The organism is Campylobacter sp. 107 (genome assembly GCF_002383835.1).
GTDB lineage: Bacteria > Campylobacterota > Campylobacteria > Campylobacterales > Campylobacteraceae > Campylobacter_D > Campylobacter_D jejuni.
The window spans coordinates 57,284-110,069 of sequence record NZ_NXBA01000042.1 but is presented as its reverse complement, the minus strand read 5'-3'; the positions used below and the strand labels follow the sequence as shown (position 1 = coordinate 110,069).

General features: G+C 31.4%; 32 protein-coding genes, 2 tRNA genes, 3 rRNA genes, 1 other RNA gene and 14 pseudogenes. 24 read left to right on the top strand and 28 right to left on the bottom strand.

Features of this window, described 5'->3' with window-relative positions:
* Nucleotides 1-410: 410 nt before the first annotated feature.
* From BGS40_RS06310 to BGS40_RS06270, 9 genes and pseudogenes are all read left to right on the top strand, one after another.
* A 16S ribosomal RNA gene (locus BGS40_RS06310) occupies nt 411-1,923 on the top strand.
* 102 nt (nt 1,924-2,025) lie between these two features.
* A tRNA-Ala gene (locus BGS40_RS06305) sits at nt 2,026-2,101 on the top strand.
* An 8-nt stretch (nt 2,102-2,109) separates the two neighbouring features.
* Nucleotides 2,110-2,186 (top strand) — tRNA-Ile (locus BGS40_RS06300).
* Between the two features lie 532 nt (nt 2,187-2,718).
* Nucleotides 2,719-5,625, top strand: a 23S ribosomal RNA gene (locus tag BGS40_RS06295).
* Nucleotides 5,626-5,880: 255 nt separating this feature from the next.
* Nucleotides 5,881-5,997, top strand: a 5S ribosomal RNA gene (gene rrf, locus BGS40_RS06290).
* The 16S, 23S and 5S rRNA genes sit together here with 2 tRNA genes alongside, the layout of an rRNA operon.
* 105 nt (nt 5,998-6,102) lie before the next feature.
* A pseudogene (locus BGS40_RS06285) lies at nt 6,103-7,499 on the top strand (PD-(D/E)XK nuclease family protein).
* Between the two features lie 60 nt (nt 7,500-7,559).
* The gene (locus BGS40_RS06280; RefSeq protein WP_096738516.1) at nt 7,560-11,306 is read left to right on the top strand and encodes a class I SAM-dependent DNA methyltransferase; all 3,747 of its coding nucleotides are present in this window, start codon (nt 7,560-7,562) and stop codon (nt 11,304-11,306) included.
* A gap of 2 nt (nt 11,307-11,308) precedes the next feature.
* Nucleotides 11,309-13,453, top strand: coding sequence for an AAA family ATPase (locus BGS40_RS06275; RefSeq protein WP_002793270.1), 2,145 nt, complete (start codon nt 11,309-11,311; stop codon nt 13,451-13,453).
* Nucleotides 13,438-14,070 carry a hypothetical protein gene (locus BGS40_RS06270; protein WP_257841715.1) on the top strand — a complete coding sequence of 211 codons (633 nt, stop codon included), beginning with the start codon at nt 13,438-13,440 and terminating at the stop codon, nt 14,068-14,070. The genes BGS40_RS06275 and BGS40_RS06270 overlap by 16 nt, the downstream gene beginning before the upstream one ends.
* A gap of 110 nt (nt 14,071-14,180) precedes the next feature.
* Here BGS40_RS06270 and BGS40_RS06265 read toward each other — a convergent pair whose 3' ends face one another.
* Both BGS40_RS06265 and BGS40_RS06260 read right to left on the bottom strand, forming a co-directional pair.
* On the bottom strand, nt 14,181-14,882 hold the full coding sequence (locus BGS40_RS06265; protein WP_002842934.1) for an SIMPL domain-containing protein: 702 nt from the start codon (nt 14,880-14,882) through the stop codon (nt 14,181-14,183).
* Nucleotides 14,879-16,081 carry a multidrug effflux MFS transporter gene (locus tag BGS40_RS06260; protein WP_096738515.1) on the bottom strand — a complete coding sequence of 401 codons (1,203 nt, stop codon included), beginning with the start codon at nt 16,079-16,081 and terminating at the stop codon, nt 14,879-14,881. Before BGS40_RS06260 ends, BGS40_RS06265 begins: the two co-directional genes overlap by 4 nt.
* A 104-nt stretch (nt 16,082-16,185) precedes the next feature.
* Here BGS40_RS06260 and BGS40_RS06255 point away from each other — a divergent pair, with 104 nt between their 5' ends.
* Nucleotides 16,186-17,535 (top strand): DUF2130 domain-containing protein, encoded by a 1,350-nt coding sequence (locus tag BGS40_RS06255; protein ID WP_057031775.1) that lies wholly within the window; start codon nt 16,186-16,188, stop codon nt 17,533-17,535.
* A 23-nt stretch (nt 17,536-17,558) separates the two neighbouring features.
* On the opposite strand, the gene BGS40_RS06250 is transcribed toward BGS40_RS06255, so the two are convergent.
* The 3 genes from BGS40_RS06250 to typA all read right to left on the bottom strand — a co-directional run bounded on the left by BGS40_RS06250 (nt 17,559) and on the right by typA (nt 21,235).
* Nucleotides 17,559-18,602, bottom strand: coding sequence for a c-type cytochrome (locus BGS40_RS06250; protein WP_096738514.1), 1,044 nt, complete (start codon nt 18,600-18,602; stop codon nt 17,559-17,561).
* Between the two features lie 177 nt (nt 18,603-18,779).
* Nucleotides 18,780-19,427, bottom strand: coding sequence for a hypothetical protein (locus BGS40_RS06245; protein WP_002895184.1), 648 nt, complete (start codon nt 19,425-19,427; stop codon nt 18,780-18,782).
* Complete coding sequence (gene typA / locus BGS40_RS06240) at nt 19,427-21,235, bottom strand: translational GTPase TypA (protein ID WP_002799607.1); 1,809 nt, start codon at nt 21,233-21,235, stop codon at nt 19,427-19,429. Before typA ends, BGS40_RS06245 begins: the two co-directional genes overlap by 1 nt.
* Nucleotides 21,236-21,369: 134 nt before the next feature.
* Between typA and BGS40_RS06235 the strand changes: the two genes are divergently transcribed.
* Genes BGS40_RS06235 through BGS40_RS06220 form a run of 4 tightly spaced genes read left to right on the top strand, consistent with a single transcriptional unit; the run spans nt 21,370 to nt 26,148 of the window.
* The gene (locus tag BGS40_RS06235; protein WP_002824650.1) at nt 21,370-21,693 is read left to right on the top strand and encodes a hypothetical protein; all 324 of its coding nucleotides are present in this window, start codon (nt 21,370-21,372) and stop codon (nt 21,691-21,693) included.
* A 16-nt stretch (nt 21,694-21,709) separates the two neighbouring features.
* Entirely contained in the window at nt 21,710-23,569 is a 1,860-nt protein-coding gene (fliK, locus tag BGS40_RS06230) for a flagellar hook-length control protein FliK (RefSeq protein ID WP_096738513.1), read from the top strand.
* A gap of 53 nt (nt 23,570-23,622) precedes the next feature.
* On the top strand, nt 23,623-24,507 hold the full coding sequence (locus BGS40_RS06225) for a flagellar basal body rod modification protein (RefSeq protein ID WP_002805290.1): 885 nt from the start codon (nt 23,623-23,625) through the stop codon (nt 24,505-24,507).
* 3 nt (nt 24,508-24,510) lie between these two features.
* A complete protein-coding gene (locus BGS40_RS06220) occupies nt 24,511-26,148 on the top strand; it encodes a flagellar hook protein FlgE (protein WP_052776160.1) in 1,638 nt (545 codons plus the stop codon).
* Nucleotides 26,149-26,151: 3 nt separating this feature from the next.
* Here the strand turns inward: BGS40_RS06220 and BGS40_RS06215 are convergent.
* Nucleotides 26,152-27,497 (bottom strand): annotated as a pseudogene (locus tag BGS40_RS06215) (flagellar assembly protein A).
* A 2-nt stretch (nt 27,498-27,499) separates the two neighbouring features.
* Nucleotides 27,500-28,173: pseudogene (locus BGS40_RS06210) on the bottom strand (hemerythrin family protein).
* A gap of 190 nt (nt 28,174-28,363) precedes the next feature.
* On the opposite strand from BGS40_RS06210, the gene ffs reads away from it, so the two are divergent.
* The 5 genes and pseudogenes from ffs (at nt 28,364) to BGS40_RS09760 (ending at nt 30,025) form a co-directional block, all read left to right on the top strand.
* Nucleotides 28,364-28,461: signal recognition particle sRNA small type (ffs, locus tag BGS40_RS06205), an RNA gene on the top strand.
* A gap of 283 nt (nt 28,462-28,744) precedes the next feature.
* Nucleotides 28,745-28,845 (top strand): annotated as a pseudogene (locus BGS40_RS09935) (sodium:sulfate symporter).
* 223 nt (nt 28,846-29,068) lie between these two features.
* A pseudogene (locus BGS40_RS09770) lies at nt 29,069-29,379 on the top strand (anion permease).
* A pseudogene (locus tag BGS40_RS09765) lies at nt 29,355-29,663 on the top strand (anion permease); the annotation flags it as partial. The pseudogenes BGS40_RS09770 and BGS40_RS09765, both read left to right, overlap by 25 nt.
* A gap of 114 nt (nt 29,664-29,777) precedes the next feature.
* A pseudogene (locus tag BGS40_RS09760) lies at nt 29,778-30,025 on the top strand (anion permease).
* Nucleotides 30,026-30,052: 27 nt separating this feature from the next.
* On the opposite strand, the gene mnmA reads toward BGS40_RS09760, so the two are convergent.
* The 4 genes and pseudogenes from mnmA to BGS40_RS06165 all read right to left on the bottom strand — a co-directional run bounded on the left by mnmA (nt 30,053) and on the right by BGS40_RS06165 (nt 33,653).
* Nucleotides 30,053-31,069: a tRNA 2-thiouridine(34) synthase MnmA gene (gene mnmA, locus BGS40_RS06180; protein WP_002851977.1), complete on the bottom strand. Its 1,017-nt coding sequence runs from the start codon at nt 31,067-31,069 to the stop codon at nt 30,053-30,055.
* Complete coding sequence (locus tag BGS40_RS06175) at nt 31,069-31,674, bottom strand: TIGR00730 family Rossman fold protein (RefSeq protein WP_052782323.1); 606 nt, start codon at nt 31,672-31,674, stop codon at nt 31,069-31,071. Before BGS40_RS06175 ends, mnmA begins: the two co-directional genes overlap by 1 nt.
* Before the next feature lie 121 nt (nt 31,675-31,795).
* Nucleotides 31,796-32,987 (bottom strand): annotated as a pseudogene (locus BGS40_RS10005) (Cj0814 family flagellar-dependent secreted protein).
* A 69-nt stretch (nt 32,988-33,056) separates the two neighbouring features.
* On the bottom strand, nt 33,057-33,653 hold the full coding sequence (locus BGS40_RS06165; RefSeq protein ID WP_096738510.1) for a bacteriocin: 597 nt from the start codon (nt 33,651-33,653) through the stop codon (nt 33,057-33,059).
* Nucleotides 33,654-33,782: 129 nt separating this feature from the next.
* On the opposite strand from BGS40_RS06165, the pseudogene BGS40_RS09755 reads away from it, so the two are divergent.
* Both BGS40_RS09755 and BGS40_RS06155 read left to right on the top strand, forming a co-directional pair.
* Nucleotides 33,783-34,635: pseudogene (locus BGS40_RS09755) on the top strand (hypothetical protein); the annotation flags it as partial.
* Nucleotides 34,623-35,223 (top strand): annotated as a pseudogene (locus BGS40_RS06155) (C39 family peptidase). The pseudogenes BGS40_RS09755 and BGS40_RS06155, both read left to right, overlap by 13 nt.
* A gap of 48 nt (nt 35,224-35,271) precedes the next feature.
* On the opposite strand, the gene fliY reads toward BGS40_RS06155, so the two are convergent.
* Genes fliY through aroQ form a run of 8 tightly spaced genes read right to left on the bottom strand, consistent with a single transcriptional unit; the run spans nt 35,272 to nt 41,516 of the window.
* The gene (fliY, locus tag BGS40_RS06150) at nt 35,272-36,114 is read right to left on the bottom strand and encodes a flagellar motor switch protein FliY (protein ID WP_002826140.1); all 843 of its coding nucleotides are present in this window, start codon (nt 36,112-36,114) and stop codon (nt 35,272-35,274) included.
* A complete protein-coding gene (gene fliM, locus BGS40_RS06145) occupies nt 36,111-37,190 on the bottom strand; it encodes a flagellar motor switch protein FliM (RefSeq protein ID WP_002851710.1) in 1,080 nt (359 codons plus the stop codon). The genes fliY and fliM overlap by 4 nt, the downstream gene beginning before the upstream one ends.
* The gene (locus BGS40_RS06140; RefSeq protein WP_052782289.1) at nt 37,190-37,882 is read right to left on the bottom strand and encodes an RNA polymerase sigma factor FliA; all 693 of its coding nucleotides are present in this window, start codon (nt 37,880-37,882) and stop codon (nt 37,190-37,192) included. The genes fliM and BGS40_RS06140 overlap by 1 nt, the downstream gene beginning before the upstream one ends.
* Nucleotides 37,863-38,219 carry a hypothetical protein gene (locus BGS40_RS06135; RefSeq protein ID WP_044260130.1) on the bottom strand — a complete coding sequence of 119 codons (357 nt, stop codon included), beginning with the start codon at nt 38,217-38,219 and terminating at the stop codon, nt 37,863-37,865. The genes BGS40_RS06140 and BGS40_RS06135 overlap by 20 nt, the downstream gene beginning before the upstream one ends.
* Before the next feature lie 18 nt (nt 38,220-38,237).
* Entirely contained in the window at nt 38,238-39,104 is an 867-nt protein-coding gene (gene flhG / locus BGS40_RS06130) for a flagella biosynthesis ATPase FlhG (RefSeq protein ID WP_052782290.1), read from the bottom strand.
* Nucleotides 39,097-40,551 (bottom strand): flagellar biosynthesis protein FlhF, encoded by a 1,455-nt coding sequence (gene flhF / locus BGS40_RS06125; RefSeq protein WP_087695579.1) that lies wholly within the window; start codon nt 40,549-40,551, stop codon nt 39,097-39,099. Before flhF ends, flhG begins: the two co-directional genes overlap by 8 nt.
* A 9-nt stretch (nt 40,552-40,560) precedes the next feature.
* Complete coding sequence (gene folK, locus BGS40_RS06120) at nt 40,561-41,034, bottom strand: 2-amino-4-hydroxy-6-hydroxymethyldihydropteridine diphosphokinase (protein WP_052782291.1); 474 nt, start codon at nt 41,032-41,034, stop codon at nt 40,561-40,563.
* A gap of 2 nt (nt 41,035-41,036) precedes the next feature.
* Nucleotides 41,037-41,516 carry a type II 3-dehydroquinate dehydratase gene (aroQ, locus tag BGS40_RS06115; RefSeq protein WP_002852001.1) on the bottom strand — a complete coding sequence of 160 codons (480 nt, stop codon included), beginning with the start codon at nt 41,514-41,516 and terminating at the stop codon, nt 41,037-41,039.
* Between the two features lie 90 nt (nt 41,517-41,606).
* Between aroQ and mqnF the strand changes: the two genes are divergently transcribed.
* The 3 genes from mqnF (at nt 41,607) to BGS40_RS06100 (ending at nt 44,831) form a co-directional block, all read left to right on the top strand.
* The gene (mqnF, locus tag BGS40_RS06110) at nt 41,607-42,836 is read left to right on the top strand and encodes an aminofutalosine deaminase family hydrolase (RefSeq protein WP_052794135.1); all 1,230 of its coding nucleotides are present in this window, start codon (nt 41,607-41,609) and stop codon (nt 42,834-42,836) included.
* On the top strand, nt 42,824-43,720 hold the full coding sequence (sppA, locus tag BGS40_RS06105) for a signal peptide peptidase SppA (RefSeq protein WP_002892120.1): 897 nt from the start codon (nt 42,824-42,826) through the stop codon (nt 43,718-43,720). The genes mqnF and sppA overlap by 13 nt, the downstream gene beginning before the upstream one ends.
* Before the next feature lie 79 nt (nt 43,721-43,799).
* Nucleotides 43,800-44,831 carry a Cj0069 family protein gene (locus tag BGS40_RS06100; protein ID WP_096738508.1) on the top strand — a complete coding sequence of 344 codons (1,032 nt, stop codon included), beginning with the start codon at nt 43,800-43,802 and terminating at the stop codon, nt 44,829-44,831.
* Here BGS40_RS06100 and BGS40_RS06095 read toward each other — a convergent pair.
* The 9 genes and pseudogenes from BGS40_RS06095 to BGS40_RS06050 form a co-directional block, all read right to left on the bottom strand.
* Nucleotides 44,821-45,012 carry a hypothetical protein gene (locus BGS40_RS06095; protein ID WP_032603995.1) on the bottom strand — a complete coding sequence of 64 codons (192 nt, stop codon included), beginning with the start codon at nt 45,010-45,012 and terminating at the stop codon, nt 44,821-44,823. The two genes, BGS40_RS06100 and BGS40_RS06095, sit on opposite strands and share 11 nt — an antisense overlap.
* A gap of 61 nt (nt 45,013-45,073) precedes the next feature.
* Nucleotides 45,074-45,639: pseudogene (locus tag BGS40_RS09750) on the bottom strand (hemerythrin family protein).
* Between the two features lie 230 nt (nt 45,640-45,869).
* Nucleotides 45,870-46,526: a LutC/YkgG family protein gene (locus BGS40_RS06080; protein ID WP_002857772.1), complete on the bottom strand. Its 657-nt coding sequence runs from the start codon at nt 46,524-46,526 to the stop codon at nt 45,870-45,872.
* Nucleotides 46,519-47,958: a LutB/LldF family L-lactate oxidation iron-sulfur protein gene (locus tag BGS40_RS06075; RefSeq protein ID WP_002922400.1), complete on the bottom strand. Its 1,440-nt coding sequence runs from the start codon at nt 47,956-47,958 to the stop codon at nt 46,519-46,521. Before BGS40_RS06075 ends, BGS40_RS06080 begins: the two co-directional genes overlap by 8 nt.
* Entirely contained in the window at nt 47,955-48,695 is a 741-nt protein-coding gene (locus BGS40_RS06070) for a (Fe-S)-binding protein (RefSeq protein ID WP_002860572.1), read from the bottom strand. Before BGS40_RS06070 ends, BGS40_RS06075 begins: the two co-directional genes overlap by 4 nt.
* Nucleotides 48,696-48,818: 123 nt before the next feature.
* Nucleotides 48,819-50,501: an L-lactate permease gene (locus BGS40_RS06065; protein WP_052794142.1), complete on the bottom strand. Its 1,683-nt coding sequence runs from the start codon at nt 50,499-50,501 to the stop codon at nt 48,819-48,821.
* Nucleotides 50,502-50,661: 160 nt separating this feature from the next.
* Nucleotides 50,662-51,229, bottom strand: a pseudogene (locus tag BGS40_RS06060) (cytolethal distending toxin subunit A/C).
* A 3-nt stretch (nt 51,230-51,232) separates the two neighbouring features.
* Nucleotides 51,233-52,011, bottom strand: a pseudogene (locus tag BGS40_RS06055) (cytolethal distending toxin subunit B family protein); the annotation flags it as partial.
* Nucleotides 52,008-52,755, bottom strand: a pseudogene (locus BGS40_RS06050) (RICIN domain-containing protein). The pseudogenes BGS40_RS06050 and BGS40_RS06055, both read right to left, overlap by 4 nt.
* Nucleotides 52,756-52,786 lie beyond the last annotated feature (31 nt).

Genomic DNA, 52,786 nt, shown 5'->3' with positions numbered 1-52,786 from the left:
TTGTTTAATCCCCTTTTAAGTTTAATTGGTTATACTTTCATTTCCTTTTTTTGAAAAAAGGACTTAAAATCTTTTAAATTATAAAGTTTCACTAGCTTAGTAGATTTTATAAATTAACTCTTTTGGTTTTTGTCTTATAAACTAAAAGCTTTTTTATAAATCTTGTTTTTTAATTTAAAAACTTTTCTTTTAAAAATGATTTTTTGTTTTGTTCTTTTAACTTAGTATTGTTATTCAAATCTTATTAGTCAATCTTTGAAATCTAAATAAGTGATCGATTGAGCCAGAAAGATTTAGGCATAAGTAATTATGTAAAATCTATTCAATCTAATAATTAAAAAGATTAAAAGTTTTTCTTTTAATCTTTCATAACTTTTTCTTTGAAGAAAAAGATTAAACTATCTATAATTTTTATGGAGAGTTTGATCCTGGCTCAGAGTGAACGCTGGCGGCGTGCCTAATACATGCAAGTCGAACGATGAAGCTTCTAGCTTGCTAGAAGTGGATTAGTGGCGCACGGGTGAGTAAGGTATAGTTAATCTGCCCTACACAAGAGGACAACAGTTGGAAACGACTGCTAATACTCTATACTCCTGCTTAACACAAGTTGAGTAGGGAAAGTTTTTCGGTGTAGGATGAGACTATATAGTATCAGCTAGTTGGTAAGGTAATGGCTTACCAAGGCTATGACGCTTAACTGGTCTGAGAGGATGATCAGTCACACTGGAACTGAGACACGGTCCAGACTCCTACGGGAGGCAGCAGTAGGGAATATTGCGCAATGGGGGAAACCCTGACGCAGCAACGCCGCGTGGAGGATGACACTTTTCGGAGCGTAAACTCCTTTTCTTAGGGAAGAATTCTGACGGTACCTAAGGAATAAGCACCGGCTAACTCCGTGCCAGCAGCCGCGGTAATACGGAGGGTGCAAGCGTTACTCGGAATCACTGGGCGTAAAGGGCGCGTAGGCGGATTATCAAGTCTCTTGTGAAATCTAATGGCTTAACCATTAAACTGCTTGGGAAACTGATAGTCTAGAGTGAGGGAGAGGCAGATGGAATTGGTGGTGTAGGGGTAAAATCCGTAGATATCACCAAGAATACCCATTGCGAAGGCGATCTGCTGGAACTCAACTGACGCTAAGGCGCGAAAGCGTGGGGAGCAAACAGGATTAGATACCCTGGTAGTCCACGCCCTAAACGATGTACACTAGTTGTTGGGGTGCTAGTCATCTCAGTAATGCAGCTAACGCATTAAGTGTACCGCCTGGGGAGTACGGTCGCAAGATTAAAACTCAAAGGAATAGACGGGGACCCGCACAAGCGGTGGAGCATGTGGTTTAATTCGAAGATACGCGAAGAACCTTACCTGGGCTTGATATCCTAAGAACCTTTTAGAGATAAGAGGGTGCTAGCTTGCTAGAACTTAGAGACAGGTGCTGCACGGCTGTCGTCAGCTCGTGTCGTGAGATGTTGGGTTAAGTCCCGCAACGAGCGCAACCCACGTATTTAGTTGCTAACGGTTCGGCCGAGCACTCTAAATAGACTGCCTTCGTAAGGAGGAGGAAGGTGTGGACGACGTCAAGTCATCATGGCCCTTATGCCCAGGGCGACACACGTGCTACAATGGCATATACAATGAGACGCAATACCGCGAGGTGGAGCAAATCTATAAAATATGTCCCAGTTCGGATTGTTCTCTGCAACTCGAGAGCATGAAGCCGGAATCGCTAGTAATCGTAGATCAGCCATGCTACGGTGAATACGTTCCCGGGTCTTGTACTCACCGCCCGTCACACCATGGGAGTTGATTTCACTCGAAGCCGGAATACTAAACTAGTTACCGTCCACAGTGGAATCAGCGACTGGGGTGAAGTCGTAACAAGGTAACCGTAGGAGAACCTGCGGTTGGATCACCTCCTTTCTAGAGTACAAAGTAATAAGTCTCACAACTATTACTTCAATATATAAACTCAATTGATTCTTGTTTAGATTTTAAAGATTGATGATAAAGCTAATTGTTTATGGGGAATTAGCTCAGCTGGGAGAGCGCCTGCTTTGCACGCAGGAGGTCAGCGGTTCGATCCCGCTATTCTCCACCATTTATTAAGGGCCTATAGCTCAGCTGGTTAGAGTGCACCCCTGATAAGGGTGAGGTCACAAGTTCAAGTCTTGTTAGGCCCACCATAAAAAAGATTTGAATAAAGAAGCTTTAAAATCTAAAGCAAGTATATAAAATAGATTAAATATAAAATATAAACTCTATACTTAGATTTATTTTTATCTTTAACTATAAAAGAATATACTTTAATAGATATAAGTAGCATACATTATGCATTTATATTTATAATGATTATGTTAATATATATACTTCCTTTAGGTTTTAAACCTAAATGTTCTTTTTAATTATCATTGTTAAGAGTCACAAGCAAGTTTTAATAAAAACAATTTTACAGGACTTGTTAAAGGATAAAACCTATTTATTTTTTCTTTAGTTTAACTTAACTTTTAGCTGTCTTCTCTTCTATGAATAAAGAGAATATTAGATTTAAGGATTATAAATTAAAGACAAGTTTCAAACTCACAGCTTAGTTGAGACTAAATCATTTAGTTTTATATTAAGTGTTTGAATGCTTTCCGTCTTAAGATAAAGAAGTCTTATCATAAAAACTTTAACAAGGAAGTGATGCGTTTTAGAATCAATAATAAAAGGTAAAAAAGGTAAGCTACTAAGAGCGAATGGTGGATGCCTTGACTGGTAAAGGCGATGAAGGACGTACTAGACTGCGATAAGCTACGGGGAGCTGTCAAGAAGCTTTGATCCGTAGATTTCCGAATGGGGCAACCCAATGTATAGAGATATACATTACCTATATAGGAGCGAACGAGGGGAATTGAAACATCTTAGTACCCTCAGGAAAAGAAATCAATAGAGATTGCGTCAGTAGCGGCGAGCGAAAGCGCAAGAGGGCAAACCCAGTGCTTGCACTGGGGGTTGTAGGACTGCAATGTGCAAGAGGTAAGTTTAGCAGAACATTCTGGAAAGTATAACCATAGAGGGTGATAGTCCCGTATGCGAAAAACAAACCTTAGCTAGCAGTATCCTGAGTAGGGCGGGACACGAGGAATCCTGTCTGAATCCGGGTCGACCACGATCCAACCCTAAATACTAATACCAGATCGATAGTGCACAAGTACCGTGAGGGAAAGGTGAAAAGAACTGAGGTGATCAGAGTGAAATAGAACCTGAAACCATTTGCTTACAATCATTCAGAGCCCTATGTAGCAATACAGGGTGATGGACTGCCTTTTGCATAATGAGCCTGCGAGTTGTGGTGTCTGGCAAGGTTAAGCAAACGCGAAGCCGTAGCGAAAGCGAGTCTGAATAGGGCGCTTAGTCAGATGCTGCAGACCCGAAACGAAGTGATCTATCCATGAGCAAGTTGAAGCTAGTGTAAGAACTAGTGGAGGACTGAACCCATAGGCGTTGAAAAGCCCCGGGATGACTTGTGGATAGGGGTGAAAGGCCAATCAAACTTCGTGATAGCTGGTTCTCTCCGAAATATATTTAGGTATAGCGTTGTGTCGTAATATAAGGGGGTAGAGCACTGAATGGGCTAGGGCATACACCAATGTACCAAACCCTATCAAACTCCGAATACCTTATATGTAATCACAGCAGTCAGGCGGCGAGTGATAAAATCCGTCGTCAAGAGGGAAACAACCCAGACTACCAGCTAAGGTCCCTAAATCTTACTTAAGTGGAAAACGATGTGAAGTTACTTAAACAACCAGGAGGTTGGCTTAGAAGCAGCCATCCTTTAAAGAAAGCGTAATAGCTCACTGGTCTAGTGATTTTGCGCGGAAAATATAACGGGGCTAAAGTAAGTACCGAAGCTGTAGACTTAGTTTACTAAGTGGTAGGAGAGCGTTCTATTTGCGTCGAAGGTATACCGGTAAGGAGTGCTGGAGCGAATAGAAGTGAGCATGCAGGCATGAGTAGCGATAATTAATGTGAGAATCATTAACGCCGTAAACCCAAGGTTTCCTACGCGATGCTCGTCATCGTAGGGTTAGTCGGGTCCTAAGTCGAGTCCGAAAGGGGTAGACGATGGCAAATTGGTTAATATTCCAATACCAACATTAGTGTGCGATGGAAGGACGCTTAGGGCTAAGGGGGCTAGCGGATGGAAGTGCTAGTCTAAGGTCGTAGGAGGTTATATAGGCAAATCCGTATAACAATACTCCGAGAACTGAAAGGCTTTTTGAAGTCTTCGGATGGATAGAAGAACCCCTGATGCCGTCGAGCCAAGAAAAGTTTCTAAGTTTAGCTAATGTTGCCCGTACCGTAAACCGACACAGGTGGGTGGGATGAGTATTCTAAGGCGCGTGGAAGAACTCTCTTTAAGGAACTCTGCAAAATAGCACCGTATCTTCGGTATAAGGTGTGGTTAGCTTTGTATTAGGATTTACTCCGAAAGCAAGGAAACTTACAACAAAGAGTCCCTCCCGACTGTTTACCAAAAACACAGCACTCTGCTAACTCGTAAGAGGATGTATAGGGTGTGACGCCTGCCCGGTGCTCGAAGGTTAATTGATGGGGTTAGCATTAGCGAAGCTCTTGATCGAAGCCCGAGTAAACGGCGGCCGTAACTATAACGGTCCTAAGGTAGCGAAATTCCTTGTCGGTTAAATACCGACCTGCATGAATGGCGTAACGAGATGGGAGCTGTCTCAAAGAGGGATCCAGTGAAATTGTAGTGGAGGTGAAAATTCCTCCTACCCGCGGCAAGACGGAAAGACCCCGTGGACCTTTACTACAGCTTGACACTGCTACTTGGATAAGAATGTGCAGGATAGGTGGGAGGCTTTGAGTATATGACGCCAGTTGTATATGAGCCATTGTTGAGATACCACTCTTTCTTATTTGGGTAGCTAACCAGCTTGAGTTATCCTCAAGTGGGACAATGTCTGGTGGGTAGTTTGACTGGGGCGGTCGCCTCCCAAATAATAACGGAGGCTTACAAAGGTTGGCTCAGAACGGTTGGAAATCGTTCGTAGAGTATAAAGGTATAAGCCAGCTTAACTGCAAGACATACAAGTCAAGCAGAGACGAAAGTCGGTCTTAGTGATCCGGTGGTTCTGTGTGGAAGGGCCATCGCTCAAAGGATAAAAGGTACCCCGGGGATAACAGGCTGATCTCCCCCAAGAGCTCACATCGACGGGGAGGTTTGGCACCTCGATGTCGGCTCATCGCATCCTGGGGCTGGAGCAGGTCCCAAGGGTATGGCTGTTCGCCATTTAAAGCGGTACGCGAGCTGGGTTCAGAACGTCGTGAGACAGTTCGGTCCCTATCTGCCGTGGGCGTAAGAAGATTGAAGAGATTTGACCCTAGTACGAGAGGACCGGGTTGAACAAACCACTGGTGTAGCTGTTGTTCTGCCAAGAGCATCGCAGCGTAGCTAAGTTTGGAAAGGATAAACGCTGAAAGCATCTAAGCGTGAAGCCAACTCTAAGATGAATCTTCTCTAAGCTCTCTAGAAGACTACTAGTTTGATAGGCTGGGTGTGTAATGGATGAAAGTCCTTTAGCTGACCAGTACTAATAGAGCGTTTGGCTTATCTTTAATAAAGCATCACTTCCTTGTTAAGGTTTTTAAGAAGACTTTGAATATAGATAATATTTAGAGTTTAATAGAAATCTTTCAAGTAGAGTTTGTATTAGAACTTGCTCTTAACATTGTTTTTTAAGTATTCTATATAAAAACTTATCAAAGATAAAAGATAAGAAAAGAAGAAAGAGAATAAAGAAAAAATTAAAGGAATAAAAGATTAAGTTTTATTCTTAAATTCAATCTTTCAAAGAATATTTAAATAACAATGTCCGTGATTATACAGATGTGGAAACGCCTTGCTCCATCCCGAACCAAGAAGCTAAGCACATCGTGGGTGATGATACTACGCCTTACTGGCAGGGGGAAAGTAGCTCATTGCGGACTTGTTAATTCTACTTAACTTGCCTATAAAATTAATAATCAGTTTTTTTAGTTTGTAATTAGAAATTTATTTACATGTAAAATTGTATAAAATTTGGAAAGTGATACATGGAAAAATTTATTGAAAGATTGCTTGAAGAAGATATTAAATTTGAAAAAGATGTGAATAATGGTTTGAGTGATATAAATATATTTGATGCTTTGAATATTGAAACAAAAGAAAATTATCATTCTAAATTTATAGCTTATTTAATTGATATAAATAAGGATCATTATCAAAAAAATTTTGCAAAGGTATTTTTAGAAAAACTTGGTAAGAGTTTAGTAAATACGAAATTTGAAAATTTAAACATAGAAGATATAAAAAGCGTAGAAACAGAAGCCTGCATAAAAGATAATAGAAGGATAGATATTTTAATAACATTAAGTGATAAAAGATATATTATAATAGAAAATAAAATTTATGCAAAAGATCAAAAAAATCAATTGAAAGATTATATTAATTTTGTAAGAAAAAATATCAAAAATATAAAAGATTGTTATAAAAACATATTGACTATATATTTGCATCAAGATGAGTGTGCTAGTCCTAGTGATTATAGTTTGGGAAATTTTACAATAAAGACAAATTTGATTAAAGATAAAAATGAAAATAATGTTAGCTATTATTTGAAGATGGATTATATATGGATTAAGGAATGGATTGATGAGTGTATAAAAATATATGAAGAAAAATCAACCAAAGATCAAAAATTTATTCTTGATATACAAAACATTATTTTTACTTTAAATCAATACAAAAGTATTTTACAATGGTATATAACAGATGAGTATACTCAAAGAGATGATGTATTGGAATTTATTTTTCAAGACATTATAAAAATGCAAAATTTAAAAAATGCGATGATTTTATATAGATATAACAAAAACAAATCAGAGCTTAAAAATTTAAATGAAGAAAAATATAAAAAAGCTAAAGATATTATTCAGCATAAATGGAGCAATATCTGCGAATATATAATAGAAGAATTTTTTAATAGTTTTGAACACAAGGAAATTAAAATAGGCGATATAACTTTTATCGGCAATAAAATAGAAGAAAATCGTGTTAATTATGGTGTATTTATATTTTATCCTATTGATTATAAGAATGAAAGCATATATCCATGTATATATATTTATTTTAAAAAAAATACTATGATATTATTGGTTTGACATTTGAAATTTCAAATGATGATGAAGAAGATATAGAAAATGAAAAATATAAAGAATGTTTAAAATTATTTAAAGATGTAAAAGAAGAAAATGTTAGAAAATATCAAAATCACTATTATTGTGATAAATTAATAAACAATGAAAAATTAGAAGGAGAATACGCTTTTATTTATTGGTTAATTGAAAATCAAAATTCTAAAAAAGATTTTATTCAAATTTTAAATGATTTTTTTATTAAAAAACCTATACAGGAAGCATATAAAGGTATTAATGATATATTAAATTCTTAAAAAATTTTATATAAAAGTAAAATTTGATAAAATACAAAATATTTTTTATAAAGGTTAAAAATGCATTTCACTTTGCTAAATGAAAAAGATTTTTTCAACCCATACTACCGCAAAAAGCAAATCATGCAAAATGAATTTGATATATTTAGCAAGGCTTTAATGCAGTATTTAGAAAGACTTGAAAGTTCGCAAAGTGAAAATGAAGATTATCTTGTAGCTAATGCACTTAGTCCATTTTTAACCATGTTAAATTTCAAAACCCACATCAAAACCAAGCAAAAAGGCAAAAGTGAGATTGACTTATCCATCTCTAAAGATGAGTTTAGTAAAGACTTAGAAGTTCTTATTGAGGCTAAAAAGCCAAATTCAAAAGAATTTATCACTCATACAAAGGTAAATTCTAAAGCCTTACACGAGACTATTTTATATTATTTTAGAAATAGAGAGTATAGTTTTAGCTTAAAATTTATTATCATCACAGATTTTTATAAATTTTACATTTTTAAAATTAGTGAGTTTGAAGAGCTTTTTTATAAAAATCCAAGTTTTAAAAAACTTTTTGAAGAATTTTGTAATCCAAATTCACTTTTCAAAGGCAATACTGAAGAATTCTATAAAGAAGTAGCCAAACTCATAGAAAATTCCAAAGAAAACTTAAAAGGCTTTTTGATTGACTTGACGTTTTTAAAAGATAAACAAAAATCAAATTTTAAAAACCTAGCAAGTATTTATAAAACTTTTCATAGAGACTTTTTGCTAAGTGAGTTTAACCCCAACGATGCAAATTCACTCAACAACGCTTTTTACAAAGAGCTTTTATATATCTTAGGGCTTTGTGAGAGCAAACAAAACTCAAAACTCATCATCGCAAAAAGTGAAGAAAGTAAAGAAGAGCAAGGCACTTTCTACACCGCTATAAACTCTAAGCTTAAAGAAGAAAATTTTGAAACCATCTTAAAACTTTTGATCTTATGGCTTAATCGCATTTTGTTTTTAAAGCTTATAGAGTCAAATTTGGTGCGTTTTAATGATGATAAAAATTTGAAATTTTTAAATTTCAAAAAAATCCCTGATTTTGACAAGCTTAGCGAACTTTTCTTTGAAGTTTTAGCCAAAGAAAAAAGCACGAGAAAGAAAAGCGAATTTGCCTATCTGCCTTATCTAAATTCTTCTTTGTTTGAAAAACAAAACATAGAAAACACGCTTGAAATTTCAAGCTTAAGCAATGATTTAAAGCTTTTTTACTATAAAAACACCGTGTTAAAAGATGATAAATGCAAGGCTAAAAAAGGACAAGTGGGGCTTTTAGAATACTTGTTTGAATTTTTAGATAGTTTTGATTTTGGTAGCGATGATGAGCAAAGCGAAATTTTAAGCCAAAAAGAACTCATAAGTTCAAGTGTTTTAGGAAATGTGTTTGAAAAACTCAATGGCTACAAAGAAGGAAGCTTTTACACGCCAAGCTTTATCACTTCTTATATGTGTAAAGAAAGCATCACAAAAGTTGTGCTTGATAAATTCAACGCTCAATTTGATCTTGATGCTAAAGATATAAATGAACTAAGAAAGTCTTTAAGAAAAGAAGACAAAAAAGCACAAAAAGAGCTTTTAAATTCCATAAAAATTTGCGATCCTGCGGTGGGAAGCGGGCATTTTTTGGTTTCTGCTTTAAATGTTATGTTAAGCATTTATGATGAGCTAAATCTTTTTGATGAAGAATTTTATCTAGAAGTGCAAAACGATGAAATTCTCATCACGGGTAGAAAAGGCGAGTTTATAGAGTATAAACGCCCAAGTACGCCTAAAGATAAAGCCCATCTTATCCAGCAAGAACTTTTTCACACTAAAAAAGACATCATAGAAAACAACCTTTTTGGAGTCGATATCAACCCTAACTCATGCGAGATCACCAAGCTAAGGCTTTGGATAGAGCTTTTAAAACATAGTTTTTATCAAAGCTTTGATGATGAGACTTATCACGATCTTAAAACATTGCCAAACATCGATATAAACATAAAATGCGGAAATTCTTTGGTATCTTACTTTGAAACAGGCAAAAGCCTAAACCACTATCCTAACATCAAAGAACGCATTAACAAATACAAACGCATAGTAAAAGACTATAAAGAAGGCTTTTACACGGATAAAAGCCACATCAACCAAGAGATAAAAAATCTCAAAATTTCTTTTAAAAATTTCTGCTTTGCGGATAAATTTAAAAAAGAAATGAAAAGCTTTAATGATAAATGTGAAAAATACTCTAAAAAATACGGAAATTTCTTAGCCGTAGATGATGAAAATTTGAAATTCTTTGTTAGTGCGAATTTGACTCTTTTTGATTTTGATGAAAAAGAAGCCGCAAAAGAATTTGCAAATCTTAAAAAAGAATACGACAATATCTTTAACCTAGAAAGCAATCATCCTTTTGAATGGCGTTTTGAATTCCCTGAAATTTTGGACGATGATGGAAATTTCAAAGGCTTTGATCTCATCATCGGCAATCCACCTTATATAAGACAAGAAGAGCTTAAAGAACTCAAGCCCCATTTAGCTAAAAATTATAAGGTTTATAAAGGCACGAGCGATATTTATACTTATTTTTATGAACTAGGATTTAATGTTTTAAAAGATAATGGGGTATTGAGCTATATCACTTCTAACAAATACACGCGTGCAGGATATGGGGAAGCTTTGCGTGAATTTTTGCTTAAAAATGTTAAGTTTTTAGAATACACTGATTTAAATGGCATAAAAGTTTTTGATAGTGCTACAGTGGATACTTCCATACTTTGTTTTGAAAAATCAAAAAGCAAAGATAATAAATTCAAATACCTTGCCCTAAGCAATGAAATTTTAAAAACTTGTACTTATGACATCGGCTTATATAAGGACTTTGCAGAATTTTCGCAAAATTCTTTAAGTAAAGAAAGCTTCACTTTTAGCGATGAGAATACTAGTGCCTTAAAGGCTAAGATAGAACGCATAGGAACTCCGCTTAAAGAATGGCATGGGCTTAATATATATCGTGGAATTTTAACAGGCTATAATGAAGCCTTTATCATCACCACTGAAAAAAGAAATGAAATTTTAGCAAATTGCAAAGATGAAGCCGAAAAAGAACGCACCGCCAAACTCATACGCAAAATGCTACGCGGACGCGATATAAAAAGATATAGTTACGAGTGGGCGGGACTTTGGGTGATAAATACTCATAATGGTTACAAAAATCAAAATGGAGAAAAAGTAGAAGCGATAAATATAAAGCATTATCCTAGTTTAAAAAAGCATTTTGATGAATTTTATCCACAACTAGAAAAAAGAGCTGATAAAGGCTTGACTCCTTATAATCTTAGAAATTGTGCGTATATCGAAGAATTTGAAAAAGAAAAGATAGTGTATAGCGAAATTGTAAGAAAGCCACAATTTTATTTAGATGTAAATTTAAATTTTTATGCAGAAGCTACAAGTTTTATTTTAACAGGTGAAAATTTAAAATATCTTATTGCCTTTTTAAATAATGACTTTGTTGCTTTCATCTTTAAAACATTTTATGCAGGTGGAAATTTAGGAGAAAATGGTTTTAGATATAAAAAAGCATTTTTAGAAAAACTTCCTATACCAAAAATAAATTCTAAAAATCAAAAATTAGCAAATGAGCTTGTAAATTTAGTTGATGAAATTTTAAAAGCCAAAGAGCAAGACAAAAACGCAAATACCCAAGAACTAGAAAACAAAATCAATTCTTTGGTTTATAAACTTTACAATCTCACCGAAGAAGAAATAAAAATCATAGAAAACAAGGAGTGAAAATGATTAAAAAAATAAAACAAGTTAATTATAAAAGTTTTAATAATTATAATTCAAGTGGTTTGGAATTTAATCGTATTAATATTTTGTATGGGAGAAATGGTCAAGGTAAAAGTTCATTGGTAAATTTCATTAAAGATAATATTGAAAATAATAATTTAGATATTTTTGAAATAAGCTCTAATGGTTTTAGTTTATTTTTTTATGATACAGATTATAAAAATAGCTTATTTTATAGCAATGATAAATTTAAGACATTTTATATAGCTGATGATATAGAAAATATAATTCTAGAAAAAAATAAGATATGCAAAAAAATAAAAAAACTTAAAGAATTCAAAAATAAAATAGAAGAAAAAATAAATACTGCAAATAAAAACAAAAAGGATCTTAAAAGCACAATAGCAAAAAATACTAGAGAAGTTCTAAGCAAAATTGATAGTAATAAATATAATACTCCACAATCTTATCAATCTACACATATAGATGATGGTTACTTATCAAGTGAAAAAATATCATTATTTGAAGTATTGTCGTATGATGAATTTGAAAAAATTAAATCAATGAAGAAAAATTTAAATTATGAAATTATCAAAGAGTTTAATTTTGATAAATTTAAACAAATAGAAAATGGTGTAAAAAAAATTGATGAAATGCTTAAACAAACCCCAGAAAATAATGCAATAGATAGATTTAAGCAAGATAATGATTTGGAAAATTTGGCAAGATTAGCATTTGATATAAAAAATAAGTCAGAGATGTATAAAGATAAATGTCCATTATGTGGGCAAAATATATTAGGTGTTAAATTATGGGAAAAATTAGAAAAACATTTTAATGAAGAATATAAACAGTTTATTGAAAGATTGGGTAAAGCTAAAATTTTTTTTGAAATTTCTATAACAGAATTGGGTAATTATACAAAATGGCTTAATGAGTATTTTATTAAGACTAAATTACTTATTGATGATGATATTGATAAAAAAAGACAAGAATATTTATTATTTATTGAAGAATCCGTAAAAGAAATAAATAATATAATAAATCATATAGAACTTAAGAAACAAAATCCAAACAAGAATGATATAGATATTGATTGCGATTTAAATTTATTTCAAAGAATTTTAAACGATGATATTCAAAACTTAATTAAACAGCACAATAGGAAGCAACAAACATATCTTAAAGATATAGATGAAAATATTGAAAAGATAAAAAAGCATTTTATAGCTAAAGAGAAAGATAATGTTGCATTATATAATGGTTTAATTAATTTTTATAATAAAATCAAAGAAAAAATTAATTGTGTATTAGAAAAAAGAAATAAGCATATAGTAGATATAGATGCAAAACTTAAAGAAATGGATCAAAGTTTTCAAAATCTTAATAAAGATATGGAAGAATGGTTTTTCAATGATATTTGCTTTGAGAAGATAGGGGATACGTATTATAAAATACAAAGGTTAAATTTTAATAATAAATGGTTTGATTGTGATAAGGGGTTAAGCGAAGGTGAGAAGACTATAGTTTCTATAATATATTTTACAAATCATTTTTTATCAAAAATTAAAGAAATAAAAGAATGCCCTTTGGTTTTTTTAGATGATCCTATAAATAGTTTAGACAATTCAAATCGAGATAAAATTATTAATTATATATCCAGTAAACTTTTGAAACAAAATCGAGGCCAGTTTTTTATAGCTACACATATTGATGAAGTATGTGATAAATTTAATAAAAAAAATAGTGATACACAATCAATTTTTGAAATAAAAAAATATGCCAATCAGTCTGAAATTGAAAAATTGGCAGGTTTTAAATTGAATAATGATTTTAAAACAACTCATTTGAGATTATGTGAATATTTAAAATTTGGGAAATATGAAGATGCATTTGATATCAGTGGCGATGTTAGATTTATTCTTGAAAAGATTTGTAATATATTTTTTAAAAATACCGAAAATTTCACAGATTGTTATGATAAATTACTTAGTAAATTTGATATAATTAAAAAATATACAGCAAATGATATACAAGATTTAAATCATGGAAAAAATACAATAAATTCAGATGAAATAATAGAAAAAGTTAGGTTTGTTGTTGAAATTATCGATAAAATTAGGAATTATTCATGCGGGAAATTATAGCAGTAAAAAAGGATTTTATTGCTTTTAATAAAAAATCATTTTGTCAAGATAGATTATTGACATCTGGAAAAGCATATTATTTACACTATAAAGATAACAATAAATTTTGTGGTTATGCTGGAAAAGAATGCGCAAAGCAAAAGTGCAATAATGATTTAAATGCTATACCAGATTTTACAAAATCTTTGATTTCAAATTTTAAAAAAGAAACTAAAATAATCCAAGGTAAAAAACACACTCATAGGGCAAATTTGAGCAAGAGTGACATTTCTATGGCTATTGAATATGTAGTTTTAAGGCAAAGTAAAATGAAAAAATTTAAAAAAGCAAATTATTTTATACTAAATGATTATTACAAAGAATATTTAAAGACAAATATTCTCTCGCCAAATTCGATCAAACATATTATAAATATAGAGAAAAAAGCACCTTTACAATTTAAACTAGAGAATTTGTTAACTTGTTATGCTTATGAATATAAAATTTTACTTGCATTAAAAAGCATTCCTAGCAACAAAAGAACATATTTATCAAGTATCTTATCAAATTTAAGAAAATATTACACATTAACAGATAGGCAAATAAATGGCGTAGAAAGGTGGTTTAAAAAAAATTAGAAATAAAGAAGTTGCTGAAGCTAAATTAAAAAAATTTTTATATCAAAAACCGCACGAAAAAATTCCATAGTACCAAGCTAAGCCTTAAAGCTTAGCTTGAAAATTCATCATCAGTCTTTCAAATAGTATTCTATAGTAGAAACCACTCTTATGGTTTTGATGTAAGGTGTGTTTTTATCCCTGTTGCTGATGCTAAATTGTCCTTGAGAAGCCTTTTTTATCTTGCCTAGATGGCTGTTTGAGTCTTGTGCGAATTTTATTGCTGCATTTCTAGCATTGAGCGTTGCTTCTTCTATCATTTGTGGTTTTATCTCATTTAGCTTGGTGTAAAGGTATTCTATGTCATAATTATCGATTTTCGTTACTATGCCAAATTTTGCAAGACTTGAAATGTTTTCTAGTATGCTTTTTCCAAGTTTTACGTTTTGCGTATAGATGAGTAAATTCGCAGTGCCTATGTATCGGTATGTAGCTTGAGTGTCGTTGCTATAAGGATCGCTTAAACGATCTATGATGTTTGGCGAGTTGTAGCTGATCTCATCTTCTTTTACGCCTTGTTCTTTTAAAAATTTGATGATATTTTCTTTATCTTGTTCTAGTTCTTCGTATAAATTTGTAAGATTGTTGTTTGATCTTGTGAATTTTATAGGAAGTATCAAAGTATCCGCTTCGACTTCTTTTTGGCTTAAACCCTTTACACTTACACTTCTTTCAAGTGTTTTAAAATCACTTAAAGCCTTGTTAAATCCAAAAGCTAGAATCAAACTTGCCAAAACTATGGCTAAAGCCATAAAGATATTATTTGTTTTCATTTTTTCTCCTTTATTTTGATTAGAAAATATATCATATTTGCAACCAATACGCAAGCACACATTACAAAAGCAAGGATTATCGGCGTATTTGCGTTAATAGCCCCAACCACAAAAGAAATAAGCCCTGCAAAACCAAATTGCACCGTTCCAAGCACCGCAGAAGCAGTTCCGCTATGTTCTTTAAACCTTGCCATAGCCAAAGTCGTGGTATTGGGTGCGATGAAACCAAGCATAGCGATACTTGTAAAAATACTAAGTTCAAAAAGCAAGAAATTTGGATGAAAAAAGGCATTTACAAGTAAAATCACGGTCGATATAAACATTATCATCAAAGCTTTTGCCAAAATTTTTTCGCTTTCGTATTTTAAAACCAATCTCGCATTGATATTTGCACAGATGACAAAACCTAAAGCATTTGCCCCAAAAAGCAAGGCAAATTTTTGCTCACTTAAGCTAAAAAACTGCGTAAAAACAAAGCTTGATCCTGTGATATAAGCAAACATCGCCGCCAAAGCAAAAGAAGCACATAGTATATAAACCAAAAAGCGTTTATCGGTTAAAACAAATTTGTAGCTTTTCATCGCTTCATGATGGGAAAATTTTTTGTTTTTAAGATGAGGTGCGGATTCTTTTAAACCAAAAAGTATCATCAAAAAAAGCAAAATTCCCAAAGCAAACAAAGTCGCAAAAATACTATGCCATGAAAAATACTCTAACAAAAATCCCCCAAAAGTTGGCGAAAGCATAGGAGCAAGAGAACTAAAAACCATCATTAAAGCAAAAATCCCTGCAGCTTCTTTGATCTCAAATAAGTCATTGACAATAGCCCTTGCGATAACCACACCTGCACAACCCCCAAGTGCTTCAAAAAATCTCAAAGCGATAAAAGCATAAATATCATCGATAATCACACAAAACAAACTCGAAACGATGAAGAAAAATATCCCTACCAAAGCTGGAATTTTACGCCCAAAAATATCACTTAAAGGACCATATATAAGCTGTCCTAAGGCAAAAGCGATAAAAAAACTTGCGATACTAAGTTGGGTTAAAAAAGAATTAGTTTGAAAGCTTTGTTCTACATGAGAAAGTGCGGGTAAATACATATCTGTAGAAAGTGGCGCTATGCTTGACATCAAAGCAAGGATAATGATAAGTTTAAATTTGGCAAAGCCGTGAATTTTGGTGTGTTTTTGCATTTGTAATCCTAATTATTCTAAAAGAATGATTTTAACAAGTCAATCTTAGAATAATCTTTGTTTTTCTATGTTAAATTTAGAGAAAAATTCTAAGGAAATTTTTTATGCAAAATTTAAACCAAAATGAACAAATCAAATGCCCAAGTTGTGGAAGTTTTATCGATATCAGCACTGCTTTATATGCTCAAATTTTAGATAAAGCTAAGCAAGAAATGCTAAAACAAAAAAAAGAATTTGATGATGAGGTAAATGCTAAAAGAGCTGAATATACCAAAGCTTTAAATGATTTAAAAACTCAAAAGATGGAACAAGAAAAACTCATAAGCGAGCAAGTAAGCCAAAAGCTTCTTTTAGAAAAGCAAAAATTTGAACAAGAACTTCTCACGCAAAAGCAAAATTTCCAAAAAGAATTCAGCGAGAAATTTAACAAAGAGCATGAAAATGAAATGAAAATTATGCAAGAAGAACTCGAGAAAAAAAGCAAAGAGCTTAGCGAGTTTTTAAGCATAAAGGCTGAAAATGAAAGGCTAAAAAGAGAGCAAAAAGAAAATGAAGAAAGATTGAAATTTCAAGCCAAAGAAGAGGCTTTTAAAGAATTTAAAGAACAAGAAAGCAAAAATTTGGAATTTGAAAGAGAAAAAATGCGTCTTGAATTTCAAAAAAGCACTCAAGAGCAAGATCTTAAATACAAAGAACTAGAAACGAATTTTAAAAGTGTAGCTCAAAAGTTAGAAGACGCACAACGCAGGATAGAGCAAGGCTCACAGCAACTCCAAGGCGAAGCAGCTGAACTACTCATAGAAGAATACATACAAAGTGAGTATTTAAGTGATGAAGTAAAAGAAGTGCCAAAGGGCGTAAATGGAGCTGATTGTCTGCATATAGTAAAGGATAATTTTGGAAATATTTGCGGAAGTATTTTGTATGAGAGCAAACGCACTAAAGAATTTAACAAAGAATGGCTGGATAAACTTAAACTAGATAGTATAGCCGCAAAAAGTGATATAGCGGTTTTGATCACAAAAACTATGCCAAAAGATAAAGAAAAAACGCATTTTAAAGAAGGAATTTTGATCTGCACTTTTAATGAATTCAAAGGCGTTTTAGCAGTGCTTAGAGAAAGCATTATAAATTCTTATAAACTCAAAAATGCTTTGCAAAACAAAGATGAAAAAAATCACATTTTATACGAATACTTAAATTCCAAGGAATTTAACACGCAAATCACTTTTATACTCAAAACTTACCAAAATATGAAAGAAGAGTTAGAAGCTGAAAAAAGGGCTTTGCAAAATATATGGAAAAAAAGAGAAAGAGCTATAGAAAATCTAAGTTTTAATTCCACTGCCATAGTGAGTTCTTTAAATGCGATATTTAGCGACTTACAAGGTGGAAATTTGATAGGCGAAGAAGGGATTAAAAGTCTTGAAAATTTAGCCAAAGATGAGGATTAATTTTGGGCTAAGCCCAAAATTAATCATTCTCCTGGGAAGTGATTTGGATTTTTCCAAGGTCCGTATTTTACTTTTATGTATTCTTTAGGATCTAAATTTTGCTGTGGTGAGGCAAAATACTCAGGTTTTAATGATGGGGATTTGCTATAAGCTGTATCAAGTCCTGCACGATTTTCTGTAGTGGTTATAGGCATTCTTACAAAACCTGTATTGACATAAGCTGCTATATCTAGTGCATCTTCATCGCTTAATATAGGATTATCCGCACTCGCACCAAAAGGCATGGCTGATTTTAAAAATCTTGCTAAAAATGGTATCATAGCCATGTGTCCACCATCAGGATAGATAAGTAAAGATGGATATAAATGTCCGCTACCTTGTTCGTAATTATCATTTTTTACCCCAAGTCCTCTTTCGCCATGACAAGCAACGCAATTTTCTTCAAAGAGCTTTTTCCCACGCACAGGGTCAGCTGGGCGATTTGGAAAATTCATCTTAGCAAAAAAATCTCCTTCAAGCTTTACGCCGTCTTTAATACCATAAGCTTCTTTTAGCCATTTAAAATAAGCTAAAATTGCTTTCATTTCTTTAGAATCATTAGGAAATCTATGAGAGTCAGTTCCACCCATTCCGCGAATTCTATCTTCAACAGAGATGATTTTCATCGTTTCTATATCAAGTCTTGGATAATTGTTTAGGACATTTAAAAATGGAATAACATATTTTTTTGTTCCTGGCAAACCATTGCCGTCATTGTCCATGTGACAGGAAATACAATTTACTTCGTTGCTTGTCTTTTTTAGTTTGCTATAGGGTCCTAAAGTACTTTCTGTCTTGCTTAAAAGCTCTATGCCATAACGGATTAAATCCCCTTGCTTGCCTTTTGGAATATCATTGATGCTTAAATTTTTATTTGGCCATTCTTGCACAGGTCTTTTGGAAAGCTCCTTAAAATACTCTACTCCTTCCTTGTCGCTTAATTCTTCTCCTACTTTGTAATCACTCACGCTTTTAGCACTAAGACTTAAACTAAGATATAAGCCAAGTAATAAAATGTGTTTTTTTATGATTTTCCTCCTTTTTATTTGCAGTTCAAATTGATTTTAATGTATTTTTTCTTAAATATTAAGCATAATAAGAATAATTTAAATAAAATTAAATTTTAAAGTGTTACTAAAAGTAATATATATTTAAAGTATATAATTAATATTTATTAAAATTTTATAATATTAACTTTATATTAATTATTTAAATAATTTATTTTTTATAGAATTTAGATTTTCTTCTAAATCTTTGAAATTGCTTTCTAAATCTTTTTTTATATCTATAAAGAAAGGATTGCTTAAAGTAGCAATAAGATAATGATTTTCTTTAGAAAAAACATGATTTAAAGTGAAATTTTTATCTTGAAGTTTGATATAAATTTGCTCTTCATTTTCAAAGCTAGGATTTTTGTTTGCACTTAAAATTTCGAGCAAAATTCCGCAAAAAAAGCGTTTATTTTCGTCCAAAAACTGAATATCATAAATTTTAAAATCCTTAAATTCAAAGCAGTTTTGACTTTTAAATTCTTTTAAATCCTTTGTAAGTCCTAATTTTAAAAAGTCTTTTTGGCTTAAACTTTGCTTTTTAAATTTTGCCCCAAAACGACGCAAAAATAAATTTAAAGCATTAATTTGCAATTCTTTTTGTGCGAGTTTTAGTTTTTTAGCTGTAAAACGAAAGAAAAAAACACCTACAAAAACAGCTAAAATTACTGCGATTAAGGCATCTCTTATAAAAACAAAGGCTAAAAAACCTACAAGTAAGGCTTCGATAATGCTTAGGAATTTTAAGACTCCTAAGCGTTTAAGTATATAAAGTCTATTATTTTCTAAGCTTTTTAAATCCATTAAGATTTTGCTTTTTCCATTCTTTTTCTTTGAGTTGGATCAAGATAGCGTTTGCGAACACGCACATTTACAGGCGTAACTTCTACAAGTTCATCTTCTTCTATCCACTCTAAAGCTCTTTCAAGACTTAATTTTCTAGGTGGCACAAGCTTGATTGCATCATCGCTTCCACTTGCTCTTACATTGGTAAGATTCTTTCCTTTGATAGGATTAACATCTAAATCATTTGGACGAGAGTGCTCACCTATAATCATACCGGTATAAACTTTAGTTTGAGGCTCTATGAAAAGTACTCCACGCTCTTGAAGGTTAAACAAAGAATACCCTAAAGCCACGCCATTTTCCATAGAAATTAACGCTCCATTATTACGCTTTTCAACCGCACCGCTAAAAGGACGGAATTCTAAAAAGCTATGATTCATCACGCCTTCGCCTTTGGTATCAGTTAAAAACTGACTTCTAAAACCTATAAGTCCGCGTGCTGGAATTTCAAACTCAAGTCTTGTTTGTCCATCGCCTGTTGGTGCCATGGTTTTCATTTCAGCTTTTCTTTTGCCAAGTTTTTCTATTACCGCACCACTAAATTCTTCAGGCACATCGATAACTAAATGTTCAAAAGGTTCTGTTTTAACTCCATCTTCAACTTTTACGATAACTTCAGGTCTTCCCATGCAAAACTCAAAACCTTCACGACGCATATTTTCAGCTAAAATAGTGATTTGAAGTTCGCCCCTACCGCTTACTTTAAATTTACCTTCTCCTGTGCTTTCGTATTTCATAGCAATATTAGTTTTCATTTCAGCTTCTAAACGTTCAGCGATTTTATTTGAAGTTACATGTTTTCCTTCAGTTCCTGCTAATGGTCCATCATTTACAGAAAATACTATGCTTAAAGTCGGCTCTTCAATGTGTAAAGGATCAAGTGGCATAGGATTGTTTGGATCTACAACGCTATCGCCAACATCTAAAGCTTCAAAACCTGCTATAGCTACAATATCTCCACTTCCTGCTTCTTCAATATCCATTTTTTCTAAGCCCATAAAACCAATGAGTTTTGAAATTCTACCATTTACTTTGGTGCCATCAGCTTTTGCAAGCATTACGCTTTGATTTTTCTTAACAACCCCATTGAAAATTCTAGCAATGCCTATTTTACCTACGAAATTATCATACCCTAAAGTGAAAACTTGAAGTTGTAAAGGATTGTCATTTGTACCACTTGGCGCTGGAACGCGTTCAAGTATGGTTTTAAAAAGTGGCTCCATATTATCACTTTCATCGTTTAGATCAAGCTTAGCATAACCATTTTTTGCTGCAGCATAAACTATAGCAAAGTCAAGTTGCTCATCGTTTGCATCTAGGGCTACAAAAAGATCAAAAATTTCATTGATCACTCTTTCAGGATCAGCAGCTGGTTTGTCGATTTTGTTGATTACAACTATAGGTTTAAGCCCTAAAGATAAAGCTTTTTTAACCACGAATTTAGTTTGCGGCATAACGCCTTCTTGAGCATCTACTAAAAGCAAAACTCCATCAATCATTTTTAAAACGCGTTCTACTTCTCCGCCAAAATCAGCATGCCCTGGAGTATCTATGATGTTGATTTTTGTACCTTTGTAATTGATCGCTGTGTTTTTTGAAAGTATGGTAATGCCACGTTCTTTTTCTATATCGTTGCTATCCATAACGCGTTCTGAAATTTGTTCTCTTTCGCTAAAGGTGCCTGATTGTTTTAATAATTCATCTACCATAGTGGTTTTACCATGGTCAACGTGAGCTATAACTGCTATATTTCTAATGTTTTCCAAATTTTCTTCTCCAAAGCTAAATTTTTAAAAGCTTAGATTATACAAAAATTTAACTTAAACTACAAAGCATCAAAACTTGGAACACTTCTTGCTTTAAAGACTTGTGAAATTAAAATTTTAAAAAGGAAGTTAAAATGTCAAAACCATTAAATGAAGAGATTTTTATTGAATTTAAAAGCGATTTAGCTGAGAGAAAAAATGAAGTTTTACTTCAAGTTTTAGAACTTTTAGAAACTTTTAGATCAGATAAAAACGAAAAAATGGCAAGAATTTCAAGTGAGCTTACAGAAATTTTAGAAAATGAAGAAAATTTAGAAAAAATTTTAAATGCTAAAAATTTAGAAGAGCTTTTAAATATTTTAATTGCTTTAAATGAAGATAAGATGATTAAAGTATATGAAGATTCTTATTTGAAAGAAAAATTTCCTAATGTAATGGTAGATAAATTTTTAAAATAATTTTTTTGAAGGAAAAGTGATGTCAAATTTAGCTCCGCAAAATGATGTTTTAAATCTTACGCCGAGTAAAACTTCTAATACTAGTAGTTCCTTTAGTAAAACGAGTAAAAATAAAGAACATGAAAGTAGCGATAGTAAAAATTCAACTCAAGATGATACGGAAAGTTTTTTAAATTCTTTGCTTAATTCTATTGATGAAACCAATGAATTTTTACCTGATCATATGAAGATCAGTCAAAAAGAAGTTGTTAATGAAGCGATGAACAGACTTCAAAAAGGAGCTTTTGATGAGAGTGATAAGATAAGCATTTTCGAATCTGCTTCTTTTATGCAAATTCTTTCTTTGTTGGATAAGCTAAAAACAGATACAGCAGATGTTAAACTAGCAAATCTTTCTACTCAACTTTCAAGTCTTATTAAAACAGAGGCTAATTTTAATGCTTTAAAAGGTGCATCAAATCTTAGTGAGCTTTTGGACATAGCTAAAGATCTGGGCTTAAATGTAAAAAATATTAAAGTAGATCGTCTTCTTGATCTTAAAGCAACTTTTCCAAATTTAGATAAGGCTGATTTTTTTAAGGGTGCTGTGGATAATGTTTTTAAAGAAATCATCAATAATAAAATTTCCAATGTGAGTAAAAATTTAAATCACAATTTAGAAAATACAACTCATACTACAAGCACTCATTCTACGCAAAAAACAAATTCTAAAGATAGCGGTTCTTTGCTTTCTCAAACTTTAAAAAATTTAGATTCCATACTTTCATCCAAAGAAAGCAAACATGAAAAAAACGATAAAGTTAAATCAAAAATAGAAGAAGATACCACAGATGCTAAAAATACTTTAAAAAATATCAAAAATGATGAGTTTGCAAAAAATTTAACAGAAGAGTTAAATATAAAAGATAAAAAAAACCAAGATAATTTAAATAAAGATAACAATCTTAAAGATTTAAATAAAGAAAGCAAAGACTTAAACAAAGATTTTAATAAAGATTTTAATAAAGAGTTAAATAAAGAGTTAAATAAAGAGTTAAATAAAAATCAAGAAAAAAACAATTTAAATCAAGAAAATATACAAGATCAAAATAAAAATTTAAAGAACAATAATCAAAATTTAAATCTTGATAAAAATTTAAATAAAGAAATTGTCAAAGATACTCAGAATTTAGTTTCAAATTTAACACAAAAAGATTTTAATCTAAATAAAGAGCCTAAAAACAACAACAAAGAAAATAAAGATATAAAACAAAATTTCTTTGATCAAAAATTAAATTTTGAAAATTTAAATAAAACTCAAGTAGTTCAAAACAAAGAGAATAATGCAAATTTTAATAATAATACTACTATTAATAAAGAAACTTTTACTCAAGAGCAAACAAAAACGCACAGTGAAAATGTAGATAAAAATAGCTTAGATGAGTTAAATTCTTTAGTCAAAGATTTAAATAAAGTAACACAAAACAATGCTCGCAATATCACTCCTAAAGAAACTTTGCAGTATTTTTCACAAGATTTAAAAGAGGCTGTGGATCAATACAAAGCACCTATTACTAAACTTAGTATCACTCTAAATCCTAATAATCTTGGAGAAGTGGAGGTAACTTTGATACAAAGAGGTAATAACCTTCATATCAATTTCAACTCCAATACCAATGCAATGAATTTGTTTATCCAAAATCAAGCCGAGTTTAAAAATTCTCTTGTAAATATGGGATTTACTGGACTTGAAATGAATTTTAGTGATCAAGGTAAAAGAGAGCAAAATCAAAATCAAGGAAAAAATCGTAGTGGATATGGTTTTAAAGATGCTTTAGATGGAAAAAATGAAAGTGAAAAAGTCAATCTAGAGCTTGTTTTAGCGAAGTATTTTTAAATTGGAACACTTATTGCTTAAATAATAAAAAACTAAATAAAAAGGAGTTTATAATGATATCATCATCGGATTGGAATTTAAATACCACTGCTACAACTTCAGGTACTACTTCTTCAGGAAGTACTAGTGGAACAACTAGAACAGATTCAAGCAGTAGCTCAGGAATAGTGAGCAATCCAAATGCTACCTTAGATAAGGATGCGTTTTTAAAACTTCTTTTGATAGAGCTTCAACATCAAGATCCAACAGATCCTATGGATAGCGATAAAATGCTTACTCAAACTTCACAGCTTAGCGCACTTGAAATGCAGCAAAATACCAATACAACTATGCAAAAAATGGTTGAAACTATGCAAAAGCTTTCTGATTCTTTTAGTACAAGTATGAGTACTTCAGCTTTAGGGGCTATTGGTAAAATGGCAACTGTTTCAGATAATAAAATCAAACTTACAGGTGCAGATGAGCTTATCGCTCTTAAAATGTATTTGCCTGAAGATTCTGATGAAAACGGTGTTACGCTAGAAATTTATGATAGCAATAATAAACTTGTTTTCAGTGAAAAAAGCGATGCTAAATCTATTTCTCAAGGTTTATTTACCATGGAGTGGCCAGGAAGAAATAACGATGGGGTTTATGCAGGTGATGGTGAGTACACTGTTAAAATGGTTTATAATAATAAAAATGGTGAAAAAATCACTGCAAATTACGGAACTTATCCTATCGAAGGTGTTGTTTTTAAAGATGGTGTTGCCTATGCAAAAATGGCTGGACAAGAAGTTCCTTTTGATGCAATACAAGAAATAACAGATTATAAGCTTGGTTCATCTTCATCTACTGGAGGAAGCGGTTCAAGTGGAGACTCAAGTGGTGGTTCAAGCGATGGAGATTCTTCTGGGTCTGGATCTACAGAAGATGGCGACAAAGAGGAAAAGGCATAAGCCATGATGAATTCATTTTATAATGGGATTTCTGGAGTAAAAAGCAATAGCTTTGGTATTGATATCACTGCTAATAACATAGCAAATGTCAATACCACGGGCTTTAAATACTCTGATGCTCAATTTAAAGATATTTTTTATACTACCATAACAACCCAATCAACCAACCCTGCTCAAGGTGGTTATGGTAGCGGTGCAGCATCTTCTCAAGTTGTTTTCGAACAGGGTTCTCCTGTTGCAAGTGATGGCGAATTTGATGTGGCTTTGCAAGGAAAAGGATTTTTTGGGGTTTTAGGGGCTGATGGCAATGCTTACTATACTAGAAATGGATCATTTAGAAGAGATGCCAATGGATATTTGGTAGATTCTTATGGAAATTTTGTTTTAGGAACAATGAATCCTGCTTTTACTGGTATTAACTATAGCGATAGAGTTGCTGGGCTTATGGGGGATTATCTTAACACAGGAACTCCAGTAAATAATGGTTTTACTGTAAATTCAAATAATTCTTTCAGTATAGGCACAACCGCTTCTCAAGGGGCTATTAAAGTACCTGTGAATATGTATTTACCTCCTCAAGTAACTCAAAATGTAAAATGGAGTGGAAGTTTAAATACTAACACAACAACAGAAGTAGTTAAAGTAGATCTTGATCCTAGTAAATTTAACATTACAAAAACTGAAGATGGAAAATATGTAGTTAGTGGTAGTGTTAGCAAAGAAGATGTGTTTAGTGCTAAAGCGGGTGATAGGATCATTTTAAATTTCACTGATGATAATGGCGTAAAAACAAGCTTTGAAGCGACTTTAGATGAAAATCTAAATTTTAAAAGTAACGAGCTTGATTTAAAAGGATTGGATGAAAATAGCATCAAGCTTGATACAGCTCAAATTTCAACAGAGCAACAAAAAGCCAATAAAGATATTTTAGAATCCCCTATTTATAATGCAGATGGAAGTAAAAGCACTTTAAGGGTTACACTTGAAAGAGTTTTACCACAAGAAGGCGATAATATACAATATAAAGCTATTGCACAAATTTATGATTCTAATGGCAATGCTGTAGGCAATCCGACTGAAGGAAATATGGTTTTTGATAAAAATGGTGCTTTGCTTCAAAACAATATTACAAGCATTGCAAATCCAAATGGTGGAACAATTAATATTGATTTGGGTTCTCCTTATGATGCTAACAAACCTGGTTCGGGTTATAGTGGGATTTATATTAAAGAAGGCGTCGAAAAAAATGTAGTTACACAACAAGATGGTGTAGCTGAAGGGTTTTTTGAACAATATAATATATCCGATGATGGAAGTATTGTTGCGCAATTTAGCAATGGTAAAAATGCCATAGTTGGAAAGCTTGCTTTATATAATTTTATCAATGAGCAAGGATTGGCTGCTATGGGAGATAATATTTTTGCAGCAACGGCAAATAGCGGTGATGCAAGCTTTATTATGAAAGATGGTCAAGTTGTTAATACAGCCAAATTTAAAGGCGGATTCTTAGAACAATCAAATGTTGATTTAAGCACAGAGCTTTCAAACCTTATCGTAACTCAAAAAGCTTTTGATGCAAGCTCAAAAAGTATTACTACAAGTGATCAGATGATACAAAAAGCCATTAATATGAAAAGATAATTTTTAGGAATTATCTTTTTCTAATTTTTCAAAAATAATTTTAATTTCTTCTATATCACTTTCGCTATAATTATGGCTTGATTTAATATAACTTACTTACTACCCTTTTTCAAGATATAAAACCTTTTCATAGTCTTTTAAATTTATATGATGTTTTAATTCAAGGTTAGTGTTTGTTTTAGGATAAAATTTTAAAAAATTATCCTCTCCGATATTTTAGGCTTTTATGTATATTTTTATATTATAAACCATTTCATTTAAGAAATTTAATTTCGCATCAATTTGATATTTTAATTTTATAAGTTTTTTATACGAGATGTTAAGATGATTGTATTTTTTTATGATATCGTGATAAAGATTTGAAAATTTCATTTCTATAGCACTAGGATTTTTAGTCTTTTGAAGTTTGATGATTTTGATTTGATTTTTGATTAGATAATCATAATAATTTTGCATTTTGCTTATGGTGTCATCAAGCTTACTTTTTATTTTAAAGCTTAAATTTTTAAGATTTTCACATTCTGTATCTGAGTTGTTTTCAATAGAAACTAGTGGCGAAACTAAGATATTGTTTTTAAATTTTATATTATTTGCTATGATTAGATTTTTTCTTGGATATAAAGTATTATCTGTTAGTAAATTGCAAATATAAATATTTTCTGCTTCTATTTAAATTTCTACCTTCTTTTCCAAGAATTCTATAAATGTATTCAAAAAGTAGCTCATTTTTTCAATAGATTTGCAGTAGCTTCCTTCATCATAGTTAATATTTTCGTCAAAACATTCTTCGTTAACATCTCTATGATAAATAATTTCATCACTTTTACAATCTTATCTACACCTTTGGCAATTTCAAGCTCTAATTCTTTAATAGATGGATTTTTTTGTATTGATAAGATAAAATCATCAATTTTTTTAAACAAATTTTTATCAAGTCTTAAGATTAAAAATTTTTACTTGATCATTATTTTGTAAATATTTTGCAAAATATCAAATTTTAAATTAGGGTAATATTTAAAATTTTCTGTAAGGTTGATACTGGCTTTTAGACGGGTTAGGTTGGAGTTGGATCTAAGTTTTATTGTAAAAGGAAAACTTTGGGTTTTTGGGTAAATTTCTATAAGAAATTTTTGCACTATGGTATTGTAGTTTTTTACAAAAAAATCATCTGCATAAAACAAATCAAAATCTTTTCTTTCATAAGTTTTTGTTTTTGCTGGTTTTATACTAGAGCACAGAAGTTTAAAACCTATAACCCTAAAATCAAGAATTTGATCTGTGTTTGCTTGTTCATGATTTAAACTTTCAAAAGGATTGAAAGTTTCTAAAGTTTTTATTTTATAGCTCATCATTACAATCCTATGTTTTCGAGGATATGATTTAACATCTCATAATTTTGATTTAAATCAATATGATCTACATGCACCAAAATTTGTCCACATTTTTCACATTTTAAAGTATTTTCCTTGCTAACAAGCTCTTGATGTATGGTCTGTGGAACTGTATGGATACGCAAAGAATAATTACAAATATAATCATGAGCTTTTTTGGTTCTTAAGTCTTGTTTGATTGATTTTAGTTTTATGTATTATTCTAAGGTATAATGGATTTCTTGAAGGTGTAGGGTTTTTTTGTAAAATTAGCTATCCATGAAATCTTCATTAGTAAAATGATCCAAAATCCAATCTTTGGTTAATATGGAAAGTTCTTGAGACATTTTTACAATATTATCTGAATGCTCCAAAAGCTCTTTAGTTTTTCTACTAATACTTGATGAGATTTTTTATGTTCTTCAATCAAAGTAAAATCGATGCTTTCCATAAATTTTTCTTCATCTTTAAAATGAATTTTGATGTATTGAAATAGTTTTGCAAGAATTTGTTTTAGATCATCTTTATACTGTGTATTGTTTTCTTAAATTTTGAGAGCTAAATCATTTGCAAGATTGGTATTTAAAATTAGTTCGTGTTGTTTGTCTAATTGCATATTTTTAATGCTAAAATTTCTACTCCATTTAACTTCCATATTTTTTCCTTTACTGTAATAATAATTTACCCTTTATAATTGTCTTTTTTGGAAAATAAAATAATAATTTTACAAATGAATTTTAAAAATTTATATAAAATATAACTAATTTATTACTTATTTATACATGTGTGTTTTAGTTTTTAACTCAAGGCTTTTTAAGTATATTATGATATAATTTTAAAGCCTTTTCTTAGACCTGTGCAATGCTATTTTTAAGCACCGCTTCAGGGTGGGAACACAGCAGAGCACTTGATTTTAGTGTGTGCCGCAGTTATCTGGGGAAGGGTTTTATTCATTTTAAAATTCCCATTTTTCAATTAGGCTAGCTTTTTTATAAATTAAAAATTTATTTAAAAATTATAATTTTAAGATTTATTAAAATATTAGTTAATTAGAATTTAAGCATTGTAAATTACATTACCAATATCAAAGGATAAACAATGGATAGAAAGAAAAATCCCTTGTTGGTGCTGTGTATTTAATTGCAACTGTGTTTTGGCTTGTACCTACTCCTGTTAGTTTGTAAGATAATTCTTGGCATTTTCTTGAGTTTTTTATTGCCGTGATTATGGCAGTGATTTTACAAGTAATGCCTTTTGGGCTGTTTGTATGATAGCTATTGCCATAGTAGCTCTTAGTAGTATTACCACTACCCAATTGAAAATCTAAGTAAAATTTACACCAAAGCTACTTCGAAAACTTCTACGCAACAACTTATTGATGAGACCAAAATTTCAGCTTTAAATACTTTAGCACTTGATTTTTTATCTCAAAAGAGTATAGATGAAAAGGTAAATACTGCTATATCAAATTTAAAATCTAAAACGGGTATAAAAGACGCTTTAAGTGGTTTTTCAAATTTTCTTATTTAGCTTATAGTTATTCTATTATTGTGGCTCGTGGAGTTATTAAAACAGGACTTGGAGAGCATTTGGCTTATCATTTTATCAGTATTTTTGGTAAAAAACCTTAGGTATTGCTTATTCTATAGCTTTTTGTGAAACTATTTTAGCTCCAGTTACTCCTTCAAATACTGCAAGAGCAGGGGCTATCACAAATCCTATAGTTCAAGTTATTGCAAGAAGTTTTAAATCTACTCCTGAAGATGGAACACAAAATAAAATAGGCACTTATCTTTCTTTGGTAAATTATCAAGAGCCAATCCTATTTCATCAGCTATGTTTATTACAGCTACAGCTCTAAATCCTTTGGTGGTTGATCTTATAGCACAAGCTACAAATTTAGAAGTACATTTAACTTGGGGACAATGGGCTTTAGGGATGTTTTTACCCGGTATAGCTGCTATGCTTTTGATGCCTTTGGTGCTTTATTTTCTTTCTCCGCTAGAAATTAAATCCACGCCTAATGCTTCCGCTTTTGCTAAAGATAAATTAAAAGAACTTGGAAAAATGAAAAATAGTGAAAAAATCATGCTCAGTGTTTTTGTCTTGCTTTTGCTTTTATGGGCTGGAGCTTTGGGTGAATTTGCTTCTGCTATGGGACTTGGGGAAATTTCTATTATGATATTTTTAAGCCTTGCCTTTTTTATATACACACTATTTCTTTGCTTCCATTACAGCTCATATATCTGCAATGTTTTTTTGTTTTTTATAGTGCAGCTTGCCTTAGGAGCACCACTACTTCTTTATGCTTTTATTATGATAGCTTCACAGGTAATGTTATGATGGCATTAACTCACTATGCAATAGGAACAGCTCCTGTTATTTTTGGAACAGGCTGTGTAACTCTTAAAAAATGGTGGAGTATAGGTTTTGTGATTTCCATAGTTGATATAGTAGTGATGATAGCTGTTGGGCTTATTTGGTGGAAAATTTTAGGATTTTATTAATAATTTCTAGGAATTAATTCCTAGAAATTATTCTATAAAACCGCTTGCTATGACTTTATCATGATCATAAAAGACTGCCATTTGTCCGCTAGCAAGTCCATAAACAGGATCTTTTAGGATGATTTTTGCACTTTTATCTTCATAAATTTCTACCTTGCAAGGTGTGGATTTTGAACGATAGCGGATTTTCACTTCGCAATCAAGCTCTTTAGCGTCTATAAAAAGATTGATATTTTTTAGGTTAAATTCACTGATTTTAAGTTCTTCTTTGGTTCCTACGATGATTTGGTTTTGCTTAGGATTGATTTTTAAAACAAAATGCGGCTCATGCGCCCCACGTACTTCAAAGCCTCTTCTTTTGCCTATGGTATAGTGCATATAGCCCTCATGTTTGCCTACCACTTTTCCGCTACTATCTAATACTTCTCCAGGAATTTTTGTATCCATAAACTGATCTAAAACTTGCACATAAGTATCTTCAACAAAGCAAATTTCAGAACTTTCCTTTTGAGTGGCAAAAGATTTTAAAACCTCTATAGTGGAAGCAAATTTTTTCACATCTTCTTTTTTCATCTCACCTAGCGGAAAAATAAGATATTTTAAAGCTTCTTTATCTGCGCTAGCTAAAAAATAGCTTTGATCTTTACTTTCATCTACTGCGGTTTTTATTAAATTGTTTTCAAGTCTTGCATAATGTCCTGTGGCAAGTTTTTCGCAACCTAAACTTTTAGCAAATTCTAAAAGTTTTCCAAGTTTGATAAAACGGTTACATAAAGCACAAGGATTTGGCGTTTTGCCTTCTTTATAAGTATCCACAAAAGGCATATAAACCTTATTTTTAAAATCTTCTTGTAAGTCTAAAATATGATAAGGAATTTGTAAAAAATTTGCAACTTTTTCTACTTTTTTGATATTTTCTTCATGGTAATTTGGTTTGCCATGAAGCTTCATATAACAACCTATAACTTCATGACCTAAATTTTTAAGTTTATAAGCAGTCACTGTGCTATCGACCCCACCGCTCATAGCGACTAGAATTTTCATTAAATTTCCTTTAAAGTATTAATTATAAAATCCAAGTCGTCAGTGATTTTATACTTTAACTCATCTCCTTTAGAAATCACTTCAAGTTTGAGTAAAGAATTTCTGACGAACTCATCAAAACCTCGCCAAAATTCACTCCCAAACAAAATAATAGGAACATCTTTTTTAAATTCTAATTGTTTTAATGTAAGAATTTCACACAATTCATCAAGTGTTCCAAAGCCGCCTGGGAAAATCACAAAAGCTAGACTCTTTTCAATAAGAGCCATTTTGCGTATGGCTAAGCTCTCAAAGGTTATATTGTATTCCACAAAATCATTTAGCTTTTGCTCATGAGGCAAAAGTATATTAAAGCCTACTGATTTTATAGAATTTGCATTGTTTTTGCATTCAAATGCGCCTGCATTGGCTGCGCGCATAATGCCACCACCTCCGCCGCTAATAACACAAAAGCCATTTTCTACACATAAATTGGCTAATTTTTTGGCTTGTGCAAAATAAAAATTACCTTCTTTTAATCTTGCAGAACCAAAAAAAGTTACGGCATTTTTTAGGTTTGGTATGTTAGCAAATTTTTCTAAATCTTGGCTTATTTTTTCATTCATTTTGCAACCTTTAGTTAAGATAAATTCCATTCTAGCTAAAAATTTATAATAAGTTCTTTATTGTATAAGTTTTTAATAGATTTATTTTATTAAGATTAGGAATTTAAAGACTTTTAAATCCTTAAGCTTTAATATCTATACTTTTTTGTGCAGTATTTTGAGAAATAATTTTGTTAAATTCTCCTGTATCATCATCGCTAAATTTCATACCAAAAAGAAGTTCTAATTCTTTACTTGTGCTAAATTTACCTTCTAATAGTTTTTTTTACAAGCTCGTTTCTTACATTATCATCTTTGTAAGTTTCTTTGTTTTTACTTTCTGCTTGTATAGGTTTAAAAGGCTTTTCTTTGTCTTCTTCTGAAGTTTCTTTGTTATTTGTATTTTTTAAAGGATTGCTATAATCTACACCTTTTGCCTTTTCTGTTTCTTCTAGTGATTTTACAAACTCATCGTGCCTTTGTTTAAAATCAAGATATTTAGTTTTAAATTCTTCTAGGCTCATATTAGAATTAATAAGCTTATTGTATTCATCTCCTAAATTCTCAATAGTTTTTATTAGTTTATCATCTCCTAAATTTTTAGCTCTATTTATATAATTCCATATTGATAAACTATCTCCCATAGGATTGCCCCAGCCATCTTGCTCGTAGGAATATTTTAAGGGATTTTTATTCATAAAGGACAAAAATTCTTTTATTTCATTGTTGTCCGTATCGCTATTAAGTCCAGCTAATTTACCCAGTAAGGTTGTTTGTCCTTTAATTGTGCTAAGATTATTTATAAAAAACGCAATTAAAGCACCACCTTTAGATATTTTGTTATCATGTATTTGATATTTATTAGAACCCAAATCTGCTATATTTTTATCAGCAAGCTTCCAAATGAAAGCATTATCGCTTTGTAATTCTTGCCAATAATTTACCCCATCTTTTTGGGATAGATTTTTTAAATCCTGTTCTTGAAAGCTTTCTCCTAATCCCTTATCTTTAACAAAAGAAGAAAAAGAGTTATAAGCATCTCCTATTGTTTTGGCAATGTCTATTTGAGAGTAAAAAGGTTGTCTTTTAATAAAGTTATTTACAAAATTATTTAAACCATCTGCATAAATCTTATAATCTTTTGGCAAGCCTGCTGCTTCGTTAAAATCACTTGTAAAAAAGCCCTCTTTATCTACGCCATAGCCTAAAATTTTATCTACTGCTTGTGATTTATCACTTACAAGGTTATTATTTGCTATGACATTAGATGATTTTGTATTTGAGGTATTATTTGTGTAATTGTAGTTTGAATAAGAATTTATACCATTAATCATTTTTGCCTTCCTGTAAGTAAAGTTTTATTTATAAGATAAATCGGCAAAAATGATTTTTTCATAAGTTTTTTATCTTCTAGCTCTAGCAGTCCAGCCACCAAGTTGGCTTTCCATATATTCTTTATACTTATTAACCATTTCTTTAATAATCATATTGTTATTTAACATTGAGCTAGAATTAAATTGATACATTTGATAAGTATTTGGATTATAAGCACCTACCCCATAAGTGAAAAGCACATAAGGTTGTCCTAAGTCAGAAACTTTTACTTGTCTTTTAACAATGTAAGTAGGAAGCAAAGAGAGCGAGTTTTGTGTTACTTGCAAAAATGCTATTAATCTATTTTTACTAGGATTTGAGCAAGATGTTTGATCTATGCCACAAAGTCCTTGTGGTGCATTAGTATTCCCTTTAAGATAATTTGCTATATATTGTAATTCTCCTTGCTCATATTTTGCTATTGCATACATTTCTGTTCCATTTATGATAGGAACAACGCTATACCCACCCTTAACTTGTTTCATCTCATCTAAATTAAGAGCTTTAACCCCTTGAGAATTATCACTTAAAGCACCATTACTAACTTTAGCTAAAAAATCCCCAGCAAAAGCAGAACTTGCCAACAAAGAACCTAAAATCAATGAACTTGCTAATTTTTTAAATATAATTTTTCCTTATTTAATTATTTTTACTCTTTATTTGAATAATATCACAAATTATATATTAAAATCAAATTTTTTATTTGGAACATTCATTGCTTTTAAAAAAATTTGAAAATATTTAGAAAGGTAACAATGAAAAAGATTTATTTAGTATTTATGGTTTTAGTTAATTGTGTTTTTGCTAGTGATGAACTAAATATAGACAGTTTATTTAAAAAGCAAATAGGCTTAAGAAGCATTACAAGCTTTTCTTTGCTTAGCACAGGAAATGCAAACTCGTATTCTCTTTATCCTAATATAACAATAGGCGGAGATCCTACAATTTGGAATGATACAAAGCAAGTGTTTTTAACTCAAACTTTCATTTATACCATAACACCTAAGTTTGACATACTTATTTTAGGGGGCGGAAGTTATGCAAGACAAGAATATACAAACTTTTTTACAAATGAGTATTCTAGTAAAAACAGAATAGGTTTTGATAATTTATGGCTAGGTTTTATTGATACAGGCGATAGCATTGCAGATTTAATTCCACAAATTACCTTTCAAACTGCAGTCGTTCAAAGAGAAAAAGCAATCAATCAAACCAAAAACTTTTATCTAAAAATCACAAAGCTTACAAGCTAGTTTAAGGGGATATAGCGATCCTGTGGTTTATAGTATTTATACAGGATTTGGTTATAATCAATCAAGAAAATTTAAAACCCTTAAAATAGAGTATGGAAATAGTATTTATGTGGGTGGGGATTTATCTATTATTCTAAGTCCTAAAATTACTTTAGATTTAGGAGCAGAGCAAAGATTTCAAACCGAGCAAAAAATTAATGGTTATCAAAATTCTGAAGTGCGTTCTATTCCAACTTTAAGTTTAGGTTCTACTTATAGCATTAATTCAGATACCGCAGTTTCTGTTAATGCTAGTTTTGGAGGAAGCTCTGCTTCTCCTGATAGCATATTTGGGATAAGCTTATGGAAAAAATTCGAAAAATTTTATTATTTTTTACCCATTCTTGCTTTGAGTACAAAAGCCGAATGGGTAGTTAAGTCTTATCAAGAAATTAAAAACGAAAGAGTAATAAGACAAACTTATGAAGAGTCTTGTGGTGCTTCATCTTTAGCAACTTTACTTAATATACTTGATGATCAAAAAAAGTTTGATGAACTTGAACTTTTAAAGATTATGAGCGGACAAGAACTTTATACGGATATGGTAAGCTTTGCAGATTTAAACGATGCAGTTAAAAAACTGGGCTTTCAAAGCAATTCATATCAAATCAATAGAGAAAACTTGGATAAACTTGTAAATATTCCAATGCTTGTAAAAATTGAAAATGATCCACGCTTTCCACATTTTGTTATAATTATCAATCATAAAGGAAATTATTTACAAGTGCTTGATCCAAGCCATGGAGAATATATAAGTTCTAAAAGTCAATTTTTTAGCATTTGGGATAGATATAATAAAGGTGGTTATGCTTTAATTATCGCTCCTAAAAAAGAGCTAAAACCTTTTAAGTTAAACACTCCAAAATCTTTACATTTTGATTTCAGCCCTTTTAGTTTGTTTTAGTTTTAATTCGTTTATATTTATTATTCTTAATTTGTAGGCTAAAACTTTTTATCTTAGTTGTTCTAATCTTTCTTTTTTAGAACCAATTTCTGTAATTTGAACGCCGAAGTTACCATCGACAATTACTACCTCGCCATAAGCAATTCTTTTATCCCCAATTAAAATTTCAAGCGGATCGTTTGCAAGTTGATTAAGCTCCACAACTGAGCCTATATCCATAGTTAAAACATCTTTTAAAAGCATTTTTTTATTGCCTATACGCACACGAACAGGCAAACGCACATCCATGATAAGATTGATATTTTTAAGCTCTTCGCTAAGCATTATCGCTTTTTCTTCAGTATTGTGATTAGAATCAGTGCTTGTATTTCCTGTTTCAGCAGGTTTCCCGCTTAGGATGTTATGGAGTGTTTGATCCATGGCTAAAGAAACTTGTTCTTCTAAATCGCCTATTTTTACATCATATAAAAATAATTTTTTAAAATCTTTAAAATCTACACTTTCAGGCACAAATTCACAAGATTCTATGCTAAAATCCATTTTTGGAATGTCTTTTTGGGCTCCTAAGGTTGTAGAAAATGCTGAAACGATATTTTGGATGGCTTCTTTAGCTGCATCCATTTCATCAGGACCTAGTTTATCGTTTTTGGTGATCTCTTCTTCACCCATCATCCATTCACCAATAGCACTCATTAAAACAGCACCAGCTAAAATTCCTATTTTTCCTCCATTTGCTATATTAAATATAGCATACACTAAAGGTGCTTTTAAAGTATCGCTTGTATTGACATCAAATTCTTTATATTCGCTAAATTCAGCACTTTTTCCTGTTAAACCTTCAATAGTGCTGATGCATTCATTTGTAAACATTTTTAAAAAATCATTGATCATATTTCTTCATCCTCCTCTTCAGGCTCATCATAAACACTGGCTTTAGCTTTACGCTCTTCTTCGTATTTTTCCAAAATTTCTTTGATTTCATCTTTATCTGTGCGTATAAGTTCTAAAATTTTAATAGATTTTCTAAAACGATGCAATCCAATTTGTGCTAAGAAAACATCTTTTTTATCGATACTTACTATAGCTTTATCGTCTGCTTCTCTATCAAGCCTTAAAATATCGCCTTGTTTAAGTTCTAAAAATTCATGAACATTAATTAAGGTTTTTCCTAAAATTGCCTCATATACCACTTCAGCACGACCGATTAAAGTTTTAAGCTCTTTGTTGCGTGATTTTTTGGCCGAAGTTTCACCCATCATAATATCACGGTTTGCTAAACGGCTTAATATACTTTCTAAATGTACTACAGGATAGCAGATATTTACCATTCCGCTTGAATTTCCTATAATGATTTCCATTACCACCATGATAACAATCTCATTTTGAGATACGATTTGTACAACATTTGGACTTGATTCTTTAGCTTCAATACTAGGATAAATTTCAGTTACAGTAGCCCAGCTTTCTTTAAGTCTTTGCATAATGATACGCAAAATAGAATCAAGCAAATTAAGCTCAATATCCGTAAGCTCACGCGAAGCTTCATAGCTATCACCTTGTCCGCCCAAAAGTCTATCTATCATAGGAAAAGCTATGCTTGGATTGATTTCTAAAACACAGTTTCCATCTAAGGGTTTGATAGAAAAAACGTTAAAGCTTGTTGGACTTGGTAAAGACATTAAAAATTCTCCATAAGTCATTTGATCGACTGAATGAAGTTTAGTTTCAACAATACTTCTCATCATCGATGAAATTTGAGAGGCTAAATTTCTTGCTAATTTATCATGTATGCCTTTGATTGTCCTAAGTTGTTCTTTTGAGACTCTGTTGGGACGCTTAAAATCATATACAACGATATTTCTTTCATCTTTTTCATCTTTTGAATTTGAGGCTATGGGTGTATCAGTATTGTCATCGACAACTTCAAGCAGAGCATCAATTTCTTCTTGGGAGAGTATCTCAGCCATTACGCTAGCCTTTCTCTAAGTTTTTTAAGAAGTTTTTTATGAATTTGTGAAATTCTACTTTCACTGATTTGTAAAATTTCACTGATTTCTTTTAAGCTTAATTCTTCATAATAATAAAGCTGGATGATTAGCTGATCACGTTCTTTAAGATCGTCTAATACTTCATGAATTTTATCCAAAAGTTCTTCTTTTTCAATTTTTTCTAAAGTATTGTCTTCGTTATAAAGTTCGATTTGTTCATCAATAGGCAAAGTATAACTAATAGCATGAGCCGCTCTTACTTCTTTGATTTTTTCTACATCCAAGTCAAGTTTTTTGGCTAGATACTCATCATCGGGTTCGCATTCATGTTCTAAAAAATATTCATCCATGATTGCATCAATATCTTTAATAATTTTACGATTATTTCGACTCATTATATCAAGACTTCTAAGATAATCAAGCATAGAACCATTAACTCTTTTTCTTGCAAAACCCCAAAAACTGTCATTTTGCTCTTTATCGTAACGACGCGAAAGTTTGATCATTTCTTCAACACCTATGCTGATAAGATCATTAACATCTATACTTGAAGGCAAGCGTTCTTTTAATCTAAAAGCCATAGCACGCAGAGCTGGCATATAAGAAAGTACAAGTTCATCTTGTTCTTTCTTTAGCATTTGTGCATAAGCTTTAGGCGGCTCTTTTAGCATTTTTTCGTCTTTCTTTGGATTCATTTTTCTTTAGCTCTTCTCTTTCCTCATTGAGCTTTTCTAAAATTATATCCATTTTCTTTTCACGAATAACTAAATCATTAATGATATTATTACTAGTTTTTTCATAATCGTGTTTATTAAAGATTCTGCCACTAATTTTCTTTACATCTATAAAATTCATAATAGCAATATGAATAAAAACATAAAACATAAAAGTAATAAAACAAGTAAAAATCACTATATCAAAAGCTTCATCTATGCTAATAACGCTAAATGCAAGCCCTATAAAAAATCCACAAACAGTAAAAAAAGCTACGTAATTTTCTGGCCTCATAATTTCTTCTCTTTATTGCTAAAATCTTTCAATAATTTTTCTAAAAAAACTTGAAAAGCTACGATTTGAAACATTATCAAGCACTTTCTGTTCCAATCTATATAAAAGCTTGGAAGCTAGGGTTTTAAGCTCATCGGTTGAGGTTGTGTTTTCATCGCTAAATAAAGTTCTTTTTTTAATACTACCACTTACATCTTTAGAAGCACTTAAATGACCTAAGAATTCTAAATTTAAAGGATTTTTAATGTTTGCATCTGCAACTTTTTTAATATTTTCAAACACTTTTAAAGCTTCATTTTCGTTTTTTACAACATTAAAGAGCATTAATAAATTTTCTTTTGTCTTAGAAGTTGTTTTTATGGTTGCATACGCATCGGTAATTGCTGCAGGATCAGGAACAGTTACTACTATAACTTCATCAGCCATTTCTAAAAAATTTAAAATATTTCCACCAATGCCTGCTCCTGTATCGATAATAAGAAAATCAAGTTCATCTAAAATACTTGCTTGATTTAAAAATCTCTCGTAAATATTTTTATCATTATATTTTAAAATCTCATCTCCACTTTCGCCTGGGATGAGCCATAAATTTGGCTTAACTTCTATTAAAATATCTTCCAAGGAGCATTCTCCGCGTAAAACATGCAAGAGATTTTTTTGTATGCGTACATTTAAAATGACATCCAAATTTGCCAAGCCAATATCAGCATCAAAAAGCCCAACTTTATAGCCATTATTTGCTAAAACATTGGCTAGATTTGCGCTAATCGTACTTTTTCCAACGCCACCTTTTCCACTTGTAATAGCTATAAAATGAGTGTTTTGGGATTTTTTGGTTCCATTTTGACTCATGAGATTGCGAAGTTTATTTGCTTGGTTATTCATTATTTTTTCCTTTGTTAAACCCTTCTAAAATACAATGAACTAGAAAATCACTATTGGCTACTTCTAAATCATCTGGCACTTCTTGTCCTATAGAGAAAAAGCTTAGAGGAATATTTGTTTCATAAACAAGAGAGAAGATATTTCCAAAAACCTTTGTTTCATCAAATTTAGTAATAATCAAAGTATCAATATTTAAGAATGAAAAATTTTTATAAATTTCCATTAAATCTTCATGTTTGGTGTTTGCAGAAACCACTAAATTTACATCAATTTCTGCATTTGAGTGCATTAAAAATTCTTTAGTTTTAGCAAGTTTGCTTTGATCGTATTGTGAATTTCCTATAGTATCAACTAAAATTACTTCGCAATTATTTAAGCTTTTTATCGCTTCATCTAAATCCTTTGGTTCTATGCTATCAATAATAGGAAGTTTCATCATTTTTGCATACTGAAAAAGTTGCTCAACTGCACCGATTCTATAAGTATCAAGCGTAATAATACCTGTTTTATAACGCTTATCTCCATAAGCATAGCGAAAAGCTAACTTAGCTAAGGTTGTTGTTTTTCCGACTCCTGTTGGGCCTACTAGCATCATGATTTTTTGTTTTTTTATATCGCTTTCAACACGACAAGGCAAGATATTTCTTAAAAGTGAGTGAAAATATCTTTGAACCGCATCTTTGTTGGTTTTCATAGCAGCTGGCATATTTTCTATAGTTGCTTTCATAATCGCTTCTAGATGATTTTCAAGCATTCCACTTTCTTTGGCTTGTTTATAAATACTTGCAAATTCAGGAGGTATCATAAGATTTTTTCTAGCTTCAGCTTTATCGTCCCACATCATATCTGCAAGAAGATCTATTTTATCATTAAGCTTGTTGATTTGTTTTTCAAATTGCTTTTCAAAATTTTCTATTTTTTTATTATAATTTGGATTAGGGGTGTAATTTTCTAAAGGTGTGTTTGTGACTTTAGAAATTTCATTGCTAACTTCACTTAGTTTTTCTTTGAAATCATCAAAGCCTAGAGTCTTATTTTGATGAGGGTTGATTTTGTTTTGTGGAAAATCTTGATAGGTTTTTTTAGTTAAGTCATTGTTTTTTACAGTGTTTAAATTTGTATTTAAGCGAGTGTTTGAGAAATCCAAGACTACATCTTCATCTTCTTGAGGGATTTGAGATCTAATTTTTTCTTCTACAAGAGAGGTAGAAGATGGTTTTGGCGAGCTTTTTTTTGCAGGTAAAGATTTTCCTTGTTTTTTTAAGTGTTCTTCATAGTCGCTTTCTTCTATGGCTACCATAACCTCATAAAGCGCACTGCGATTTAAGGTTTTAGGACGAATTTGTTTATTTGTTATAATTAAAGCTTTATCTCCGTAATCTTCTTTTACTTTGGGTATAATTTGTTCTGTATCTTCAACAGTAAAAGTATGTATAAGTTGTCCCATTTATATTCCTTATATCATGCCTAAAGGCAAAATTACACTCACTCTTTCTTTAGCCCCTTTATGAGGCACCTCACACCACTTATCACGCTTGACTTTTTGTGAAAAGTATAAAAGATCTAAATCAAGCGTTCTAGGAGCGTTTTTGAAAGTTCTCTTGCGTTTAAATTTTACTTCATAGTAAAGTAAAACTTTCAAAAGTGCTCGTGCATGCAAATTAGTTTGTATCAACATAACAGCATTGGTAAAATCTTTTTGCTCTTTAAAACCAAAGGCTTCATTTATCAACATAGGAGATGTGGATAAAATTTTAAATCTTTTATCATCCATCATTACTCGAAAAAGCATATTAAATCTTTTTTTTTCGGGCTCTATATTGCTTCCTAAGCCTATAAGAGCTAAATATTTAAAAGATCGTATATTTTGACTAAAAAAAGGAAAAAAACGACTTTTTTCAAAGTGTTTTACTCCTTGAATTTTTAGCATTATTATTTATTCGTTTGTTGTGCTTGTTGCATCGCGCGCAAATTTTTTATTTGTTCGCAAATTTGAATTATACCCATTAAAGCCAAGTGATAGCCAAAAGGACCAAAACCAACAATAGTTCCAGAACATACAGGCGCTATAAGACTTTTTTGACGAAATTCTTCTCTGCGATAAACATTGCTAATATGTACTTCAATTGTAGGCAAAGCTACTGCTGCAATAGCATCGCGAATAGCTACTGAAGTATGAGTATAGCCTGCTGCATTGATAATAATTCCATCAACTGTTCCAAGGCATTCTTGAATTTTATCTACGATTTCACCTTCAAAATTACTTTGGAAAAAGTCAAGTTCTACATTGTTTTGCGATGCTGCAAGTTTCATTTGCTCGTGAATTTCTTCCATTTTCATAGCACCATAAATTCCCACTTCTCTTACGCCAAGCATATTAACATTTGGGCCTTGGATAATCATTATTTTCATGGATTTAACCTTAAAAATTTATTTTTAACCTTTTATTATAACATTTTAAAAATAAATTTTTGCTACAATGTAATTTTTGAAAGGAAAATCGTGTTTATAGTTGCTGCAAGATATCTTTTTTTATGTGATGAAGATTTTACGATACTAGAAAATCAAGCCTTTGTTTTTGAAGATAAAATTTTAGAATTGGGTGAATTGGATAATTTAAGAAAAAAATATCCCAAGGCTAAAATCATCAAAACACCTAAAAATTCGGTTATTTTACCTGCTTTTATAAATCCTCACACGCACTTAGAATTTAGTGCAAATTCAACAACTTTACATTTTGGAGAATTTTTAATTTGGCTTAAAAGTGTTATAAATTCTCGTTCCATATTAAATGCACAGGCCAAAGAAGAATTAATACTTCAAAGCATTAAAAAAATGCAAAAAAGCGGTATAGGCACTATAGGTGAAATTTCAAGTTTTGGGAGTGATTTAGATTCTTGCTTAAAGGCTAGTCAAAAGGGTATACGTGTAATATTTTTTAATGAAATTTTGGGTACAAATGAAAATCAAGTTGAAGATAGAAAACAAGAATTTTTAAAAAGATTTGAAAATTCTTTGAAATTTAAAAATGATTTTTTTATTCCGGCAATTTCGATTCATTCTCCTTATTCAACTCATCCTAGTTTGGCTCATTTTGCTCTTGATTTAGCTAAAAAGCAAAATTTACTAGCTAGTACGCATTTTTTAGAAAGTAAGGCTGAAAATATCTGGCTTAGAGAGTCTAAAGGGGGTTTTAAAAAATGGCTTGAAAATTTCACACTTCATCCTAAGCCTCTTTATACACCAAAGGATTTTGTTAAACTTTTTAAAGGAGTAAGGACTCTTTTTACGCATTGTGTTTATCTAAAAGAATATGAATGGTTAGATAAAAATTTACATTCTATTACACATTGTGCATTTTCAAATCGCCTTTTAAGTCAAAAAAGCTTAGATTTAAAAACGGCTTTAAAAAGTGGATTAAATATCCATTTAGGAACCGATGGACTTAGCTCAAATATTTCGTTGTCTTTGCTAGATGAAATGCGCGCGAATTTGCTTATACATAAAAATTTTGATTTATTAGAGTTAGCCTCTAAACTTTTGCAAATGGCAACGCTTTATCCTGCAAGGGCTTTAAATTTAAATTTAGGAGAGCTTAAAAAAGGTAAAATTGCTGATTTTAGCGTATTTGAGCTAGGAGAATGTGATAAAAAGCAAGCTCCTTTGCAGTTTATTTTAAACGCCAAGGAAGTAGATAAATTATTTATAAAAGGAAAAGAATGCAAATTTTAAAATCATTTTTTAAGGCTTTAGGATGTGGTATAAAATTTATCAATACTTATTTTAAAACCTTTGTTTTATTGTTGATTATTATATGGATTTTAATGCCTAGTGCAAATTCAAGCTCTAATCTTGCAAATTTAGAACGCATTGATTTAAAGGGTGAAATTTTTGACAGCTCTGCGGTTTTGGAAAAAATTATCAATGCTAAAAATGATAGCAATATTAAAGGAGTGCTTTTTGTTATAGACTCTCCTGGTGGAGCTTTTGCTCCTAGTATGGAACTAGCTCTAGCTATAAAGGATTTAAAAATTAAAAAGCCTGTGCTTGTTTATGCAAGTGGAACTATGGCAAGTGGAAGTTATTTAGCAGGAGTTGGAGCAAATAAAATTTTAGCCAATCCGGCAAGCTTTATAGGCTCTATCGGTGTGATTATGCAAGGAGCTGATTTAAGTGGATTGGCTAATAAACTTGGTATTAAAGAACAAACTATTCAAGCGGGTGAATTTAAAAGTGCTGGAACTTTTGCAAGAGCTTGGAATGAGAATGAAAGAAATTTTTTACAGGGTTTAATTGATCAAAGTTATGATCTTTTTACAGGTTTTGTTGCCAAGGAAAGAGCATTAGATCTTAACAAAAAAGATCAATGGGCAAATGCAAGAGTGTTTTTAGCTGCCAAGGCTAAGGAGCTTGGTCTTATAGATGAGCTTAGTAATTATGAAAATGCTAAAAAGGAGCTTGAAAAACTTGCTAATGTTTCAAATCCTGTTTGGAAAGAAGAAGATAAGATTGATAAATTTCTTAACCGCCTAGAAGGACAAGCATCAAGCTTGATAAGTAAAAGCTTAATTGAAATCGCTTATAAGACTAATAGCAGTTTTATAAATGCTAGATAAAATATATAAATATTTTTATTTAATTTTTGCAATATGTTTACGCAATAATTATTTATATCTTAGATAAGGAGTAAAAATAATGAAACAAAATATTGTTTTTTTCGAAGTTAAAGGTGGGAGTGATAAAGGTGAAGATGGTTATAGAAAAGATACCATGCCTATGGTAAATGCCTTAAAAGCTAAGGGTTGGAATGCTGAGGTGATTTTTTTTGAAGTGGGTAAAAAAGATGAAATTTACAAATATGTAAAAGAAAATTTTGATGGTTATGTTTCTCGCATCAATCCTGGTAATCTTAAAGAAGAAAATGAGTATTTTGATATGTTAAGAAAACTTTGTGCCGATAAGCTTGTAGGTATGCCTCATCCCGATGCTATGATAGGTTATGGCGCTAAAGATGCACTTACAAAATTAGCAGACACTGATCTTGTTCCAAGCGATACTTATGCTTACTATGATATTAAGACTTTTAAAGAAAATTTTCCAAAAAGTTTGGCTAAAGGTGAAAGGGTTTTAAAACAAAATCGTGGCTCTACAGGAGAGGGAATTTGGCGTGTGAGTGTAGAGGGTAATGTTAGTGGAGATAGTTTGCCTTTAAACACAAAAATCAAATGTACAGAAGCTAAGGATAATCATGTAGAACATAGAGAGCTTGGGGAATTTATGGATTTTTGCGAGCAATATATTATAGGTGATAATGGTATGCTTGTGGATATGACTTTTTTACCGCGCATTAAAGAAGGTGAAATCAGACTTTTAATGCTTTATAACACCCCTGTAAATGTAGTGCATAAAAAACCAGCCGAAGATGCCGATGCTTTTTCTGCTACGCTTTTTAGTGGGGCAAAATATCGCTATGATAAGCCAGAAGATTGGAAAACTTTGGTGGATATGTTTTTAGGCGAGCTTCCTAAGGTAAGGGAAAAATTAGGTAATTACGACTTACCATTGATTTGGACGGCTGATTTTATTTTAGATATTGATGAAAAGGGCAATGATAAATATGTTTTAGGCGAGATTAATTGTTCTTGTGTAGGCTTTACTTCTCATTTAGAACTTGCTGATGAAGTAGCTTCAAATATTATTAATATTGTAAGTAAAACTAAGGCTTAGTCTTTAGTTTAATGTCCATTTTATTATTGCAAAATGGACATTCTTTTTCTATTGTTTTTAAGTTTGAGCTATATTCTATCGGGAAAAAATTTTCACAAAATGAGCATTTTGTATCTTTGGTTAGTATAGGATAGGAATAGTCAAATTTATCCAAAATAAAATATTTTATTTTTTTATCCATTAAATTTCCTTCTTTGTCTAACTTATACTTTAATTTATTATTTTAACGCATAAATAGTTAATTAGAAATTTGATGAATATTTTTTATAAAACTGTATGACTTCTTTGCATTTTTTACATTTAAATTTTACGCCCTTAAGTTGAATTTTTTGATAAATTCCAAATGGTACATCATGCATTTGTTCTACGCATTCGCATGTATAAAGATAAACTGTATTTTCATCATCTTTTTCTTCTTTGACTTCTTCAAAGCTTACTTCCCCATCATCTTCAGAAGTTAAAGAAGATCTTCTGTATTGTTCAACTTTCATATCTTTATAGAGTATATGTTCTAAAAGCCATTTTTTAGAAACTGTGTAAAGCTTCTCTTTTAAATCATTAGTGGTTTTTATGTTTTGTATAAGATAAGACATATCACGAATGATATTTTATGCATGATTTTGTGTTCATTTAAATAAGGATAATGAATTTCTTGCATATAATCTTCTTCATTACTAAAATGTTCTTTCATATAGTTAAAAAGTTCTGTTAAAATTTCTTTGAGTTCTTCTCGTTTTGCAAATTTATAAACAGCACTTTCAACCTTGCTTGCAAGTTCAAAAAGTTTTTGGTGTTAAATGTCAATCATTGTGTCATGAATACTGTATTTTTCATTCCAAGTTGGAATTAGTTTTATCTAAAAGCACCTTCTTTAATTTTTGTATTTAAAATTAATTTAATATATTTGAGTGAAATATTACATAATATTTTATTAAAATATTATTAATTAGAAATTATTTATTTTATTTATATTTATATAATATAAAAAATATATATAATTAATATTAAAAATTAAGACTTACTGATTCTAGTATAGAATCAGTAAATAATAATATGTGCAATTTGTGGCCCATGAACACCAAAAACAGTGATAAGTTCTATATCTGCTGTTCTTGAAGGCCCTGCTATAAATAAGATATTAGTAGGTAAAATTTCATTTTCTTTTTTTACTAAATTTAAAGCTTCGCTAAGACTTTTAACAACATTTTCTTTTTTAAGCAATACTATGCAAAGTTTAGGTGCAAGGCTTAGCATTCTAGGTTGGGTTTTACTTGAAGGTATAAGTGCAACTCCGTGAGAGCTTACCCCTGCTCTTGCGTGAATGATGGAAAAATCACTATGAAAAACTTCAGATCTTAAATTTTCGATTTCTTTATCAAAGCAAATCTTTTTTTCTGCTTTGATTTGTTCTAAATTTAAATTTAAATCCGCTCCATAAATCATACTTTTAAAGCCATATTTTGCGACAATTTCATTGATTTTTTCTTCTAAGGTATCTTTTGTAGCATTTTCAACGATGTATTTGTTATCGCTCATTTTTTGCTTCATTTCTGTAAGCATATCTTGGGTTGTCTGGATATGTTCTACAGGATCTATACTTTCAATGCGTGTGAAAGTTGTTTCTTTGTAAGCTTTTTTAAGATGTTCTAAAATATTTGCTTTGCTTTTGCTTGAAATTTCATCGATTTTACTCATAGCTTACTCCTTCTAGTTTTTGCACTTCTTTATAAAGATCCATTTTAATTTGAGGTAATTCTTTAAAAGCGTACCATTTTTTAATCACAGGCAAAATGCTTGCGAAATTTTGTACCGTCCAGTTGAAATAATGTGCTTTTGAAAGTGAAAAACGCCATTTATCGCCATTGGTTGCGATATTTTTAAATTGTTTAAAAGTAAAGGCTTCTAGGGCATTGTGATGAACATTATTTGCTCCTAAAGGTGGATTTTTACCTTGTCCTATTTTATCACATCTTAATTTGCGAATAAGATCAGCCAAAGGAATTTGCACTGGACAAACTTCAGAACAACGCCCACAAAGTGAACAGAAATTCAAAATATCTCCTGTATGATCTATACCAAAAATATTAGGACTGATTACTTCTCCTATAGGTCCTGGATAAGTGGTTTGATAAGCATGTCCGCCGATTTGATCATAAACAGGGCAAAAATTCATACAAGCCCCGCATCGAATACAACGCAAAGCCTCATAATAATCCTCATGAGCTAACATTTTAGAGCGATTGTGATCAAATAAAATCACATGTACTTCTTTAGGACCATCTAAATCTCCATTTTTTCTAGGGCCTGTAATGATATTGTTATAAGTTGGTATAAATTGTCCTGTGGCTGAAGGAGTAAGTAAAGAAACCATAGTAGCCGCATCTTCAAAGCTTTCCATGACTTTTTCTATACCACAAAGTGCGATATGAATATCAGGTGCTGTAGTGCACATTCTACCATTTCCTTCATTTTCTATAAGCCAAAAAGCTCCTTCTCTTGACATGGCAAAATTGACCCCACTAAGTCCAAGTTTTAAGCCTTCAAAATCTTTTCTTAAATATTCTCTAGCCACCGCATTTAAACTTTCGGGTTCATCGTTTTCTAAATTTGCTCCTAATTTTTCTTTGAAAATTTCTCCGATTTCATGGCGGTTTCTATGTATGGCAGGTACAACTATGTGTAAAGGGGGTTCTTCATTAAGCTGTAAAATAAGCTCTCCAAGATCGGTTTCTATAGCTTTTAAACCTTTTTTTTCTAGGTAGTGATTTAGGCCTATTTCTTCACTTGCCATAGACTTGCCTTTTAAAAGCTTGGTGATATTTTTTTCTTTCATGATTTCATAGACGATTTCACAGGCATCTTCATCACTACTTGCCCAATGCACCTTAATGCCATTTTTTGTAGCATTTTTTTCAAATTCTAAAAGTCTTTCTTCTAAGCTCATTAAGGCATTATTTTTAGCTTGCTTAGCTTTAGCTCTTAAGCCCTGCCAGTCTTTAAATCTAGCATCAATAACATTGAGTCTATTTTTTTGCAAAGTATGCATGGCAGTCATTAAATTTTCTTGCATTTGTTTGTCATTGAGTTTAATTTGAACGATTTGTTCGTGAGGAATTTTTTGACTCATAGTCTCTCTCCTTCTAAGCGTTTAAGTAAAAAGTCATATAAATGTATGCCTTTTATATCCAAACCCATTCTTTTCATTGTGCCATCTATATTTAAAAGACAACCTCCATCACCACTGATGAGATATTTTGCACCGCTATTTTGTATATCTTTGATTTTGCTTCTTACCATAGCATTTGAAATTTCAGGCTCTTTTACTGAAAAGGTTCCTCCAAAACCACAGCATTCTTCTTCGTATTGAAGTTCTACTAATTCTACGTTTTTTAGTTTTTTGATAAGATTTTTACTCGCTTGTATGCTTTTTTGCACTCTTAAAGCATGGCAATTAGAATGCCAAGTTACTTTTATAGGTGCACCTTTATCTTCATAATCTACTTTTAAAACTTCATCAAGGTATTGTGAAAGTTCTATCACTCTAGAGCTAAAAGTTTTTATTTTGGAAAATTCAGGTCTGTTTTTAAAAAGCTCTTTATAGTCATGACTCATCATACCCGCACAAGAACCACTGGGTACAACGATGGGATAATCTTTATCAAATAAATCTACATTATATAAAGCGATCTCACGACTTTCATCGAAATAACCTGAGTTAAAAGAAGGTTGGGCGCAACAGGTTTGATTTTTTTTGAAAATCACTTCAATACCCTCACGCCTTAAAAGTTTTATCGCATTTAAAACGCTTTGTTGCATAGCAGCACTTCCTAAGCATGTGGCGTAAAAATACACTTTTTTCATCATTTTTCTCCTTTTAGGATAATTTAGGATAAATATTCTAATCCTGTAAAAATAAAAGCAAAGTAAAATTTCTAACAAATATTCTAAAAACGAATATTTGTTGAAATAAAACTTAAATTTTTTTAATTATTTCACTATAACTTCAGGGATGATTCCTTGTAAGAAAAAAGCTATAATGCAAGTCCAAATTCCTATTAAAATAATAAAAGCTACAGAATATTTTAATGTGAATTTGAAAAGATCAGATTCTTTTCCCACAAGTCCAACCGCTGCACAAGCTATAGCAATGCTTTGTGGACTGATCATCTTTCCAACAACCCCACCTACTGAATTAGCTGCTAAAAATAAAGCTTCGCTAATACCTAGTTTTTGAGCGCTTACTTGTTGCAAGGTTCCAAAAAGTAAATTAGCACTTGTATCAGAGCCTGTTAAAAATACCCCTATCCAGCCAATGATTGGTGAAAAGAAAGAAAAAGCATCACCTGTGTGTGCAAAAGCAAGTCCTAAAGTAGTGCTCATACCACTATTTTTAGAGATAAAAGCAAAGGCCACAACCAAACCTATGGTGATACAAGGTATAGCCATTTCTTTTAAGGTAACCCAAAAGCATTCTGTAGCATCTTCGGCTTTGATTTTTAAAATAGCTATAGTTAGAAAAGCGGCAAGTAAAATCGCTGTTCCTGCTTGAGCTACGGTTTTTCCATTGATTAAATCTACACCCAAGGCCAAAGATAAAGGCTTAGCTTCTCCTATGCCTGTGATAGAAGGGCTTAAAATTCCAGTTGTGATATTGCTAAATTGTAAAGTAATACTTGTATAGCTTAAAATTCCGTCCTTATCAAAGAGAGCTTTAAACCAAGGTTGTGTCCAAATGATAATACAAACAATGAGTAAAATAAAAGGTGACCAAGCTTTTAAAATTTGATTAAAACTTAAGGTGTTATCTTGAGTGAAATTGCTTTCATTGTCAAATCTAAAAATATTTTTTGGTTTCCAAAATTTCAAAAATACAGTCGTAACTGCTAAAGAAACCACAGCTGAAATAATATCAGGTAATTCCGCTCCTAGGTGATTTGAGCTTAAAAATTGAGTAGTTGTAAAACTTAATGCCGCAACTAAAATAGCTGGAAAAGTTTCTTTAATACCTTTAAATCCATCCATTAAAAAAACTATGAAAAAAGGTATAGTAAGGCTTAAAGGAACTAGCATTCTACCTACCATGGCAGAAACTGAATGCTGTTCTATGCCGACAAGATTTGCCATAGCAATAATAGGAATTCCCACCGCACCAAAAGCAACAGGAGCGGTATTTGCGATAAGACAAAGCCCTGCAGCTTGTAAAGGACGCAAGCCAAGTCCTACTAAAAGTGCAGCGGTTATAGCCACAGGGCCACCAAAACCTATAGCACCCTCTAAAAATGAACCAAAACAAAAACCTATTAAAATCACTTGAATTCTATGATCCGGAGTAATGCTCATCACGCTTTTTTTAATGATTTCAAAAGAACCTGACTTGATAGAAAGTTTGTAAAGAAAGATTGCCGCGATGATAATCCAAGCTATAGGCCACATACCGTTTGTAAAGCCTTGAATAAAACTTGCACCCACTAAATTCCAAGGCATTTTATAGGCAAATAAAGCTACCAAAGTAGCAAGTATAACAGTTAAAAAACCTGCTTGATAGCCTTTAAGTTTTAAAACAACCAAACAAACTAAAAAACATAGTATAGGTAAAAATGCCACTAAAGCACTTAGCCAAATGTTTGAAAAAGGGTCATAAATTTGTTGCCATGTTAAAATTTGTTCCAATTTTTCCTCCTTGATAATTATTATGTATAAATTTATTGTAACAAAAAAATTAAATTAAAATAAAAGAATTATAGAGTAAGGTAAATTACATTGTATTATTATTAATTATTTTGTGTATTTTAGTAATATCATAAATATTAAATCAATATAAAAATAGAACTTATTCTAAAGGGGTAGCAGCTGTTAAAGATGGGGTTATAATCATTAGTTTATTTACTTCAGCAAAAAATTAGAATCTAAGGTGCAAGGGGCTATTCCAAAGCGTTTTTGTATAGGAATATTTGGATTAAAAAAAGTTACTATACATTCATCAGATTCCAAAACTAAAGAACGAATTTGCACAGCTGAAGTTGTTGTTGGTATTATAAAAATACAGTTTCTAATTTACCATCTTTTAGATCATCTTGACAAGATTTTGCTCCAAAGGTTCCATCTTCTAAGATAGCCAAACAAAGATCGTTTTCCTTTGGATTTGTAAATTACACATAACCAAAAGGAAGTTCATTAGCTAATTTATCTTTTTGTTTTAACTCATTGCTTAAAACAATTTCTTTAATATTCCAAATTTTGATCAATAGGATCTTTTGAGGTATCCCTAAAGGCACTAAAAATTCCCGTTTTCGAGCTTCTTTATAGAAACCATTTCGGTAAAATCTTTCAAATTTCCAGCAAGAGTTGCAAAGGCTAAAGTTATAAACATAAAAAAACAAAGTAATAATTTTTTTCATATTAAATGTCCTAAAATTTACTGAAAATGATCTTAAACTTGCAAGCATTAAAATCGCAGCTAAAAGTGGTGGAGTATAGGTTTGTTGTCTGTTTGAATTTCCTGCTAATTGCATAATCAAGAGTTCTTCCGCTTGTTTGAGTTGCGCTAGTGGGAAAAACCACTCTAATTCTATTTACTAATTCTCTATCCGCTGTACTTGTTATAGTAGAAGGATCACGGTTAAAATCCTCTGCTATCATCTAGTTAACTTGAGACATATTTGCAAAATGTGTATCTACGGCTGTGATAATTGCTCCTACATCTGTTCCTCCATTAGCTAAAGCATGGATATTGAAAAAAGCATCATTTCCATTGCGAATTCCTATAATGGGTCTTGAAACTGTAGTAGGCGGAGGTAAAACAAATCACTTCTTCAGCCTGCATTCTTGAAGCTATAGCTAAATTTACACGATTAGTTCCTACATCAACGCGAGAATAATAAATAAAAACTCTATCAGGTCTTGAAAGAGTTCCCAAATTCCACTCATATTCATCAATGGGTATTCCACCTTGCTCCACATGGCGTCCTGTTGGAGTGGCTGTTCTTGGTAAAGTTCCTGCTTCTTGTATCATTAATATATCTAAAGGGTTTGCTCCACTTACAAGTTGTCTTACGCTAATACTCCATTCGCTTTTTGTGGCTGCGGATGAGCCTTGCAAATTCCAAGTGCCAACATTAAAATTTTCTAAATTTGCAAAAGTAAGGTTAAAAGATAAAAATAAACATATAATTTTTTTCATCGTACCCCTCCTTGGCGATATAAAGGTTTTTGCGGTAAAAGGTGGAGTAGTTAAGAACCATTGTTGATCAAAATTATCTTTTTTTGTACACTCTACGGTAAAAATTTTAAAAACCTTGTGAAAATCACCATAAAGATTTGTAATAGGTGCTTGTATGCATTTTCCATTTCATAAATTTTTAATTTGAACTGCTGTGTTGCTCATAGGGATAAGTTTCCACATTTGTGCGTGGTTGCTTGCATCGCAAGGATAAAGGACAATTTTATTGCCATAAGTATTAAGACAGGTATTGGTTTTGGCATTTTTAATTATTACAAAATCATTAGGATAAAGCAAAAGTTGCCAAACTCTAGCATCGCCAAATCCAAAATACAATTTCCTTGTGCTAAAGCCCAAACTGTTAAAGCTGCTCCGCTAGGGCCTAAAATGGTTAAAAAATCAGAAACCGCAGGGCGATTTTCAAAAATTAAAACATCATAAAAGCTTCGTCTTTAAAGCGAGGATTGATTTCATTATACTGCATTATTGTTGGCGCTATTACTTGTTCTAGTTAAAGGTGGGGTAATGGGAATAATAGGTATTAAATCAGCACTGCTAATTAAATTTGGAATTTCTTGATTGGTAGGAAAAGTAGGCTTAAGTCTTAGTTTTAAAGGATCAGTATCTTCAAATTCTACAAATGAACGCCCCAAAGGATTTGCATTTTAAAATTTTAGAAGAACATGTATAAAGAAAAAAAGTCATAAAACAACATAAAATAAAAAATATAATTTTT

Coding starts and splice junctions, on each gene's coding strand:
- BGS40_RS06280 (WP_096738516.1), top strand. CDS start 7,560: ATGCATTTCACTTTGCTAAATGAAAAAGATTTTTTCAACCCATACTAC.
- BGS40_RS06275 (WP_002793270.1), top strand. CDS start 11,309: ATGATTAAAAAAATAAAACAAGTTAATTATAAAAGTTTTAATAATTAT.
- BGS40_RS06270 (WP_257841715.1), top strand. CDS start 13,438: ATGCGGGAAATTATAGCAGTAAAAAAGGATTTTATTGCTTTTAATAAA.
- BGS40_RS06265 (WP_002842934.1), bottom strand. CDS start 14,882: ATGAAAACAAATAATATCTTTATGGCTTTAGCCATAGTTTTGGCAAGT.
- BGS40_RS06260 (WP_096738515.1), bottom strand. CDS start 16,081: ATGCAAAAACACACCAAAATTCACGGCTTTGCCAAATTTAAACTTATC.
- BGS40_RS06255 (WP_057031775.1), top strand. CDS start 16,186: ATGCAAAATTTAAACCAAAATGAACAAATCAAATGCCCAAGTTGTGGA.
- BGS40_RS06245 (WP_002895184.1), bottom strand. CDS start 19,427: ATGGATTTAAAAAGCTTAGAAAATAATAGACTTTATATACTTAAACGC.
- BGS40_RS06235 (WP_002824650.1), top strand. CDS start 21,370: ATGTCAAAACCATTAAATGAAGAGATTTTTATTGAATTTAAAAGCGAT.
- BGS40_RS06225 (WP_002805290.1), top strand. CDS start 23,623: ATGATATCATCATCGGATTGGAATTTAAATACCACTGCTACAACTTCA.
- BGS40_RS06220 (WP_052776160.1), top strand. CDS start 24,511: ATGATGAATTCATTTTATAATGGGATTTCTGGAGTAAAAAGCAATAGC.
- mnmA (WP_002851977.1), bottom strand. CDS start 31,069: ATGAAAATTCTAGTCGCTATGAGCGGTGGGGTCGATAGCACAGTGACT.
- BGS40_RS06175 (WP_052782323.1), bottom strand. CDS start 31,674: ATGAATGAAAAAATAAGCCAAGATTTAGAAAAATTTGCTAACATACCA.
- fliY (WP_002826140.1), bottom strand. CDS start 36,114: ATGATCAATGATTTTTTAAAAATGTTTACAAATGAATGCATCAGCACT.
- fliM (WP_002851710.1), bottom strand. CDS start 37,190: ATGGCTGAGATACTCTCCCAAGAAGAAATTGATGCTCTGCTTGAAGTT.
- BGS40_RS06140 (WP_052782289.1), bottom strand. CDS start 37,882: ATGCTAAAAGAGCCGCCTAAAGCTTATGCACAAATGCTAAAGAAAGAA.
- BGS40_RS06135 (WP_044260130.1), bottom strand. CDS start 38,219: ATGAGGCCAGAAAATTACGTAGCTTTTTTTACTGTTTGTGGATTTTTT.
- flhG (WP_052782290.1), bottom strand. CDS start 39,104: ATGAATAACCAAGCAAATAAACTTCGCAATCTCATGAGTCAAAATGGA.
- flhF (WP_087695579.1), bottom strand. CDS start 40,551: ATGGGACAACTTATACATACTTTTACTGTTGAAGATACAGAACAAATT.
- folK (WP_052782291.1), bottom strand. CDS start 41,034: ATGCTAAAAATTCAAGGAGTAAAACACTTTGAAAAAAGTCGTTTTTTT.
- aroQ (WP_002852001.1), bottom strand. CDS start 41,516: ATGAAAATAATGATTATCCAAGGCCCAAATGTTAATATGCTTGGCGTA.
- sppA (WP_002892120.1), top strand. CDS start 42,824: ATGCAAATTTTAAAATCATTTTTTAAGGCTTTAGGATGTGGTATAAAA.
- BGS40_RS06100 (WP_096738508.1), top strand. CDS start 43,800: ATGAAACAAAATATTGTTTTTTTCGAAGTTAAAGGTGGGAGTGATAAA.
- BGS40_RS06095 (WP_032603995.1), bottom strand. CDS start 45,012: ATGGATAAAAAAATAAAATATTTTATTTTGGATAAATTTGACTATTCC.
- BGS40_RS06080 (WP_002857772.1), bottom strand. CDS start 46,526: ATGAGTAAAATCGATGAAATTTCAAGCAAAAGCAAAGCAAATATTTTA.
- BGS40_RS06075 (WP_002922400.1), bottom strand. CDS start 47,958: ATGAGTCAAAAAATTCCTCACGAACAAATCGTTCAAATTAAACTCAAT.
- BGS40_RS06070 (WP_002860572.1), bottom strand. CDS start 48,695: ATGATGAAAAAAGTGTATTTTTACGCCACATGCTTAGGAAGTGCTGCT.